Annotated in this window: 54 protein-coding genes (2 of these 54 running past the window's edge); 26 read left to right on the plus strand and 28 right to left on the minus strand. The window is 65.7% G+C overall.

Annotation, left to right across the window (positions count from 1 at the left end; all coding sequences use genetic code 11):
- From MKP05_RS04470 to MKP05_RS04485, 4 genes are all read right to left on the minus strand, one after another.
- Positions 1 to 292, minus strand: the 5' portion of a protein-coding gene (locus tag MKP05_RS04470; protein WP_240567218.1) for a SulP family inorganic anion transporter. 1199 nt of this gene lie to the left of the window's left edge; only the first 292 of its 1491 coding nucleotides appear in the window; the start codon lies at positions 290 to 292; its stop codon lies off the left edge, out of view.
- Between the two features lie 380 nt (positions 293 to 672).
- Positions 673 to 1476 carry a slipin family protein gene (locus MKP05_RS04475; RefSeq protein WP_110282247.1) on the minus strand — a complete coding sequence of 268 codons (804 nt, stop codon included), beginning with the start codon at positions 1474 to 1476 and terminating at the stop codon, positions 673 to 675.
- 58 nt (positions 1477 to 1534) lie between these two features.
- A complete protein-coding gene (locus MKP05_RS04480) occupies positions 1535 to 3064 on the minus strand; it encodes an NfeD family protein (RefSeq protein WP_240567219.1) in 1530 nt (509 codons plus the stop codon).
- A 218-nt stretch (positions 3065 to 3282) separates the two neighbouring features.
- A complete protein-coding gene (locus MKP05_RS04485) occupies positions 3283 to 3900 on the minus strand; it encodes a cytochrome-c peroxidase (RefSeq protein ID WP_240567220.1) in 618 nt (205 codons plus the stop codon).
- A gap of 268 nt (positions 3901 to 4168) precedes the next feature.
- On the opposite strand from MKP05_RS04485, the gene MKP05_RS04490 reads away from it, so the two are divergent.
- Genes MKP05_RS04490 through MKP05_RS04505 form a run of 4 tightly spaced genes read left to right on the plus strand, consistent with a single transcriptional unit; the run spans position 4169 to position 8857 of the window.
- Positions 4169 to 5257: a phosphotransferase family protein gene (locus MKP05_RS04490; RefSeq protein ID WP_240567221.1), complete on the plus strand. Its 1089-nt coding sequence runs from the start codon at positions 4169 to 4171 to the stop codon at positions 5255 to 5257.
- A gap of 15 nt (positions 5258 to 5272) precedes the next feature.
- Positions 5273 to 6481 carry an ABC transporter substrate-binding protein gene (locus MKP05_RS04495; protein ID WP_240567222.1) on the plus strand — a complete coding sequence of 403 codons (1209 nt, stop codon included), beginning with the start codon at positions 5273 to 5275 and terminating at the stop codon, positions 6479 to 6481.
- Positions 6482 to 6527: 46 nt separating this feature from the next.
- Positions 6528 to 8225 carry an ABC transporter permease gene (locus tag MKP05_RS04500; RefSeq protein WP_240567223.1) on the plus strand — a complete coding sequence of 566 codons (1698 nt, stop codon included), beginning with the start codon at positions 6528 to 6530 and terminating at the stop codon, positions 8223 to 8225.
- Complete coding sequence (locus tag MKP05_RS04505) at positions 8222 to 8857, plus strand: ATP-binding cassette domain-containing protein (RefSeq protein WP_240567224.1); 636 nt, start codon at positions 8222 to 8224, stop codon at positions 8855 to 8857. Before MKP05_RS04500 ends, MKP05_RS04505 begins: the two co-directional genes overlap by 4 nt.
- A 9-nt stretch (positions 8858 to 8866) precedes the next feature.
- Here the strand turns inward: MKP05_RS04505 and MKP05_RS04510 are convergent, their stop codons facing one another.
- The gene (locus tag MKP05_RS04510) at positions 8867 to 9643 is read right to left on the minus strand and encodes a YiiX/YebB-like N1pC/P60 family cysteine hydrolase (RefSeq protein WP_240567225.1); all 777 of its coding nucleotides are present in this window, start codon (positions 9641 to 9643) and stop codon (positions 8867 to 8869) included.
- Positions 9644 to 9973: 330 nt separating this feature from the next.
- On the opposite strand from MKP05_RS04510, the gene MKP05_RS04515 reads away from it, so the two are divergent.
- The 4 genes from MKP05_RS04515 (at position 9974) to MKP05_RS04530 (ending at position 12347) form a co-directional block, all read left to right on the plus strand.
- Positions 9974 to 10666 carry a TIGR04283 family arsenosugar biosynthesis glycosyltransferase gene (locus MKP05_RS04515; protein WP_240567226.1) on the plus strand — a complete coding sequence of 231 codons (693 nt, stop codon included), beginning with the start codon at positions 9974 to 9976 and terminating at the stop codon, positions 10664 to 10666.
- Positions 10656 to 11288, plus strand: coding sequence for a TIGR04282 family arsenosugar biosynthesis glycosyltransferase (locus MKP05_RS04520; protein ID WP_240567227.1), 633 nt, complete (start codon positions 10656 to 10658; stop codon positions 11286 to 11288). The genes MKP05_RS04515 and MKP05_RS04520 overlap by 11 nt, the downstream gene beginning before the upstream one ends.
- 241 nt (positions 11289 to 11529) lie before the next feature.
- The gene (locus MKP05_RS04525) at positions 11530 to 12144 is read left to right on the plus strand and encodes a sigma-70 family RNA polymerase sigma factor (protein WP_240567228.1); all 615 of its coding nucleotides are present in this window, start codon (positions 11530 to 11532) and stop codon (positions 12142 to 12144) included.
- A complete protein-coding gene (locus tag MKP05_RS04530) occupies positions 12141 to 12347 on the plus strand; it encodes a zf-HC2 domain-containing protein (protein WP_110282253.1) in 207 nt (68 codons plus the stop codon). Before MKP05_RS04525 ends, MKP05_RS04530 begins: the two co-directional genes overlap by 4 nt.
- Positions 12348 to 12455: 108 nt before the next feature.
- Here MKP05_RS04530 and MKP05_RS04535 read toward each other — a convergent pair whose 3' ends face one another.
- The 3 genes from MKP05_RS04535 to MKP05_RS04545 all read right to left on the minus strand — a co-directional run bounded on the left by MKP05_RS04535 (position 12456) and on the right by MKP05_RS04545 (position 14426).
- Complete coding sequence (locus MKP05_RS04535) at positions 12456 to 13013, minus strand: hypothetical protein (RefSeq protein ID WP_240567229.1); 558 nt, start codon at positions 13011 to 13013, stop codon at positions 12456 to 12458.
- Positions 13010 to 13948 (minus strand): DUF3179 domain-containing (seleno)protein, encoded by a 939-nt coding sequence (locus MKP05_RS04540; protein WP_240567230.1) that lies wholly within the window; start codon positions 13946 to 13948, stop codon positions 13010 to 13012. Before MKP05_RS04540 ends, MKP05_RS04535 begins: the two co-directional genes overlap by 4 nt.
- A gap of 163 nt (positions 13949 to 14111) precedes the next feature.
- Positions 14112 to 14426, minus strand: a complete 315-nt coding sequence (locus MKP05_RS04545) for an EthD family reductase (protein ID WP_240567231.1) — start codon at positions 14424 to 14426, stop codon at positions 14112 to 14114.
- Positions 14427 to 14706: 280 nt separating this feature from the next.
- Here MKP05_RS04545 and MKP05_RS04550 point away from each other — a divergent pair, with 280 nt between their 5' ends.
- Positions 14707 to 14865: a hypothetical protein gene (locus MKP05_RS04550; protein ID WP_240567232.1), complete on the plus strand. Its 159-nt coding sequence runs from the start codon at positions 14707 to 14709 to the stop codon at positions 14863 to 14865.
- Positions 14865 to 15086 (plus strand): zf-HC2 domain-containing protein, encoded by a 222-nt coding sequence (locus tag MKP05_RS04555; protein ID WP_240567233.1) that lies wholly within the window; start codon positions 14865 to 14867, stop codon positions 15084 to 15086. Before MKP05_RS04550 ends, MKP05_RS04555 begins: the two co-directional genes overlap by 1 nt.
- 399 nt (positions 15087 to 15485) lie before the next feature.
- Here the strand turns inward: MKP05_RS04555 and MKP05_RS04560 are convergent, their stop codons facing one another.
- A complete protein-coding gene (locus MKP05_RS04560) occupies positions 15486 to 16535 on the minus strand; it encodes a GGDEF domain-containing protein (protein ID WP_240567234.1) in 1050 nt (349 codons plus the stop codon).
- A gap of 654 nt (positions 16536 to 17189) precedes the next feature.
- Here MKP05_RS04560 and MKP05_RS04565 point away from each other — a divergent pair.
- Positions 17190 to 17846, plus strand: coding sequence for a DUF3047 domain-containing protein (locus MKP05_RS04565; RefSeq protein WP_240567235.1), 657 nt, complete (start codon positions 17190 to 17192; stop codon positions 17844 to 17846).
- A gap of 46 nt (positions 17847 to 17892) precedes the next feature.
- Here the strand turns inward: MKP05_RS04565 and MKP05_RS04570 are convergent, their stop codons facing one another.
- The 5 genes from MKP05_RS04570 to MKP05_RS04590 all read right to left on the minus strand — a co-directional run bounded on the left by MKP05_RS04570 (position 17893) and on the right by MKP05_RS04590 (position 22583).
- On the minus strand, positions 17893 to 18345 hold the full coding sequence (locus tag MKP05_RS04570; protein ID WP_240567236.1) for a DoxX family protein: 453 nt from the start codon (positions 18343 to 18345) through the stop codon (positions 17893 to 17895).
- 153 nt (positions 18346 to 18498) lie between these two features.
- Positions 18499 to 18984: a DUF302 domain-containing protein gene (locus tag MKP05_RS04575; protein WP_240567237.1), complete on the minus strand. Its 486-nt coding sequence runs from the start codon at positions 18982 to 18984 to the stop codon at positions 18499 to 18501.
- Complete coding sequence (locus MKP05_RS04580; RefSeq protein ID WP_240567238.1) at positions 18984 to 19553, minus strand: DinB family protein; 570 nt, start codon at positions 19551 to 19553, stop codon at positions 18984 to 18986. Before MKP05_RS04580 ends, MKP05_RS04575 begins: the two co-directional genes overlap by 1 nt.
- A 90-nt stretch (positions 19554 to 19643) precedes the next feature.
- The gene (locus MKP05_RS04585; protein WP_240567239.1) at positions 19644 to 20024 is read right to left on the minus strand and encodes a hypothetical protein; all 381 of its coding nucleotides are present in this window, start codon (positions 20022 to 20024) and stop codon (positions 19644 to 19646) included.
- Positions 20025 to 20171: 147 nt separating this feature from the next.
- Entirely contained in the window at positions 20172 to 22583 is a 2412-nt protein-coding gene (locus MKP05_RS04590) for a PqqD family peptide modification chaperone (protein ID WP_240567240.1), read from the minus strand.
- 207 nt (positions 22584 to 22790) lie between these two features.
- Here MKP05_RS04590 and MKP05_RS04595 point away from each other — a divergent pair, with 207 nt between their 5' ends.
- Both MKP05_RS04595 and MKP05_RS04600 read left to right on the plus strand, forming a co-directional pair.
- A complete protein-coding gene (locus MKP05_RS04595) occupies positions 22791 to 23324 on the plus strand; it encodes a TetR/AcrR family transcriptional regulator (protein ID WP_240567241.1) in 534 nt (177 codons plus the stop codon).
- A 106-nt stretch (positions 23325 to 23430) separates the two neighbouring features.
- The gene (locus MKP05_RS04600) at positions 23431 to 24000 is read left to right on the plus strand and encodes a carboxymuconolactone decarboxylase family protein (protein ID WP_240567242.1); all 570 of its coding nucleotides are present in this window, start codon (positions 23431 to 23433) and stop codon (positions 23998 to 24000) included.
- 166 nt (positions 24001 to 24166) lie between these two features.
- Here MKP05_RS04600 and MKP05_RS04605 read toward each other — a convergent pair whose 3' ends face one another.
- Positions 24167 to 24850: a haloacid dehalogenase type II gene (locus tag MKP05_RS04605; RefSeq protein ID WP_240567243.1), complete on the minus strand. Its 684-nt coding sequence runs from the start codon at positions 24848 to 24850 to the stop codon at positions 24167 to 24169.
- A 306-nt stretch (positions 24851 to 25156) separates the two neighbouring features.
- On the opposite strand from MKP05_RS04605, the gene MKP05_RS04610 reads away from it, so the two are divergent.
- The 7 genes from MKP05_RS04610 to MKP05_RS04640 all read left to right on the plus strand — a co-directional run bounded on the left by MKP05_RS04610 (position 25157) and on the right by MKP05_RS04640 (position 31795).
- Positions 25157 to 25825, plus strand: a complete 669-nt coding sequence (locus tag MKP05_RS04610; protein WP_240567244.1) for a MerR family transcriptional regulator — start codon at positions 25157 to 25159, stop codon at positions 25823 to 25825.
- Positions 25826 to 26066: 241 nt separating this feature from the next.
- Positions 26067 to 28505, plus strand: a complete 2439-nt coding sequence (locus MKP05_RS04615) for a heavy metal translocating P-type ATPase (protein WP_240567245.1) — start codon at positions 26067 to 26069, stop codon at positions 28503 to 28505.
- An 81-nt stretch (positions 28506 to 28586) separates the two neighbouring features.
- Positions 28587 to 28910, plus strand: a complete 324-nt coding sequence (locus tag MKP05_RS04620; protein WP_240567246.1) for a heavy-metal-associated domain-containing protein — start codon at positions 28587 to 28589, stop codon at positions 28908 to 28910.
- Between the two features lie 64 nt (positions 28911 to 28974).
- Entirely contained in the window at positions 28975 to 29844 is an 870-nt protein-coding gene (locus tag MKP05_RS04625; RefSeq protein WP_240567318.1) for a transporter, read from the plus strand.
- Positions 29845 to 29998: 154 nt separating this feature from the next.
- The gene (locus MKP05_RS04630; protein WP_240567247.1) at positions 29999 to 30985 is read left to right on the plus strand and encodes an NHL repeat-containing protein; all 987 of its coding nucleotides are present in this window, start codon (positions 29999 to 30001) and stop codon (positions 30983 to 30985) included.
- A gap of 44 nt (positions 30986 to 31029) precedes the next feature.
- Positions 31030 to 31230: a hypothetical protein gene (locus tag MKP05_RS04635; RefSeq protein ID WP_240567248.1), complete on the plus strand. Its 201-nt coding sequence runs from the start codon at positions 31030 to 31032 to the stop codon at positions 31228 to 31230.
- A 127-nt stretch (positions 31231 to 31357) separates the two neighbouring features.
- Positions 31358 to 31795, plus strand: a complete 438-nt coding sequence (locus MKP05_RS04640) for a hypothetical protein (protein ID WP_240567249.1) — start codon at positions 31358 to 31360, stop codon at positions 31793 to 31795.
- A 382-nt stretch (positions 31796 to 32177) separates the two neighbouring features.
- On the opposite strand, the gene MKP05_RS04645 is transcribed toward MKP05_RS04640, so the two are convergent.
- Positions 32178 to 33527 carry a DcaP family trimeric outer membrane transporter gene (locus MKP05_RS04645; RefSeq protein ID WP_240567250.1) on the minus strand — a complete coding sequence of 450 codons (1350 nt, stop codon included), beginning with the start codon at positions 33525 to 33527 and terminating at the stop codon, positions 32178 to 32180.
- A gap of 715 nt (positions 33528 to 34242) precedes the next feature.
- On the opposite strand from MKP05_RS04645, the gene MKP05_RS04650 reads away from it, so the two are divergent.
- On the plus strand, positions 34243 to 34641 hold the full coding sequence (locus MKP05_RS04650) for a hypothetical protein (protein WP_240567251.1): 399 nt from the start codon (positions 34243 to 34245) through the stop codon (positions 34639 to 34641).
- Positions 34642 to 34714: 73 nt separating this feature from the next.
- On the opposite strand, the gene MKP05_RS04655 is transcribed toward MKP05_RS04650, so the two are convergent.
- From MKP05_RS04655 to doeA, 11 genes are all read right to left on the minus strand, one after another.
- Positions 34715 to 35662, minus strand: coding sequence for a cyclodeaminase (locus tag MKP05_RS04655; protein WP_240567252.1), 948 nt, complete (start codon positions 35660 to 35662; stop codon positions 34715 to 34717).
- 113 nt (positions 35663 to 35775) lie between these two features.
- Positions 35776 to 36774, minus strand: a complete 999-nt coding sequence (gene eutB / locus MKP05_RS04660) for a hydroxyectoine utilization dehydratase EutB (RefSeq protein WP_240567253.1) — start codon at positions 36772 to 36774, stop codon at positions 35776 to 35778.
- Positions 36775 to 36863: 89 nt separating this feature from the next.
- Positions 36864 to 38276 carry an aminotransferase gene (locus MKP05_RS04665; protein WP_240567254.1) on the minus strand — a complete coding sequence of 471 codons (1413 nt, stop codon included), beginning with the start codon at positions 38274 to 38276 and terminating at the stop codon, positions 36864 to 36866.
- A gap of 272 nt (positions 38277 to 38548) precedes the next feature.
- Positions 38549 to 40042 (minus strand): NAD-dependent succinate-semialdehyde dehydrogenase, encoded by a 1494-nt coding sequence (locus MKP05_RS04670; protein WP_240567255.1) that lies wholly within the window; start codon positions 40040 to 40042, stop codon positions 38549 to 38551.
- 108 nt (positions 40043 to 40150) lie between these two features.
- On the minus strand, positions 40151 to 43039 hold the full coding sequence (locus tag MKP05_RS04675; protein ID WP_240567256.1) for an aminotransferase class I/II-fold pyridoxal phosphate-dependent enzyme: 2889 nt from the start codon (positions 43037 to 43039) through the stop codon (positions 40151 to 40153).
- 69 nt (positions 43040 to 43108) lie between these two features.
- Positions 43109 to 44107, minus strand: a complete 999-nt coding sequence (locus MKP05_RS04680; protein WP_240567257.1) for a C45 family autoproteolytic acyltransferase/hydrolase — start codon at positions 44105 to 44107, stop codon at positions 43109 to 43111.
- 46 nt (positions 44108 to 44153) lie between these two features.
- Positions 44154 to 45743, minus strand: a complete 1590-nt coding sequence (locus tag MKP05_RS04685) for a biotin carboxylase (protein WP_240567258.1) — start codon at positions 45741 to 45743, stop codon at positions 44154 to 44156.
- A gap of 40 nt (positions 45744 to 45783) precedes the next feature.
- The gene (locus MKP05_RS04690) at positions 45784 to 46653 is read right to left on the minus strand and encodes a carbon-nitrogen hydrolase family protein (protein ID WP_110282280.1); all 870 of its coding nucleotides are present in this window, start codon (positions 46651 to 46653) and stop codon (positions 45784 to 45786) included.
- A 216-nt stretch (positions 46654 to 46869) separates the two neighbouring features.
- A complete protein-coding gene (locus MKP05_RS04695) occupies positions 46870 to 47343 on the minus strand; it encodes an Lrp/AsnC family transcriptional regulator (RefSeq protein ID WP_240567259.1) in 474 nt (157 codons plus the stop codon).
- Positions 47344 to 47375: 32 nt separating this feature from the next.
- Complete coding sequence (doeB, locus tag MKP05_RS04700; RefSeq protein ID WP_240567260.1) at positions 47376 to 48389, minus strand: N(2)-acetyl-L-2,4-diaminobutanoate deacetylase DoeB; 1014 nt, start codon at positions 48387 to 48389, stop codon at positions 47376 to 47378.
- 308 nt (positions 48390 to 48697) lie between these two features.
- Positions 48698 to 49897, minus strand: a complete 1200-nt coding sequence (doeA, locus tag MKP05_RS04705) for an ectoine hydrolase DoeA (protein ID WP_240567261.1) — start codon at positions 49895 to 49897, stop codon at positions 48698 to 48700.
- 212 nt (positions 49898 to 50109) lie between these two features.
- Between doeA and ehuR the strand changes: the two genes are divergently transcribed.
- The 4 genes from ehuR to MKP05_RS04725 all read left to right on the plus strand — a co-directional run bounded on the left by ehuR (position 50110) and on the right by MKP05_RS04725 (position 54481).
- Positions 50110 to 51516, plus strand: a complete 1407-nt coding sequence (ehuR, locus tag MKP05_RS04710; RefSeq protein ID WP_110282284.1) for a MocR-like ectoine utilization transcription factor EhuR — start codon at positions 50110 to 50112, stop codon at positions 51514 to 51516.
- Between the two features lie 29 nt (positions 51517 to 51545).
- On the plus strand, positions 51546 to 52481 hold the full coding sequence (locus tag MKP05_RS04715; RefSeq protein WP_240567262.1) for a 2-hydroxyacid dehydrogenase: 936 nt from the start codon (positions 51546 to 51548) through the stop codon (positions 52479 to 52481).
- 90 nt (positions 52482 to 52571) lie between these two features.
- Positions 52572 to 53138 (plus strand): nicotinamidase, encoded by a 567-nt coding sequence (locus tag MKP05_RS04720; protein ID WP_240567263.1) that lies wholly within the window; start codon positions 52572 to 52574, stop codon positions 53136 to 53138.
- A complete protein-coding gene (locus tag MKP05_RS04725; protein WP_240567264.1) occupies positions 53135 to 54481 on the plus strand; it encodes a nicotinate phosphoribosyltransferase in 1347 nt (448 codons plus the stop codon). Before MKP05_RS04720 ends, MKP05_RS04725 begins: the two co-directional genes overlap by 4 nt.
- A gap of 59 nt (positions 54482 to 54540) precedes the next feature.
- Here MKP05_RS04725 and MKP05_RS04730 read toward each other — a convergent pair whose 3' ends face one another.
- Complete coding sequence (locus tag MKP05_RS04730) at positions 54541 to 55098, minus strand: DJ-1/PfpI family protein (RefSeq protein ID WP_110282288.1); 558 nt, start codon at positions 55096 to 55098, stop codon at positions 54541 to 54543.
- Positions 55099 to 55285: 187 nt separating this feature from the next.
- Here MKP05_RS04730 and MKP05_RS04735 point away from each other — a divergent pair, with 187 nt between their 5' ends.
- A protein-coding gene (locus MKP05_RS04735; RefSeq protein WP_240567265.1) for a hypothetical protein crosses the window boundary here: on the plus strand, positions 55286 to 55641 show its 5' portion. Its footprint extends 352 nt past the window's final position; 356 of the gene's 708 nt are visible here — the first part of the coding sequence; the start codon lies at positions 55286 to 55288; the stop codon falls past the right edge of the window.

Here is a 55641-nt window from a genome sequence, read left to right on the forward strand (position 1 = left end):
CCCCGGTGAGCAGGGTGGCGGCCAGCAGGTACTCGAGGCCATGCTCCTTGACCAGGGTGATCATCAGCAGCGCCATGGCGCCGGTGGCCGCCGAGATCATGCCGGAACGGCCGCCCGTGAAGGCGATGATCACGCAGATGGCGAAGGAGGCGTAGAGGCCGACCTTGGGGTCGACGCCGGCGATGATCGAGAAGGCGATGGCCTCGGGGATAAGCGCCAGTGCCACCACGATACCGGCGAGCGTGTCGCCCTTGAGGTTGGAGAACCAACTCAGTTTCATTTTTTCGTACATGCTGCGGTCCAGTCAGGGGTGATTGGAATGCCGTGAGGCGCCAGGGTATGTCGTCGCATGCCACGCCTTCGGCCTCGCCGGGTCAGGCGCGGCCGTGGCGGGCATGTCGCGAGGGATCATTCACAGGGAGGGCGCAGGGGCCCCGGGACATCAGCGTGATGTCGGGCGATGACGAGCCGATGAAGGCATCATCGCCGGAAAGGAAGGAGGTTGCGCTAGGGCGGCGTGGCCAGCCCTGTCAGAGGGGTCATCACGTGTTGTCGGTCCCTTGCACTTTATCGACGAGGCGTCGTTAGACGAAAGTCTAACGCTCGCTCCCGACAAGAGCGCAAGAGTCTACCAGAGATCATGCTGCAGTGCACCCGGGGGCTCTGGCCGGGTCAGGCGTCGTCGCCGCTGTCCGGTGTCGTCTTGCCGGTGCGCGCCTGGGCCGCGGGGGAGGCCTTCATCTGCCGGAAGGCCTCCATGATGTCCATGGGCAGCGGCACCACGATGGTCGAGGCATTCTTGTTGCTCATATCACTCATGGTCTGCAGATAGCGCAGCTGCAGGGCGGCCGAGTTCTCTGACATCACGTTGGCCGCCTCGACCAGCTTCTTCGAGGCCTGCAACTCGCCCTCGGCATGGATCACCTTGGCCCGCCGTTCGCGTTCGGCCTCGGCCTGGCGGGCAATGGCACGGATCATGCTCTCGTCGAGGTCGACGTGCTTGATCTCGACGTTGGCCACCTTGATGCCCCAGCCCTCGGCGGAGCTGTCGATGATCTCCTGGATATCGTCGTTGAGCTTGTCACGTTCCGAGAGCATCTCGTCCAGGTCGTGCTTGCCGAGCACCGAACGCAGGGTGGTCTGGGCCAGCTGGCTGGTGGCATTGACGAAATGCTCGACCTGGATGATGGCCTTCTCCGGGTCCACCACCCGGAAGTAGAGCACTGCGTTCACCTTGACCGTGACGTTGTCCTGGGAGATCACGTCCTGTTCCGGCACGTCCATGGTGATCACGCGCAGGTCGACCACATCCATCTTCTGGATGCCGGGGATGACGATGATCAGGCCCGGCCCCTTCACCGCCTGGAAACGGCCGAGGAAGAACACCACGCCGCGCTTGTACTCCGGCAGGATACGGATCGAGGCCGCAATCAGCATGAGCAGCAGGACGACCGGAACGAGATAGGAAATCAGCATGACGGGTTCTCCCTGTACGGCTTGAACAGTACGCCTTGAACGATACGACGCGAACGCTTCAGTCGTTCCCGCCTAGGTCACTCTCCTCGAGCGGCGCCACATCGACGGTCAGCCCGTCGATGGCCTGCACCCGCACGACCTGCCCCTTGCGCAACGGCCGGGAACTGCGGGCATTCCAGCGCTCCCCGCGCAGCCGGACATGCCCCTGCCCCTCGAAATCCTCCAGCACCGTGGCCACACTGTCGACGAGCTCCTCCTCGCCGGTTCTCACCGGCCGACGCCTGAGCCCCACGAAGCGCGTCATGACCCACAGCATCAGTACGGCGGCCAGCAGGGCGATGCCGCCGATCATCGGCAGCGAGACACTCAGGTTTTCCGCATCCATCAGCATCACCGATCCGATCACGAAGGCGACGATGCCGCCCATTCCCAATATGCCGAAACTGGGCATCAAGGCTTCGCCCACGATCAGCCCCAGGCCCACCAGGATCAGCGCCAGCCCCGCGTAGTTGATCGGCAGCACCTGGAAGGCGAACAGCGCCAACAGCAGCGAAATGATGCCGATGGTGCCCGGCACCAGGCTCCCTGGGTTGGAGAGCTCGAAGATCAGCCCGTAGAAGCCGATGATCATCAGGAAATAGGCGACATTGGGGTTGGTGATCACCGAGAGCAGTTCGGTACGCCAGTCCGGATCGAAGCGCACGATGACCAGGTCGGCCGTCTCCAGCGTCCGTTCGCCATGCTCCATCACCACCGTTCGGCCATCGATCTGTGCCAGCAGGTCGTCGATGTCGCCGGCCACCACGTCGATGACATTCCTTTCCAGCGCTTCGCGCGAGGTGAGGTTGACCGCCTCGCGCACCGCCTCCTCGGCCCAGTCGGCGTTGCGACCATGGCGGTTGGCGAGGCTGCGGATGTAGGAGACGGCATCCTCGAGCACCTTGCGCTCCATGGCCGACTCGCCGCGGCGCGGGCCCTCCGCGGCTTCCTCGCTGGCCTCGTCATCATCGGACACGGCTTCCTCGTCATCGCTGGCAGCGGCATCGTCACCGTTGGCGGCCGCACCGTCATCGCCGGTGGCGCTCTCTCCCTCCGCGCGGACATCGCCGCCATTGCCGTCATCCTCCTCCTCGTCGTCGCCCAGCCCCGGCAGGCCTCCGCCGCCGATCTGCACCGGCGTCGCCGAGCCCAGGTGGGTGGCCGGGGCCATCGCCGCCACATGGCTGCCGTAGAGCAGATAGGTGCCGGCACTGGCCGCACGGGCACCACTCGGCGAGACATAGATGGCGACGGGGACGGGTGAGTTGAGCATGCTGCGGATCATGCTGCGCATGGAGGCATCGAGCCCGCCGGGGGTGTCCATCTGCACCACCACCAGCTCGGCATTGTCCTCCTCCGCCTTGCGCAGCCCGCGCTGGAAGTAGTCGCTGATGGCCGGCCCGATGGCCCCCTCGACGGTCATCACCAGGGCAATCCGCTCCTCCTGCTGGGCCGCGGCCTGCCAGGTCAACAGGCCACCGAGCATCAGGCACAGTAGGCTGAGCAGCAGCGTGCTCCTGGCCATGGCCCCGCGGAGTCCACTCGTCATAATGTGCCCTGCCCTGCGTCTTCTGCCCTTGAGAGTCGCGATGGCGTACCCTGGTTCAGCCGTTGCCGATATCAGCGTAGGCAGAAGAGAGTCACCACCGCAACAGAAGGACGACATGACGCCAGGGCAATGCGACGGTTTGCCCCCTCAACTCACGCCGGCCTGCTCCGACCGGCCCCTTTCGTCATCGATCGTATGACGCTATTCAGTGGGCATGCTCAGAGGTCATGCGGCTCGCCCGCGAAGCGCTTCTGCACCTCCACCATATAGGCCGCCAGGGACGTCAGCTTCTCGCCTCCCCATTCCAGCGGCTCCGCGGCCATGGGCGCCACCATGCAGACCTGCACCATCTCGTCGGCGTGAACCTCGGGCATACCGAACTGGCTGCTGGCCATCGCCACCTGATGGGGGAAGGGTTGCTCGAAGGTGGCCTTGTAGCCCACGTCATCGCCATCGCTACCATGACAGGAAGCGCAGGACAGGCCATTGGTGCTCAATGAGGTGTCGTAATAGAGTTCCTCGCCGCGCGCCAGCAGCTCCTGCGGGTTCTCGTCTGTCTCGCTGTAGTCGGGTGTGTAGCCGTCGGGACGCCGTACCTCGGCACTCGAGCCGGCTTCGGCCTCCCCTTCCGCTTCTCCCTCGGCTACGGCATTACTGCTGGCGAGCAGAAGTGCCGCTTCGGAAACGGGGGCAAAGCCTGCCTCGGTCGAGGTATTGCCCGCCGTGGCCTGCAATGCCGCTCCGCCGGCCACCAGCGCCAGTACCGGGGCCGTGTAGGCGAACTGTCGGCTCAGGCGGCCTAGCAGTCTGCGGCGTTTGTCGTCATGCTGTGACATGATTTCCACCTCCGTGATGAAATTTCAGGTCAATCTATTGTTTATCAGGGCTATTCGCTTGGAGACCCCCTGGGTCATGTCGCACCGCGGCTTGCCAGCGGTCTGGTTTGGTAGGCAATGGACACCATTACTTACAACGCACGGATTCACCTCACCGCAGGCTGCTGGTCCCGTCGTGCCATCACCGGTGTATTGCCGCCAGGGATGTAAGGAAACCAGCACTCGCTCGACCATCCACTGACCGACCATCCCGACCTCGAGGAAGGCCATGCCGGATTACGTTTCCTCTCCCATCTCCCCGGAAACCCGACACGACCTGTGTGATCGCCTGGCCGTGGCGTTGACACGGGCCGGTCGCCACGCGGAGATCCATTCGATGCAGCTGATGGCCGACACCGGTCTGGCCCACCACCATGTCTGGCTGGTGCGCGATGCCATCGACTGGGTCGCACGCCTGCCCAAGCAGAGTCAACTGGGGCTGGAGGCACGGGCCAACCTCGATTACCAGGCGGCCTGCTTCGCCCGGGCGAGCGAAAGCGGGCACACCCCGGCGCTGCACGGTGTGCTCGCCCCTTGCGCCGAACTGCCCCGCGGCGGCCTGCTGGTCAGTGCCATTCGCGGCCGTCCGGCACGCCTGCCGGACGATCTGCCGGCCATCGCCGAGGCATTGGCCGGCCTGCACACCCTCGAGGTGCCGCCGCCCGGGCAGCACCCGCCGCTGCAGGCACCCCGGGATCCCTGGGCCGCCATGTGCGATGAGGTCGAAAAGCAGGCCGATTTTCTGGACCGGGCGAACCTGGCGCCGGAGGTGCGACGTCGCATCGAGGCCGAGCTCACCGCCCTGCCGCAGCGACTGCCCGATGCCGAGCCCCGGCTGATCAGCTTCGATGCCCACCCGGGCAACTTCCTGGTCACCGACTCCGGCCGCGCCGTGCTGGTGGACCTGGAGAAGTGCCGCTACGGCCTGCCCGGCTTTGACCTGGCCCATGCCAGCCTCTATACCTCGACCACCTGGGACCTCGTCAGCCGTGCCGAGCTGTCACCGGCGCAGGTGGCCGATTTCTACCGTCACTGGATCACGGCGACGGGCTTCGACGGCGACCCCTCGGTCCTGCTGGCTTGTCGCCGCGCCATGTGGCTCTGGTCGCTGACCTGGTGCGCCAAGTGGAGAGCCAGCCATCGACATTCCCAGGATGCCCATGCCCGCGGCGAGGACTGGTCCGCCGAGCTCAGCGACGAGGCGCTGATCGCCCATGTGCGCGGCCGGGTCGACCACTATCTTTCCCTGCCAGCCATCACGCATGTGCAGGATGAATTCCGCACCCTCGAGGGCGCGCTGAATACCGCCATGAATTGAAGAAGGATTCCTTCGATGCCGAGTCGTACCCTCGCCACCGCCCCGCTCGCCCTGCTGCTGTCGATGCCGCTGCACGCCGCCCCGGATCCCGCCGACTGGGACGCCGTGCTCGACGAGGCCCGCGGCCAGACCGTCTACTGGAATGCCTGGGCAGGCGACACTCGCACCAATCGCTATATCGAATGGGTCAACCAGCGCATGCAGGACGAGCACGATGTGACGGTGGTGCATGTGAAGCTCGACGACACCAGCGCCGCCGTGTCGCGGGTCCTGGCCGAGAAGTCCGCCGGGAACCGCGAGGACGGCAGCATCGACCTGATCTGGATCAACGGCGAGAACTTCGCCGCCATGAAGGCGGCCGACCTGCTGTTCGGTCCCTTCGCCGAGCGGTTACCGAATTTCGCGCTCACCTACCCCGAGCACAACCCCGAGGTGGTCACCGACTTCACGCTGCCCACCGAAGGCTTCGAGGCGCCCTGGGGCAAGGCACAGATCACCTTCTACCATGACAGTGCAGAGATCGAATCACCGCCCCGTGACATCGAGGCACTGCTCGCCTGGGCCGAGGCCAACCCCGGCCGCTTCACCTACCCCCGCATTCCCGACTTCACCGGCAGCACCTTCCTCAAGCAGGCACTGATCGCCCTGACCGATGCCGACGAGGCGCTCTACGCCCAGGTGGAGGAGAGCGACTTCGCGGCCGTCACCGCCCCGCTGTGGGACTACCTGGAAAGCCTGCATCCCCACCTGTGGCGCGGTGGCCGGCAGTTCCCCGCCAGCGGCCCGGAGATGCGCAACCTGATGAGTGACGGCGAACTGGCGCTGGCCTTCACCTTCAACCCCTCGGAACCGGCGGCCGCGGTGGCCGACTTCGAGCTCCCGGCCACCACCCGCAGCTATGTGCTGGATGGCGGGACCCTGGGCAACGTGCACTTCGTCGCCATTCCCTTCAACTCGCCTCACAAGGCCGGTGCCATGGTGGTCGCCGACTTCCTGCTCTCCCCGGAGGCCCAGGCCCGCAAGCAGGACCTGGCGATGTGGGGCGACCGCACCGTGCTGGACGTGGCGCGCCTCGATGAGCAGGCCCAGGCGCTCTTCGCCCTGGACGAGGAGAATCCGGCCATGCTGCCTGCCGACGCCCTGGCGCAGACGCTTCCCGAGCCGCACCCGAGCTGGATGACTGCCCTGCAGGAGGCCTGGCGCGAGCGCTATGTGCGTAACTGATGACGGTGGTCCCCTGCGCCACGGCCGGTGACGAGGCGCGACCGGGATGATCCTGCGCCTCGCTCCCGCCTTGATCGTCACCCTGCTGGTCGGCCCCATCCTCGCCGGCCTGGCCATGGCCATTCTGCCGGCCTTCGGCTACCTGCCGGCACTCGGTGGCGACGCCTTCAGCCTGGCGCCCTGGCGGCAACTGTTCGCCCAGCCCGGCCTGTGGCGTTCGGTGGCCATCAGCCTGGCCAGCGGCCTGGTCACCACCGCCGTGTCACTCGTCGTGGTCCTGCTGTTCCAGGCCGCCGCCACGGGAAGTCGTCTGGATCACTGGATTCGCCGGCTGGTCTCGCCGCTGCTATCCATTCCCCATGCCGCCGCCGCCTTCGGCCTGGCGTTCCTGATAGCCCCCTCGGGCCTGATGGCTCGGCTGGTCTCGCCGGGGCTGACCGGCTGGGAGCGACCGCCGGATCTGCTGATCGTCCAGGATCCCTGGGGCCTGTCGCTGATGGCGGGGCTGATCATCAAGGAGATCCCCTTCCTGCTGCTGATGAGCCTGGCGGCCCTCCCCCAGCTCGATCCCCAACGGCGAGTGGCCATCGCCCACTCGCTGGGCTACCGGCCGACCATCGCCTGGCTGAAGGTTGTCGCCCCGGTGCTCTACCCGCTGATTCGCCTACCGGTCTACGCCGTGATCGCCTACGCCACCTCGGTGGTGGACGTCGCGCTGATCCTCGGCCCCACCCTGCCACCGACGCTCAGCGTGTCGATCCTCACCTGGTTCAACGACCCCGACCTGAGCCGGCGCTTCATGGCCTCGGCCGGTGCGGTGCTGCAACTCGGCGTCACGGCCTCGGCACTCGCGACCTGGTGGTGCCTGGAGCGACTTGTCGCCCGACTGGGGCGTGGCTGGATCAACCGTGGTGGTCGCCAGGCCGGCGAGCAGCCGCTGCGACTGGTCGGCAAGGGGCTGATCCTGTTCGCTGCGCTCACGGCTTTCGTGGGCATCGGCAGCCTGGCGCTCAACTCCGTCGCCGGCTTCTGGCGTTTTCCCGACGCCCTGCCCCAGGGCTTCACTGCGACTCACTGGCTCCGCGCGGTGCCTGCGTTATCCGGGCCTGTGACGTCGACGGCGATCATCGCCGCCGCCTCGACGCTGATCGCCGTGGTCCTGACCCTGGCGGCACTCGAGAACGAGCAGCGCACCGGGCACCCCCCTGCCCAGGGGCGGCTCCTTTCCGCGCTGGGACTGCTCTACCTGCCACTGATCGTGCCGCAGATCGCCTTCCTGTTCGGCCTGGTGGTGGTCATGGAGTCGCTCGGTACCCGACCGCAGCATGGTCTGGTGATCTTCGGCCACCTGCTGTTCGTGCTGCCCTATGTGTTCCTGTCTCTCTCCGAGGCCTATCGGCGCTTCGACCCGCGTTGGTCGCGGCTGGCACTCACGCTCGGCGCCTCCCGCAACGCCACCTTCTGGCGGGTGCGCCTGCCGATGCTGACGGCCCCGCTGCTCACCGCCATGGCGGTGGGGCTGGCGGTAAGCATCGGCCAGTATCTGCCCACCCAGTTGCTCGGCGCCGGTCGCGTGTCCACCGTGACCACCGAGGCGGTGGCCCTGGCCGCTGGCGGCAACCGGCGGGTGATCGGGGTCTGGGCGCTGGTCCAGGCCTGCCTGCCGCTGGTGGGCTTCACCATCGCCATCGGCCTGCCACGGTTGATCTGGTCGCAACGACGGGGAATGCGGGGAGCGCCATGAACGACAGCCATCGACTCGAACTCGAGAATATCCGGATCACACTGAACGACGCGCCCCTGGTGGAGCTCGACACCCGGATCGGCCCCGGCGAGGTGCTCACCGTGATGGGCCCGTCAGGCTCGGGCAAGTCGACCCTGCTGGCCTTCGTGGCGGGCTTCATGGCCCCGGCGTTCCAGGCCACGGGGCAGGTGCGGCTCGACGGCCACGACATCACCCGGCTGCCGGCCGAGCGGCGCGGCATCGGCCTGCTGTTCCAGGATCCGCTGCTGTTCCCGCATCTCTCGGTGGCCGGCAACCTGCGTTTCGGTATGCCACGAGCCACCAGCAACAGGGCTGGCCGAGTCGAGGCCGCCCTGGGGGAGATCGGCCTTGCCGGGTTCGGCGACCGCGACCCCGCGACACTCTCCGGCGGCCAGAAGGCCAGGGTGGCACTGATGCGTCTGCTGCTGTCCGAGCCCTGCGCCGTGCTGCTCGACGAGCCCTTCGCCGGTCTCGATACCCACCTGCGCCACGAGATGCGCCAGCTGGTGTTCACCCGCCTGCGCGAGGCGGGCCTGCCGAGCCTACTGGTCACCCATGACCGGGAGGACGCCGAGGATGCCGGCGGCACGCTCATCGAGCTATCGGCCTGAAGGCGTCCGTCACACCTCTGGCAACGCATCCTCGGTCTCGCGCCAGGCCAGGCGCCGAGGGTCGAAGCCACCGGCGAGCGCCGGCTTGACGATCTCGAAGTAAGGCGAGAGGTCGAAGTCACGGGGCGTGAACAGGCTGTAGTGTCGACGCTGCAACACCCGGCGCTGGCACCCGACACAGCGCCGTGGGTCGTCCTGCCACTCCTCGAAGGGCAGGATCGGATACCTCACCGACTGGAAGGCCTGGGCGATCAGGGTCGAGCAGATCGCCCGGGTGGGATCACCGCTGCCCAGGGACAGCATGCGTCGGCGCCAGGGGACCGGCACAGGGGGCAACGGCAGCAGGTAGCGGGCCAGGTCGAAGATGTTGTGCAGATCATAACGATGCCCCACTCGTCTGCAGGCGTAGGTGACCAGCCGCTCGATATCCTCCTCACTCAACCCCAACGGACGGCAGATGCGCAATGGGTAGCCGTCGAACTGTTCGAGACCAGCCAGCCGCACGCCCTCGGCGAGATCCGCCTCGACGAGGCACTCTCCTCGCGTCGCACCGAACAGATCCCGACACGCCGCTTCTCCCACATAGAGTGCCGCATGGGACCAGGTGGACTGGGTAAGGTACTTGATCACCGTACTCAACCGTGATGATCCCTCGATCAGCAGGACGTCACCGGGTTCGAGGCAGTCCGGGATGCCCTCCTCGATGGGGATCGAGGTACGGTGCCAGGGCCGCGGGCAGGAGAGCCAGCAGCTCAGCATGTAGCCGACGCGATTCAAGAGTGTCATGGCTGATCCTCCCTCCCTCTCTCCCCATCACCTGAGCGTCATGTCCCCGGGTCCGCCGGACAGGCCTACCCTCCGCCTCACTCGGGCGCGGAGACACTCCAGTCACTGAGGAATGAGGTAATACCATTCAAACTTGTCATGACATTTCTCCCTTGAGCGAGATCGTCGAGATCACGTGATGCCAATCCATATCATTTAGTGGCAGAAAGCGTCCCCCTCCTTACTCACCCGTACCGCGACCAACACCCTGATGGTGCGGTAAGGTTCGAGGCGCCGGCACGACACAACACCGACAAGTCGACCGCCACGACTCCGGACAGACCGCCCGCCATGCCAGCAACGCCGCGACTGAGCATCATCATCCCCGTCCTCGACGAGGCAACCACCATCGAGAGCCTGTTGACGCAGTTGCTGGGATTATGGGTGTGTGGCGCGGAGCTGCTGGTCGTCGATGGCGGCAGTCGCGATGATACCGTTGCCCTGGCCACACCGCTGGCAACGCGTGTGCTGCACAGCCCCCCCGGACGCGCCGCTCAGATGAACGTGGGCGCCCGCGTGGCCCGAGGACAGCAGTTGCTGTTCCTGCACGCCGATACGCACCTGCCACGCCGCGCCGATCGCCTTGTCGACGAGGCCCTGGCGGGAAACCGATGCTGGGGACGCTTCGACATACGGCTCACCGGCCGGCACCCCATGCTGCCGGTGATCGCCGCCGCCATGAACCTGCGTTCACGCCTCAGCGGGATCGCCACCGGCGACCAGGCCCTGTTCATGACCCGCGAGGCCTTCGATGCCGTGGGTGGCTTTCCCGACCAGCCACTGATGGAGGACATCGAGATGTCACGCCGGCTCAAGCGCCTCTCTGCCCCGGCCTGCCTTCACCACAAGGTCGTGAGCAGTGGCCGGCGCTGGGAGACCCATGGCGTCTGGGCGACGATCCGACTGATGTGGCGGCTGCGCTTTCGCTACTGGCGTGGCGTGTCGGCCGACAGCCTGGCCCGGGAGTATCGCCATGTCCGCTGACTTCCCCCTGGCAATTCTCGCCAAGGCACCGATTCCCGGCGAGACGAAGACCCGGTTGATCCCGGTGCTCGGCGCCGAAGGCGCCGCCCGGCTGCATGCCGCCCTGCTGTGTCACACCCTGAAGGTCGCCATCAACGCCACCGCTGCCCACCAGATCACCCTGTGGACGGCGCTGGATCACAGCCACCCGCTGTTCCTCGAGCTGGCCGACCGCTACGACATCGAGCTGCGCGCCCAGCCGGAAGGCGATCTCGGCGACCGGATGCACCGGGCACTGTCGACAATGAAGGGCTCGGGACTGCTGATCGGCAGCGACTGCCCGGCACTCACGCCGACGCTGCTCGCGGAGTGTCATGACGCCCTGGAGGAGGCCGAGGTCGTTCTTCTCCCCGCCGAGGATGGCGGCTACGGCCTGGTGGGCGTCAGACACCCTGACGCCCGGCTCTTCCAGGACATCGCCTGGGGCACCGCAGAGGTAATGACCACCACGCGTCAGCGTATCGATGCCCTCGGCTGGCGACTGTCCTGTCCAGCCAGGGTCTGGGATGTGGACCGGCCGCAGGACCTGCAGCGCCTCGCCCTCGGCTTTCCCCGCCTTGGGCGCTGCCTGAAAGTCGAATAGATGATTTGGGCAGCACCGCTGCTCGAAGGGCGAGCGGCAAAGATGTCGCGAGTGCAAAGACGGGATTTACGGGGCGTAAGTGAATACTTTGAGCTGATTTTTAACGCCGGCACGCCGCCTGGCATTCCCTGAACGCCAGGTCGCTGCGTGTATTGAGGATGAAACGACAAAGACAAGCTGTCTTGCCATAATGGACGGGCTAGCATGACCCCTGACAGCATAACTCGGGAGCGAACACCACATGACGGACGAGACGATCCGCCAGGGGGGCGACGGCATGACCGAATCGGCTACACGCATGGCACGCCTGACGGCCGTGCGGCCTCGACTGCTCTCCTTCGCCCGCCTGCACCTGCGTGACAACGCCCTGGCGGAGGATGCCGTGCAGGAGGCGCTGATGGCAGCCATCGAGAAGGATGCGAGTTTCGCCGGACGTTCCGGCTACGAGACCTGGGTCTTCGGCATTCTCAAGTACAAGATACTCGACACGCTGCGCGTCCAGAAACGACAGGGGCGCTGGCAGCCCCTGGATGATGAAAGTGACGACGACGCCATTGATCGCCAGTTCCAGCAGAATGGCCGCTGGCAGGACGATGCCCGCCCCGGCAACTGGGGAGAGCCTGACGTCACCTTCGAGAACGAGCATTTCTGGCAGGTGTTCGACGCCTGCATGACTGCCCTGCCGGACAATATCGCCCGGGTCTTCTCGCTTCGCGAGCTGATGGGGCTCTCTACGGAAGAGATCTGCCAGGAGATCGGCATCAAGGAGAACAACTGCTGGGTGATCCTGCACCGCGCCCGGCTACGCTTGCGTGCCTGCCTGGAGAAGCGCTGGCTGAAGGAGGAGACCATATGATGATGTGCAAGGAGGCGACCCGCCTGATGTCACTCAAGCTGGATCGCCGCTTGACGTTCCAGGAGCGACTCTCGCTACGCCTGCACCTGATGATGTGCGACGCCTGCCGTCGCTGCGACGAGCAGTTCACGCTGCTGCATGGGATCGGGCAGCGCTTCGAGGCCGCTCTGGATGACAGGACGCCGCCCGAGCGGCGGGACTAGGAGCCGGTCGGAATCAGTCGCCCGCGGCCCGGGCGGCAATGCCCGACAGGACCTCGGCCACCCGCTCCAGAGGCAGGTCACAATCTTCGAGATCGTGACGCCGGCAAGTCAGTGGAGGCTTCCCTCCCCGACCAGCCGTCGCAGGCTGAGCCACAGCCCGGCCACCAGCAGCAACAGCGCAATGGGAATCAGGAACGGCGTCAGACTGGCCAGGACCCCGGCAATCGGCAGCCCCAGCCAGATGAGCACTATGGGAGCGCAGCAGGCCCCACCGGCCAGCAGCGCCGGAATCGCCGCCAGCAGTCCGGTACTCGACCCGCTCAGACCGCACTGCCGCGGGGTTCGCCAGAGCCACCAGCAGGCCACGACATTCAATCCGACCAGCAACCCCATGGAAACAGCGAGCAGGGCATTCAGCGGGCTGAAGGTCCACACCAGCGCTCCCAGGGTGATCAGCCCCACCGGCTCGAACTGAAACAGGCCCCGCGCCTGGAAGACCCGTTCCCAGGCGGGAAAGGTGGCCTGCCAACCACCCGCGCCGCCACCGGCGATGTCGCCGGTCAGCCACAGGTAGAGCAGCGCATAGGCCGCCATGACGGCGCCTGCCGCGCCGGCCGAGGCGGGGCGCGAAAGCATCCTCAGGATGACTCGGGCAAGCGGTTTCATGGTGCCTCCTGCCCCTCATACAGATAGGTGTCGGGGTAGAAGGCGGCCCAGGCGAACCACATGGCCTCGAAGCCATTCACCGCCTCGAGCGAGTCGATGCCCGGCCCGGTGACGCCTTCGGCTGTGAAGTCGAGCTCGGTCGGTCGAATCTCCAGACCCTCGGGATTGTGGAAGGCCCAGCCAGTGTCCAGCCCCGGGTCATGAATGACGGTGTAGCGACGCTCGCCCAGTGTGACATCGACCACTCCCTCCTCGCGTAGCGCCTCACGGGTGATGGCCAGTGCGCCCTCGGGACCACGCACACCGAACACTTCGGTCTTGGGCGGAAAACGATCATCGCGTTGCATCACCGGGAACAACCGGCGGCTGTCGGGCGCATAATAGCCGCTGGTGGGGTTGTAGCTCCCGTAGGGGTCGCGTCGATAGTTGCGCACGAAACCGGTCTGGTCGGTCAGCACCTCGGTCTCGGGATGGCGTGCCTTCCAGGCCCCCCAGGTGGTCCAGAATACTCGGAGCTCCTCGAGCCCCTGGCCGGCCAGGGGCCCATCGATGGCCACTCCCAGGATCTGGGGCCACTCGCTGTCGGTGGCGCGGTCATACATGATCAAGTTGCTGTTGACCAGCTTACCGGAGACGCCGAGCTCGGTCTCGCCACGCTTGAAGCCCAGCGCGGTGCCCGTCAGGGGGCAGTAGGTGATGCTCAGCGCCTCACCGCCCAGTTCGTCATTGACGATCTCGTGCCAGACCAGGATGCGCTGGGGATAAGCCCGGGCCTGGCCGCGATTGTAGACACCGATGACCTTGTCCCCATCCTTCAGCGTCGCCTCTCCTGCTGACTGAAAGCGCGGGCGATCGATGGACGGGATACCGTCCTTGCCGGGCCCTCCGGCACGGACGGCCTCCCGAAAAGACGCCAAGGAGTGCACCACAGGCACCGTGGGTGTCTCCTGGATGGGGGGGGGCCGCTGCCATGGATGACAACGGCACCAGGCTCAGGGCGATGCCCAGCGCTGAATAGCGCAGCATACGCGGTATCATGGCATCCTCCTCTGCCGGTCCATGCCGGCCACGCGCTCGCTCCGGAAGCGGTGACACACATCAACTCAAGGGATGGTTCATCAACACGTGACCGACTTGAATCAGTGGTTCCACATCGGTGAAGCGGGGAATGTCCTCGAAGATGGTGCTGCCCACGGCATCGATCGCGGTCTGGAAGCCTTCAAGAGAGTCGAAACCAAGATGTGTGACGATATAGTAGGGAGACCCGGTATCGCTTCCCTTGGCTACACGCATGAATCTCATCCCGTACCCATCCAGTAAACGCGCCACCAGCGCGGCATGCTCGCCAAGGTAATAGCCATCGTCGAAGCGCATGCCATCCCGGTTCGGGTACATCACCAGTACATCGATCATCTCTAGGCCCTCTGTATCGCCTCATCATCCCTGCAGCACCAGGCAACGGCGCCTGTCCCCAGACCGTCATTGCCCCGCGGCCCTCTCTACCTTGGTGGAAAGATCGCCTTCTTCATTACACGCGGCGCTTCCCGCATGGCCGTAGCCCTGCCCCGCACTTCGCAAGCCGCCGACAGGGGGGTGTAAGGAGGAGCAAGGACTGACGACTGAACCCTCATGGTTCCATGCCCCCATCACGCTGGTTCGCTCTCCTGACGCCAGCCCGGGCAGGAAAGACAACATGAATCCGATCACGGCAGAGGGCATTCAGGTCCATATGCAGTGGCTGGCGACCGATGACCTCTGCCACCAGGCAGGGCTCAAGGAAAGCAACTTCGATTCTTCACCAAATGAGATCAAGCCTAGGCATCGAGAAAGACTGGCTCACGGAGAAATATGATGTTCAAGATGATGATGTGCAAAGAGGCGACTCGCCTGATGTCCAGACAACTTGATGCCCCTCTGACATTCCAGGAAAAACTTTCACTCAAGCTGCATCTTGCCATGTGCGATGCCTGCACACGCTGCAATCAGCAGTTCCGGCTATTGCACCAGGCCGGAAAGCATTTCGAAGTATTCGATTGCTCAGTGGACAGGCACACCACTCCAAGAAACAAATGACAGGACTGGACCCGCTCCTTGGCACTATGATTGCTAATATACTGGCTGCTGCCCCATGACCTCATCACCCAGCTCTCTTCAATCAGAAAATCACCACCTCATGCGCCGGATATCGTGCCACCATCCCGGCTTTACGCCGAGTGATACCCGGCCATGCTGAACATCCACCATCGCGCCTGAGGTCACTCCTTTCCGGAGGCGGCGGGCCGCGAGTGGGGGTGTAGCAGGCGGTGGCTGTAACTGAAGCTGGCACCTGGCGAAAGGGGTCACTCCACAGGATTCGGGGACAGGCATCAAGCTGCTTCTTCCGATTCGCCGGAACTGGAAGAGACGAGACGAGATGATCTTGTGGTCTCCTCGGTGCTCCATAGGGCATTGGCGATGAAGCGAATCTCGGCATTAGCCATCTGCTTTAGCATGGCCTCGGATGGAGACGCGATTTCCACCCGACGACTTGCTATGGTACATGGCACTATCGGCATACTCGAGCAGATGCTCAAACTGATCGCCATGTTCAGGATAGGACGCCACGCCGATGCTGATACGTGGTTCGTCACCCTTCTCGACAGCGATCAGACGCTGCATCATGGTTCTTGCCCCATCCGCATCGGTGTCAGGAAGCAGCATCACGAACTCATCCCCACCATAGCGCGCCAAGAGGTCACTGCTTCGCTTGCAGTCTTGAAGTTGTCGAGCCAAGGACAGAATAGCCTGATCGCCTGCTCCATGACCGAGGCTATCATTGATGACTTTCAGTTCATCCATATCGATGACTATCACGCTGTAGGGGCGGCGAGAACGCTGGGCCATCGCATGAATAGGCTTGACCAGGTCATCAAAGGCTCGGCGATTAAAGAGACCCGTCAAGGAATCCAGACTGGCCATATCCAATAGCATCCGATTGGATACATGAATGGCATTGACCAACGCCGACGTGAGGTAACCGACTATCAAGAACGCGATGATATTGGTGCCAAAAAGTGTCAGATTATCAGGCGTCATGACACTCCCACCGGCAAGATGAAAAAGCAGTAGGGTGCAAGCGGCAATCGCAGCCACCTCTAGCAATGTCGCCAAGACCCCCAGCGTCAAGGCACTAGTCACCACTGCCAGAAGATACAGGCTCATCATCGGTCCGGTCACGCCATTGGTGCGGTAGAGAAACCAGGTGATGAAACCGATCATGACCCAGGTATGAATCGCCAGTAGCCAACGCTGTCTTTCACCGAAGAAGCTCAAGCGACTGGCCATCAGGCTGAAACCGAAATAGGCAGAGGTTGCCACCACGAGCCCCCAGCCGCCCTCATCCGGAGTGCCAATGATCACCAAGTACAGGGCAACCAGCGAAACCAGCAACCACTCGACCTGATGCAAGCCTGTCGTGAACCCCTGAATCTGCACACGCCTAGAATCCCATACCAGTGGTGGCAAAGGGTCTTGATGGGACATTAGGACACCTTCTTATTAGTGAGGCTTTCAAGCTCACGACAACTTATCGTGAACCGGCGGACATCGGAATCACCTTATGATTCTACCATGTCACAAGGCAGGATTCACCATAAACCCTTCCCCCTACCACCCACCTTGTACAATACAGAGGAGGCAAGGCGGGTCCACACGCAAGGAACCCATCCCATATCCAATGGATCGACTCGCCATTTGATCGGACTTTGTATTGAACAATAACATGGAGAGAACCGTTCAAGCAGACACTCATGTCCACCTTGCTACATGGCTGAAATGCTGGCCAGGCTGAGCCCCACATCATGGAAGACGATTGACAAATAGTCACAAAAATCGCCAGCGAGATGGGTCGTAGCGGGGGCGTAAAAGGTTCGGCCGGTTGACGCACCGGTCTGAGCCCGCCGGTCATGCCGAGCGACCCCAGCAGTCACAGAATGTTGCAGGCCAACTGGACAAGATGCGGGGTCAGGTCGTTGGCGGCCAAACTTTCCCTATGGCTGGCGCTCCGGGTCGGGATCAGCCTTGATTTCACCGCCGAACGGCTGAAATGATCTCTCTTATCTTCCGGTAAGCAAGTCGTCGATGATGCGACCAAGACGGGTAGCCTGCATCCTCATGACACAGCGAGACGAAGCCTCGATGATCAAGCCCCTTATCCCGGTTGGCGTGCTGCTACTGGCAAGCAGTCTCTCCCTGGCGGCCGACGAGCTCTCCTTTTCCGCCGAGACGATAATGGCCTGGCCGACACGCTCCTTCGAAGGCGAGACGGAGTACCGGCTCGTCGAGCGAGATGACACTCGAGTGCTCCAGGCCAGAGCCAGACAACAGGCCTCGGCGAAGTATCTGGAAAAGGAGGTGGATCTGGACCGCACGCCCTACCTCCACTGGTGCTGGCAGGTATCGGGGATCCACCAGGGGCTCGATGAAACCACCAAGGCCGGGGACGACTATCCGGCGCGGATCTATGTGGTGCGGAAGACGGGGATCCTGCCCTGGCAGGTCCAGTCGGTGAACTATGTCTGGGCTTCGAATCAGCCAGCGGGCTCGGATTGGCCCAATGCCTTCACGTCACGCGCCCGGCTACTGGCCCTTCAGGGCGGGAAATCGCGCGTGGGTCAATGGGTAGCGGAAGTCAGGGACGTGCGAGAGGACTTCGAGACACTCTTCGGGGAGCGCACCAGGCATATCGATGGGGTGGCAGTGATGAGCGATGGTGACAATGCCGGTGTCGATGCCACCGCCTGGTACACGCACCTGGGATTCTCGGCCAGTGACGATCCGCCCGAGTGTCCATGAGACGTGAGGCCCGGCACCTGGCCGACAGTCGGCCAGGTGCCGGCGTTCAAGAGCCGCAGTTACGGCGCGCCACCCAGGAGGCAGGCCGAGGCAGATGCCTGGCATCCAGGGCAAACCGATCCTCTTCCCGGAATGCCATCACCACGAGGCTGCCGGCGAAGATGATCAAGGAAGGATAGAACAAGACGTTGGTGCCTTCGAGGAACCATCCCCAGGGATCGATCACCGAGGCGCTGACCGCCAGCAGCGACGCCCCGTTGAGCAGAAGTTGCAGCGGATAGACCCAGCGCCTGGCCAGCCCGATGATCACCAGCAGGCCGATCAGTATCTGGCCGGCGCCGGCCAGCGGCAGCAGGGTCCCGCTTGCCAGGACCTCGGAGTAGAAATTTTCGGCAATGGCCCGGCTGTGATCGACATTGAGGATCTTGTTCACGCCCCAGACCAGCAGTAGCCCCCCCAGCGATACCCTCAGCAACAATAGACTCGCGATCTTCGTCATTTGGCCTCCTCGATATTCCGGAGCATTTCTACGGCCCGTTACGCCAGATCGGACGGCAGGCAGGCGCGGACTTGGTCGGTCTGGATGCGGGTTCCTTACAGGCGGGCGGAGGCGATTACCGGCAACTCGGCCATCATAGGCAGCGGCAGCGAGCTACTCTGCCCCCTCCTCTGCTCGACTCGCGATGGCCGCGAATACGGCATCGAGCTCGCGGCCGATCTTCTCCAGCGCCTCGCCGCCCTCCTCGACATAGGGGGCAAGGACATGACTCGGGGTCTTCCAGGACAGGGTGGCGCTTCCATCCTCGTTCTCGGTGACGTAGAAGCGGATGGGCGCCTCGATCATGGCCGGGACACTGAGACGCAGGGTGCGCACGGCGAAATCGTTACGAAAGACGCCGACCACCCGATTACCGGGAATAGACTCGCCACGCCTGGCCGCGGCCTCGGTGGGCCCGGCTTCCGTCACGATGAACATCCCTTCAGCCTCGACAGCGTCGCGCAGGGCTTCCAGCAGCTCGGGATAAGCGAGTGAGGTGGAGACCACCTCCCACCCCTGCTCGGGCCAGCGAGTATCCGCCGTCACGGGCGCGGCCAGCAGGAGCGCCAGGAGCCATGTCGCCAGTAGCGTCCGGGCCATCAGGCACTCCTCGCCGACACGGGGACAGAGGCTTCACGCTGCCAATGCCGCAGCGTGGAAGGGTGGACCCCGAACGCCTCGGGCAAGGCGATGCCGATCTGCTCGGCCAGCAGCCCGAGGATCGCCATGTGATGAATGGTGTGGCTGGTCAGGAAGGCGAGTTCGCGCGCAAGACTGGTCTCCAGCACCAGCTCGCCATCGCCGAGGTGATAGGTCTGGCCCAACCGAACCGACGGACACCGGTCGATCGAAGCCGCCAGCACGGCCTCGATCTCGGCCAGTCGGCGAGCCGCCTGATGCGGCCACTGCTCGAGGAGCTCGTCGCGACGGCGCCGCTCGTAGTCGATGACATCGCCATCGGCCTCCAGACCGTTCAGCAGAGCATCGTAATGGTCGATGATATGGCGAACGTGCTTGCCGAGCGTATGGCGACCGTGGTGACCGAAGGCCTGCCGGTAGTGCTCCGGCGCCAGATCGCCGACGAAATGCCTCAACTGTGACAACGCCAGGAGGTTCTCCTCGAGGAGCCCCTCCCGCGGCGGGAATGACCTGCGTGCTATGGGCGACATGGCGGCTCACCTGTTGATCGCAAGTAGGGAAGCCGCGGCCGGCGCCTGTGGCGTCCGGCCCGGCCACCCGCTCAGGGGCATGAAGAGCGGTTACCCCTCATCTTCGGCTTCGGCTTCTCCTTCTCCCTCGGCCTCTCCTTCTCCCTCGGCCTCTCCTTCTCCCTCGGCCTCTCCTTCTCCCTCGGCCTCTCCTTCTCCCTCGGCCTCTCCTTCTCCTTCGGCTTTTCCTTCGGCTTCACCTTCGGCTTCGCCCTCTGCCTCAGCCTCTGCTTCTTCCTCTTCCTCATGAGCCGCCGCCAGCATCAGGGGCGCTTCCTGGCCACTGGTGAAGGCCGGCTCGGCCGGCGTCTCGCTGGCCACGGCCTGGAAGGCCGCGCCACTAGCCACCAGCACCAGAGCCGGGGCCGAGTAGCCCAACTGGCGGCTGAGTCGACTCAACAGGCTTCGACGCTTCTCGTCTTGCAGTGTCATGATAATGACCTCCATGATGACAAAAGGGCGACATGCGACGGCATGTCATCGTGCAATGAAGGCAGCCCTCGCGGCTGGCTTCATCTCGGCGTCACCGCTTCACGCGGCGCCGCCCTATGCTCGTGCACCTGCCGGTGCCGACAGTTCTCAGCCATTGGCCGTGGCCGTGCCGGACTGGCTGGCACTGGTTCCCGGCTCGCCAAGCGTGGCCAGCCAGGCGCATACCGCCGTCGAGGATGGCCCCTCATCGCCAGGTGACAGCGAGCGACGGTCAAGCCCGGAGAGCCACTCGCCGAGCGCCGTTACCGTGTGCGCGTCCAGTGGCGCGCCGGTGACGGAGACGCAGCACGGCAGCAGCGCACCCAGGACGTCCAGCGAGGAGGCCGGATCCAGTGCAGCGCCCGGACTCCCCTCGGTGTGCATGCACAGCACACCGCGGATCTCGACGCTCTCGGGCACCCCTGCCGGGCTGCCGACGGCCACTTCCGGCATGGGCAGCCCCAGCGGCTCGCCCCTTGGCGCCCCCGCCATGGTCAGCCGCAGCCCCCGGGTCAGGACGCCACCCGACGCCGACACCAGCTGCCGCAAGGCATCGCCGCTCTGCTCCCCGGCGGGGAACAGGCAGAGCACCCCCGAGCCCAGTGGCGTGACCAGCAGCCCGGCATCGATCACCAGGCGATCCGCCGTGGCGGCCTGGCGCACCAGGTGGGCCAGCAGCGCCGAGCCGAGTTGCGCCAGCGTCAGTCGCGACGCCAGCACCTCGCCGTCGGCCGTCAGTGTGTAGCCTGCCGGATCGCGCAGGACCTCCAGCCGCGGCAATCGACTCGCCGCCTCGTCGCTCAGCGGCACGAGCCGCCCCTCGAGCAGGTCCGATAGCCGGGCGCTGGCGGGAGCGCTGTCGACATGCAGGGCCCAACGCCTGCCGTCGAAAGCCAGTTGCATGGCCCGACCCGACGAGGCCACCGTCGTCGGCGTCGAGTGCGACTCCCCTGCGCCGGTCGTCGGCGACGCCGGCACGGCCATGCTCCCCTGCTGGCACAGCAGGCCGGCACGGCACCAGCGGGCCAACGTGGTCCACACGTCACGGCGCAGCGCCTGATGGTCCGGAGGGGGATCGCCTTCGGTAACCGCTGCACGGGCCAGCTCGAGAGCAATGGCGTCGGGATCCAGCCCCTCTGTCGCCAGCAGCCAGATCAGCGCCGCCGAGTCGTTGGGCCGATAGTAGCGACCGGTATGGGTGGCATAGAGGGCGAGTTGGTCGTCATCCAGCAACTCCGCTACATGGCGGCGCTGCAGCACCGGGCGGGCGACGGCGCGGCCCGCCAGGCCATCGGCCAACTGGATGTCGGCCAGCGCCGGCAGTGAGAAGTACGGCAGATAGCGCGACGGTTCCGCCGCCGGGAGCAGGCGCAGGAAGTCTCCGGCGCGGGCCAGCTCCGCCTCGGCCTCGGCGACCAGGCTGGCGCTGATGTCGGCACCAGACGACTCGTCTGCCGGCGGCGCGGCGCCATCGATGTCCAGCAGCGAGATCATGTCCCGGACCAGGCCACCCTTGACGGCCTCCTCGATGCGCCCGCCACTCTCCGGCCCGGCACAGATGCCCAGCGACGGGCTGAGGTTGCACTCGAGAATCCAGGGCTTGAGCGTGTCGTCCACCAGGCAGTCGAGCCCCAGCAGCTCATAGCATCCCCGAGGGTCGGCGCCAGCCCGGGCGGTGCGCTGCCGGATGGCATCCACCGCGGAAATCACGGTCAGGGCAACCAGATCGTGGATCCGTGCAAAGAGCTGGTCGTCGTCATGGCCCTGATCGCGGAGCCACTGGCGATAGCGGTCGAGGTCGATGAACTCCACCGGCACCTCCGCCCGAGCGTTGAGGGCGTTGATGTCCGGGTTGGTCAGCTGGCTGTAGGGATTGTCGGCATCCTCGGGGTCCCAGGGTTCCGAGGCCAGCTTGGCGAACCCCTGACGATAGAGATAGACGCGCAGCGGCTCGATAGCCGAAATCAGTACATAGAGCCGCAGGACATACTTGTGGCCCCGGATCGTATGGGGATTGGCGAGGTACTCCTGGACCATCCAGTCTGGTGCCAGGGGGGCCTCGGCCACATCGCGCAGCACCCTGATACCCTTGCCCTTGGAGGCATTGGTGGGCTTGAGGATCCAGCGCTGCCCCGGGTTCGCCAGGGCCGCCTCCTGAAGGGCATGATAGTCATGGGGCATTACGTAGGCCCGGGGGAAAAACGCCAGCCGCGCTGCCAGTTCACTGTCGGCACCGTGGCTCTCGCGAATGCGCTCACGCAGCACCGCCAGGCTGTCGTGGAGCCGGCTCTTGACGGTGAGCGCCGCATTGCCCGGAAAGTGGTTGAGCCTGCGCTGCGGCGAGACCCGGCGGAACTGCTCGGCATCGGGCATGCCCGTGACCCAGCCGGCGTCCCAGTGGGTCTCGTCTCCTGCCTCCCAGCCCAGTTGCTCCAGGGTCTCACAAAAAAACCGATCCTGCTCGGCGGCCCGCTTGCCACCCAGCCAGAAACGCCGTGTCGGCGAGTGCTGCTCCGTCATTCCCACGCTCTCCTGCTCGACCGTCCACTGTTGTCGTGTAGTGCACCGTATTGGTTATGTCGTCGCTCGCCACCCGTCCTTACAGCGATAGCAACCGAAACGCGATCTGTCGCGGGGTTGATTTATGGACTGATCGGTACTAAATTCCAGATCATGACACGAGGACGCCCCATCGCATTCAGCCCCGACGCGGCCACGAACGCCGCCATGCAGGTCTTCTGGGCCCGTGGTTACGAGAGTGCCTCGACCCGCGACCTGCTGGAGGCCATGAATATCTCGCGCAGTAGCCTCTACCAGGCCTTCGGCAACAAGGAGCAACTGTTCCTCGAGACACTGCGCCGCTACCGCGGCAACCTGATCGGCCAGCTGAACCGCCGGCTCGAGGCCTCACCCTCGGCCATGGCCTTCCTGGAAGGCCTGTTCGGGGAGACGGCCCGGGAGGCCGGCAGCGAGCGTGCCGCCCTGGGCTGTCTGATCTTCAATTCGGCCAGCGAACTCGGCCAGCGGGACGACCTCGCAGCCAGCGAGGCCAGGCGCAGCGTGGAGGCCATCACCGGGCTGTTCCACGAGGCCGTCATACGGGCCCAGGCCGAAGGCGATATCGCCGCGGATCGCGACTCCCTGGCACTCGCGACCTACTTGACGCTGGGCATGGCTGGTCTGCGCACCCTGCTCAAGTCCGGTGCCGATCGCGCACAGGTCGAGGCTGCCGCACAGTTGCTCCTCGACACGCTTCGCTGACGGCGCCTGATTGAAGCCGTAAGGTTTTACGCAACATATGGACCAAGTGTTCCATATATGACCCGACACCCATCGCGGTGTCCCACCATGCGACAGGAGGTACCCCATGGCAGCCGACTATCAGATGCAACTCGCGCCCCAGACCCTCGACAACGCCGACGCCAAGGCCCGGCCGCTGCTCGAGCAGGCCAACGCCAAGCTGGGATTCGTGCCCAAGATGTACGAGGGCATGGCCAAGGCGCCCGGCGTGCTGGACACCTACCTGCACGGCTATACGCTGTTCCGTGAGGATTCCGGGTTCGCCCCGCCCGAGCAGGAGGTGGTCTTCCTGACCATCAGCCGACTCAACGGCTGCGACTACTGCATGTCCGCCCACAGCATGCTGGCGGAGAAGATGTCGCAGGTGCCCGCCGATGTGATAGAGGCCATCCGTAATGACCAACCCATCCCCGATGAGCGCTTGGCGGCCCTGAGCACGTTCACCAAGGTGATGTTCGAGACCCGCGGCATGCCGACCCGGGACGACGTCAAGGCCTTCCTGGACGCCGGCTTCGAGGAGGCGCAGGTGCTGCAGATCGTGCTGGCCCTGGCTGTGAAGACGCTCTCCAACTACTCCAACCACATCAATCATCCCGAGCTCGACGAGGTCTTCGCCGGCCACGCCTGGAAGGGCTGACCGCCCCGGCCCCCGGCATTCACGGCCGGAGCGTTGTGCCGGGAGGCTCGCGGCCGGTGCAGCTGGTGAAACAGGGCCTGGACCGGCTGGTGAACTGATCCCTCGGGAGCATGGCGATGCATCGCCATGCTCCCGCTCGATCATCCCGACCGCGAGGCATGGCGGTTCAACCGAGCCTTTCGGCCAGGCCGTCGAGATCTGCCACCGTCATGTCGGGCTCGATGCCCCAGGGGTCGAAGGGGGCATCCAGGCTGCGGCGCACCCAGGCAGCATGCAGGCCGGCATGCCGGGCGCCGATGACATCGAAGGGGTTGCTGGAGATCAGCCAGGTATCGCCGGGGGTGACCTCGAGCCGGTTGCGCAGGTGCGCATAGACCGCCGGGTCGGGCTTGAAGCGCTTCACCTCGTCGACGCTGATCACCGTCTCGAAGTGCTCGAGCAACCCGGCCTGCTCGAGTAACCCGGTGACCGCCTCACCGGTGCCGTTGGAGAAGGCCACGCAACGCACCCCGGCCGCGGAGAACCGTGCCAGTGCCGTGGCCGCCTCGGGAAAGGCCGGCAGCCGGGCGTAGGTGGCCATCAGGTGGTCCTTGTCGACGTCCGCCAGGTGAGTCTGCAGGGCGCGGTCGGTGAACTCCAGCGCCTCTCGGGTACATTGCGAGAAGGCCACATAGGCCCCCATCAAGCCCCGACGGAAGCTGTATTCGAGTTGCTTGTCGCGCCAGCGCCGCGAGAACTCGGCGGCCAGCGCCGCCTTGCCGGAGGCGTCGAGCCGCTCCTCCAGCTCGGTGACCACGCCATGGGTATCGATCAGGGTCCCGTAGACATCGAAGGCCAGTACCGTTGCCATCCGCTCAGCTCCTTGGATTGACGTGTTGCAATGCCAGCAGCATGGCGCCTGACGGGCGCGGACTCAAGAGGGCGGCGAGAAGGCCACCCGCTTCGATCGGACCTTGATCGGCATAGGCGCCAGCCCTGCCATTCCTGGGGGCCGGGGCTGGCCGCGTCGCCTGGCTGGACCTTGACCCAGGATGTGCAGCAGCTGTCGTGCTGAGCGGCATGAGCGAGATCATGGCCGGTAACGGGTGTGCGCCCCTTGTCCCCGTACCATGGTACGGCCATTAATCTATCCTCATAGACGTGTACGGGTGCCGCCATGAGTGACATGACCATAGGCAAAGTGGCTAAAGCGGTGGGTGTCGGGGTCGAGACGATTCGCTTCTACGAACGACGCGGACTCATCGAACAGCCCACTCGGCCGGAGGGGGGAGGATATCGCGTCTATCCGGATGAGACAGTGCGGCGGGTGCATTTCATTCGACGTGCCCAGGAACTCGGTTTCTCCCTGCGCGAGATCGCCGAGCTGCTCATGCTGCGTACCACCCTCAGCGCCGATGCCAGCGACGTGCGGCGGCGTGCCACCGCCAAGCTTCAGGATGTGGACCAGAAGATCGAGCGGCTCCAGCGTATCCGCCAAGGGCTGACGACGCTTCTCGACAGTTGCCCGGGAGCAGGGCCGCTTCAGAGCTGTTCCATCCTCGACGCCCTGGAACACGACGAGGTGCTGACCGGCGAGCCGACCAGGAGCAAGGAGAAAGGCATGCAGACAGTGAGACTCACCATCGGCGGCATGCACTGCAACGGCTGTGCGGAGATCGTCCGCCAGGTTCTCGAACAGCAGCCGGGGGTCAAGGGGTGCTCGGTCTCCCATGAGAACGGTGAGGCCAAGGTGGCAGTCGACACCAGCCAGACCTCCGGTGAGCAACTCGCAGAGGCGGTGCGCGGTGCGGGGTACTCGGCAAGCATCGCGACAGAGGCAGACTAGCGCCTTGGAGTTTGCTACTGCCTTGTCGCTTGCCTCGCCGGACGCATGCCACGCTGGACGGGTGCCGTACTGGTGACGCCTGGGTGGCTGGACCCTCTGGCTGGCGTTCTCCTGGACTTGATGGGCCGACTGGCGCCTCCTCTCCAGTGTCTTCCCGCATCGACGCCCACCGGCGCTTGACTCCGTAGTCAAGTACGGGCCCTACCCTTGGAGCATGACCTCATCAGATGAGGGGACGACCATGCATACGGCAACCACAGCGACACCGGAAGACTGCCTCCAGCCATGGAGCCTGGAGCCGACCGAAGAGCCGGATATCCGACGGGTACGGGCCCACATCGGCGGGTTGCACTGCTCGCTGTGCACCGGCACCATCGAGCGCGCCCTGGAACAGAAGCCGGGGGTACGCCGAGTGGCGGTCAGCCTCACCCAAGAACAGGCCCTGGTGGAATACAACGCCCGCGAGACCAGTGCCGAGGCGCTCATGGGCACCCTGCAGGGCATTGGCTATCGTCTCAGCGATCCCCGCAAGGTCGAGCCCTACGAGCGCCAGGAGCGCGACCTGGCTCGCGAGCGCAACCGCTTCCTGGTGGCGCTGGCCGCCAGCCTGGCGGCGGTGGGCCTGATCGTCGATCCCACATCGCCCTGGACCCTGGGGCTCTCCACCCTGGTCTACGTCAGCCTGGTGATCTTCGGCTATGCCGTCCTTCGCGGCCAGGGCACCGGAGCCGCCCTGGGCGGTAGCGCCCTGTTGGCCCTGGGTGGCCTGGCCCTGTTCGGGCTGCGCGCCGGGAGCATGCTGGCGGGCCAGGAGGCGATCCTGGTGGCGGTCCTGGCTGTGTCAATGGTGTTCGGTATCGCCCGGCAGATGCTGGTCATGGCCTATCAGGCCCTGCGGCGGGGCATTCTCAACCAGCATGTGCTGGTGGAGATCGGGGCCTTTGCAGGACTGGTCGGCGGCGGCATCGGCCTGGCAGTGCGTCCCGACGGCTACCCCACCGCCGCCTTCTTCGCCGTTTCGGTCATGGTGCTGACCTATCATCTCTTCTCCGAGTGGCTCTCGCTGATCGTCAAGACCCGCAGCTCCCAGTCGGTGCGCCGCCTGCTGGACCTGCAGCCGGAGACCGCCCATGTCATTGAAGAAGGCGGCGAACGGGATCTGCCCGTAGAACAGGTGGAAACCGGCTTGCGGGTGCGTATCCGCCCCGGTGAGCGCATCCCGGTGGACGGCGAGGTCATCGCTGGTGTCTCGGCCGTGGATCAGTCCCTGGTCACCGGCGAACCCCTGCCGATCGAGAAGGGAGTGGGCGACTCGGTGGTCGGCGGCGCCATCAATGGCACCGGCACGCTGGTGGTGAGGGTGACGGCTACCGGCGAGGCGAGCTTCCTGCAGCAGGTGGTACGCAGCCTGGAAGATGCACGGGCGCTCAAGCCTGGCCTGCTGCACCTGGTGGACCGGGTGCTGCGGGTCTATACCCCCACGGTGCTGATCGTCTCTGCACTGGCCTTCGTGTTCTGGATGAGTGCGCCGCTGCTCTGGGGAGCCGCGTCCGACCTGGAACGGGCCGTGTTCGCCGCCCTGACCGTGCTGGTAATGGGCTATCCCTGCGCCGTGGGCATCTCCGCCCCGCTCTCCATCGTGCGGGGCGCCGGCGAAGCGGCCGACCAGGGGGTGCTGATGCGCACCGGCGAGTCCTTTCAGGCCCTGCGGCGCGTCACCACCGTGGTGTTCGACAAGACCGGCACCCTCACCGAGGGACGCCCCGCGGTACGCGATGTCACCAGTGTCGATGGCGACGAAGGCACGCTGCTGTCGCTGGCTGCCGCGGTCGAGTCCGCCTCGGAACATCCCCTGGGGCGTGCCGTGGTCGAAGCGGCCCTGTCACGGGACCTGGCGATACCCGACGTAGCCGAGTTCCAGGCGCACTCCGGCCGCGGCGTCACCGCCCGGGTGGACGACGAACCGGTGTGGGTCGGCAGCCCGACCTTTCTCGTCGAACAGGGCATTGACCTGGCACCGGTGAACGATGGCATCGAGATTGCCGAGCGCCAGGGCCAGACGGTCATCGTCGTCGCTCGTGGCGAACGACTGCTGGGGGCCATCGCCCTGGGCGACGGCCTGCGGGCCGACGCCGCGGAGACCGTGCAACGGCTCCATTCACTGGGCATTGACACCGCGCTGGTGACCGGCGACAACGCGCGCACCGCCCGCCATATTGCCGAACTGGTGGGCATCGAAACCGTCCACGCCGGCGTACTGCCGGAACAGAAGGCCGACCTGCTGCGGGAGCTCCAGCGGCAGGCACGGGTCGCCATGGTCGGTGACGGGATCAATGACGCCCCGGCGCTGATGCAGGCGGACGTGGGCATCGCCATGGGCAGCGGCACCGACATCGCCATCGACGCCGCCGACATCATCATCCTCAACGCCCGGGTGGGCAGCGTGGTGACCGCCTGGCGGATCAGTCGCTGGGGGTATCGCAAGATGCGGCAGAACGTCTCGCTGGCCTTCCTGTTCAACGGCATCGGCATCCCGCTGGCGTCCACCGGCCTGATCTACCCGGTGTGGGCCATGGTGGCCATGGCCGCCAGCGTGACCACCATCTTCATCAATTCGCTATGGCAGCGGCCATCGCTGCTGTTCGATGCCGTGGCCAGCGTGCGCGCGAAGGCGTCGTGAAGCCATGGGCCCAGACATCCGCCCAGGAACCCCTCGTGGGGGTTGGGCAGAACAACGCACCGCTCAACGAGGTAGGCCATCATGACATCCAGGATTCACGCCTTATTGCTGGCACTGGTTGCCGCTGTCATCTCGACAGCGGTCCTTGCTGCCGGACCCAGTTATCAGATCGAGGTCGACGGACTCGCCTGTCCTTTCTGCGCCTATGGCATCGAGAAGCAGCTTGGCAAGATCGAAGGGGTACAGACGATCGAAACGGACATCCAGGCCGGCAGGGTGATCGTCACCATGGACGACGGGCACACGCTCGACGAGTCGCGCGCCGAACAGGCCGTCGATCGGGCCGGGTTCACGCTGGGCAGCTTCGAACCACTCGACGCCCCAGCGACGACCCATGATCAATGACGAGGGGGCATGATTCATGACGCACTGTCGGCGCAAGACAACCGCCGGAGCTCGACTATTGGCCGTGGTGGCGATGGTGGCGTCCGGTATGGCTCAGGCGGCTCCCCAGACCTTCAACACGGCGCTACCCGTCGCGGAAGGCAACCTCGTGTTACGCGAGCAGTTCTTGTACCGCAAGGCCGATGACGACCCCAGCCCTGCCCGCCGGGACCTGAGGGTCGTCGGTGCCATCACGGTGCTCGGTTACGGCCTGACCCGTGATCTCGCCCTGTTCGGCGCCCTTCCCTATCTCGACAAGGAGCTCGATCTCGATGGACCCGGCGGGCAGCGCATCGAGCGAAGCAGCCGTGGGCTCGGCGATGCGCGCCTGTTTGCACGCTACACGGCGTTTAAGGACGACGCGCCGGGCCGCACCTTCCGCGTAGCGCCGTTTCTCGGCGTGGAAACGCCGACCGGCGACGACGATGAGCGCGATCGTTTCGGCCGGCTGCCGCAGCCGCTGCAGTCCGGCTCCGGCTCCTGGGACCCGTTGGGTGGCGTGGTCCTGACCTACCAGACGCTCGCCTATCAGCTCGATGCGCAATTCGCCTTTCAGGCCAACACCGAGGCAAACGGTTTCGAGTTCGGTGATGTGGCGCATCTCGACGGCTCCTTCCAGTACCGGCTCTGGCCACGGAAATTGGGTAGCGGTGTGCCCGGCTTCTTGTACGGGGTGCTGGAAGCGAACCTGCTCCACCGCGGAAAGAATGAGATGAACGGCGTGCGGGATGCAAACTCAGGGGGAACCCAGCTTTTCCTTTCACCGGGCCTGCAGTATGTGACCCGCCGCTGGATCATCGAGGGCATCGTCCAGTTGCCTGCCGCCCAAGACTTGAATGGCACGGCGCTGGAAGATGATTTCACCACCCGGATTGGTTTCCGTATTAACTTTTAGGGAAACGCTGAAGAAATCGACGAGCGGCATCAAGCACAAGGCGCACGGAGCACAGGAACCGGAGCATATGGGGTATATGTGAGGATTCCGCGCACCGCGCAACGCAGTGATTGAGTCGCGCAGGCATTTATTCAGTGTTTCCTGAGGGTTTTCCATGCAAGCAAAGCGATTTCTCAAGGTCGGGGCGATCGTCACAGGCCTGGTGGCGGTTGCTGCCATGGCCTCCTATGCTGCCTTCGTGCCCCGAGAGAAAGGCCCGGGCCATGAGTTCGTCGGCGCCTGGGGGAGCCAGGGCAAGGAGCCGGGGCAATTCGACGACCCGACCGGCGTTGCCGTCACCGCGGATGAAGTGTTTGTCGCCGATGCGCGCAATGGACGGATCCAGGTCTTTGATCACGAAGGGCAATTCAAACGCGAATTCGGCACCCCCGGCGATGCCCCCGGCGAACTCGGGCGACCGATGAACCTGACGATCCATGAGGAAAAGCTCTATGTGCCCGAGTACATGAACGACCGCATTCAGGTCTTCAGCCTGGCTGGCGAGCCCCTGGATATCATTGGTGGCCCCGGGGAGGGACCCGGCGAATTCGATGCCCCGGGAGGCGTCGCCGTTGCCGCGAGCGGCGACCTGTTCGTGGCCGACTTCTACAATCAGCGCGTGCAGCAGCTAGGCGCGAATGGTGAGTTCATTCGCCAATGGGGCACGACCGGCGAGACCGGGCGAGGAGCCGGCGAGTTCACCTACCCTACCGATGTCGCGCTCGCCACCGACGAAACGCTCTACGTGGCGGACGGCTACGGTAACCGCGTGCAGGTGTTCGACGCCGATGGCGAATTCCTGCGCAAGTGGGGTGGCCCCTTCGCCATCGGCCTCTATGGCCCGTTCAACGGCTGGCTCACCACCGTGACGGGCATCGCCACAGGGCCGGAGGGGCGAGTGTTATCCGCTGACTTCTACAATGACCGGGTCCAGGTCTTCACCGCCGAGGGAAGGTTCCTCAACACCTTCGGCGAAACAGGCAACGGCCCGGGACAGCTCCATCACGCCATCGCCCTGGATGTCGCACCGGACGGCACGGTATTCGTCGCCGACTTCCAGAACAATCGCATCGAGAAATGGCGACCGGTCGACGTGAAATGAGCAGAAGGGAAAATAAAACGAGCATCCAGCCCCGCAAGCCATCGATGAATGAAGATCAGGCACCCGATCGCGGCACGTTCGCTGCCGGCAGCCCCGGCCGCGTTGCGAAACAGCCCTTCCACGAAGGCCATCGCCGAGGCCGAGGCCTCGAGTTGCCGGTGAAGCCGGCCGATCAGATTGCCACGGTAGCGGTGCAGGGCCTCAAGGAACACCAGAAGACCTGCCTGACAGAACTCACGGCCTGATCGGTATTGAATGCGATGGGGCGTCCTCGTGTCATGCGGACAATTCAGAACCGATCGTTCCATAAATCAGTGGACGCCGGTCGCGAATGGGCTGTAAGGATGCTTCCCGGAGGCCGACAGAGACACCATGAGAATGATGGTGCAATGGCTGGGTAAGCAGGTGCAGCGTGGTGAGGTGATCGAGATGTCACAAACTGAATCCCTACAAGCTTCGCAGAAACCTGCCCCTCGGGACTATGTCGTCGAAGCGACGCTGATGCTGCTGGCCATCGTCCCGGTGCTGATTTCCGCCTACGCCAGCTTCGTGACCGGGGAAGGTCACTGGTTTCAGCGTTCCGGTGCCCTGATGATCCTGTTCTCGATCGGGGTGGAGTATCACCGCACTCAAGTGATGCACTGTGTCGATCCGGAATGCCTCGATCCGGGAAAGGCAAGGCCTTTGGAAAGATCACAGATGTTGGCTCGTCTGATCACGCGTTTCTGGCGCTCCATCCCTTACGCCTGCTACCTGGCAATCGTCATGGGAACCCTTATCTGGAGCTACGGGGATCTGCTGTTCTCGTGACAACTACGTTGACAGATAGGGGTGGGTAGCTGATAAGCGGGACGCCTTCCCCAAGGGGAGCATCGGCTTCCAAGGATCGCGATGGAGAGGCCTCGCATATCGCCCATCAGCGCCGGGAGAGCCCGTTCGATGACGGCATCACCGCCACCACGCCGCTGATCGACCGGAAGCCACTATTGACCCAGCTGCAGGGATGCGTCGACGCACTACGTCATGGCAAGTACGAAGGCATCCGGTGCAGCGGCACCGATTGGCCTTCCCCATGGCGGGTAATGGCAGCGGACAAGGCCGAGGTCACTGCATACGATACTGGTACAGGAGAGAAAAGGCGCCACTCGTTCAAGCGGCGCCTTTTTGACACTGGTTTTTCAGAAATGAAGTTTCAGAAATTGTATTGGGCCGCGAACTGCAGGCGCGTATTGTCCTCGGAGTCACGGTTCTCCAGCTCCTTGTAGGCCCGTGATACCTCGAACATCAGCGTTACCGGATCGGTCAACTGGTAGAAATGGCCGAAGTGGATGCTCTGCAGGGTGCGATTCGCTTCCGGGGACTGGTCCCTAGAGCGATCCCCCCGCACCTGACCAAAGGAGAGGACGGAACTGAACTTGTCGGTCCACTGCTGCGTCGCGGCCACGTTGAAGCCATAGGCCTCGATGGTGTCCAGATCACCATTGGCATCGATAACGGCCGCACCGATACCGCTGTCTTCACTACCGTTAGCGGTGTAGATATAGCGGCCGACACCGTCCCCATAGATGGCCCCGGCCATCAGCCTGGTGCTGTCGGTCACGTCGAGGTTACCCGCCAGCATCACGCCATAGCCGATGGCGGAATCATCGCCGGAGGCAGCAGGATCATCGGTTTTCAGGCGCCGCCCCACCGCGGCGGTTTCGACCGCGGCCCGCTCGCCGATCCAGTGGTAACGCGCGACCAGGTCGGGGGCCGTGTCCCGCGAGCCGTCGAACCCGGTACCCTCGGGGTTTTCCAAGGAGAAAGACAGGTCGCCGGGGCCAGCCGGCAGGGTGTAGCGCAGTTGGGCCTGGCGAATGAAGCTCACCCCCACCGGGCCATCGAAATCGACGGTGGTGGGATAGGCCGAGAAATGCATGAAATTCGACCAGGTCTGGCCGGCCAGGAGGCCCGCCACCTCGCCATAGGCATGGCGCAGCCGGAAGCTGCTGCCGTTGGTAAAGGTTTCGGTTCCGCGAGTGCCGAAGAAGTCACCCTCGAAATGGGTGGTGGCATCCCCCAGCATCGTCGGCGTGGAGCTCTTGATATAGAGCCGCGACTGGCGGGCATGGGCTTTGAACGAGGTGTCGCTGTCGTCATCGGTGGCATCGATAGCATCGACAAACAGGGTATCGCCGAGATCCTGGTCCAGGTCGTAGATGGCATCGAACTTCGCGTATCCGCCTATCTGGAAAGAGGTATTGGTGCCAGGAATCATGAAGCTTCCCGGTGTGTCGCCGCCTGTGACCACATTGTCGGGGACCCTTTCGCGTTCGCGCGCCTCGGCGGTCGCGCGTTGCTGCTCGCTTTCAAGGCGTTCGATCTGGCGCTGCATGGCCTCCATCTGTGTTCTCAAGGCCTCCAACGTAGCGTCCCGGTCTTGCGCCAGGGCGGGTGGCGCCAGCAACAGCGCTCCACTGAGACCCAGCGCACCGCCCCACAGTGGAAAGATTTTTTTCCTATGGTGAGTTCCCATGACGATTTTCCCCTTGTGAGTTCCCATGACGATTTTCCTTCTCCCTACCTTATGGTTGTCAAAGACGCGCTTATGGTTGTTAAAGGCGCACGATCTCTCATCGAGGCATGCCCCCTTTCATCGAGGCATGCGCCTCACCAGACACGTCAGTGAAACGTGCCTGATGAGGCGAGTCGTCATAACATCCTCAGACTTACAGAAAAAACCGTGCTTTATTGTCTCTTTCATTATTCCCCTGGCGTGTGTAGTGATCGGTCCCGCCGACAACAGCATCAACGACGAACTCCCACCAATCTTGAAAAGCCGCGAGCCTGGTCGACAGGCCGGCAAGCATGCCCCCATTGACAGTGATGCGTCGTTTTCTCCTTTGCAGCGTCCGAACAGTGTTCTCGGTACCTTATGCCCTAATGTAGTGAGGCGATGGGTATTGTCAAATTTGGTGCACAACGGTCAGGCCGCGCCCCCTGTCTGACTGACCGGTTACCTGCATCCTTGACAGCGCCGATGCGGCCCACGACCAGATCTGGCAGAAGCCCCAGCAACAGCGGCTAATGGGCTGTAAGGACCCTCGCCGCATCGCGACCAAGGCCTCCACAGGTAACACGATAGCCGCTTGGTCAGGAGGTTTCGGGAATGTCAGACCAGAAGATCCTTTCGCGCCGCTACTGGTTGGGCGGTAAGCGCGCCGCCGAGCAGGATCGGTTCTTTCGGGAAGCGCTCGATCCGCTGGGCTGGCAGCAGGGTGACGCCGATCACTGGGATGCCGGGTGGTTCACCGGCATGCCCGACCCTGCCCAGTTCAAGCGAGCATCGCCAGCGCGATACGTCTCTCGAACAATCGCCGCTTCGTGCCGCCCAGCGTCTGGCCTGGATCGAGAGCAGGCTGCAAGGGCTAAAGCGAGAGCCTGTCCATGACGCCCTCCAGCTGGCATACCCTGCCGGCGGATCCACTCTGGATCTTGGTTCCAGCCTGGGACGTGAACTGGCCTTCCTGACCAGTCACACCATTCATCACATGGCGATCATCGGTCTGTTGGCGGAAAGCCTTGGCATCGGCCTACCCGAGGAGTTTGGCGTCCACCCCTCTACGCTGCGGCACTGGCAGCGTGAATCGGCCGAACATTCCGCAAGGAGTGCCTGAAGAAGCCCCATGACCTGCCAGATTCCGAGCACCGCATGAGCCTGAGCCGTCGTTCAGGCTCCGGGCACCTTCCTTAGTCGCCCACCAGGCGCGACAGGGCAAAGTCGGCAATCGCCGTGTCCTGTACCCCGGTACCGGTCAGGTCGCACACCGTGATGGTGGCGTCCGACAGGCGCAGCCGCTGGCCCTCGGCGATCACACGGCCCAGCTCGTGCACCTTGAAGGGGGCCTCCCTGCCCCCCAGTGCCTTGAGTTCGCCGTTGCTCTCGCTCTGGGCACGGGTGTCGCAGACGAAGGCATCGGCGCGGGTCAGCACCGACTCGTCGAGTTCACGCTTCTCGGGGCTGTCCGAGCCCATGGCGGTGACGTGCACGCCCTCGGGCAGGTCCTGAGCCCACAGGATCGGCTCCCGCGACGGCGTGGTGGTGACGATGATGTCGGCCCGCTCGCAGGCCGCATGAACGCTGTCGTGGATGTTCACCGCGAGCCCCCGGCCTCGCATCGTCTCGGCATAGGCCTCGGCGGCCTCACGACGGCGGGCCCAGACGTCGACGGTGTCGATGTCGCGCACCAGGCGCAGCGCCTCGACCTGGCGCTCGGCCTGCTCGCCGGCCCCCAGCACCGCCACCCGGCGACTGTTCGCCCGGGCAAGATGCCTGGCGGCGATGGCGCCGGCGAGCGCGGTGCGCACCAGGGTGAGATAGCCCGCGTCGAAGAGCACGGCGTCCACCAGGCCGGTCTTCGCCGAGAACACCATCATCAGGCCGTTGAGGCTCGGCAACCCCAGCTTCGGGTTGTCGAAGAAGCCCGGGCTGACCTTGATGGCGAAGCGCTCGGCGCCGCGGATATGGGCGGTCTTGACGTCGACCTCGCCGTTGGACTCCTCGATGGCCATGGAGAGGATCGGCGGCTGGACGACCTCGCCGCGGCCCAGGGCGGCGAACCCCGCCTCCACGGCCGCCAGGGCGTCGCGATCGATATGCACGGCCGCGGCAATGGCATCGTGGTGATAGAGTTGCATGAAAATCTCCAGACGGAAGACGGAAGAAGGAAGAACAAAGCCCGTAGCCCGTAGCCCGCGTAGCCCGTAGCCCGTAGCCCGTAGCCCGTAGCCCGTAGCCCGTAGCCCGTAGCTTATCGTCCCGCCAGCGCGCGGGCCCGGTCGAGTGTCTCGAGCGAGACGCCGTTGCCGGAGAGGATGAGCGCTACGCGCTGGCCGCGCACGTCCAGGCCATGCTCGGCCAGGGCGGCGAGGCCCACCGCCGCGGCGCCCTCCACCAGCAGCTTCTCGTGCTCGAGGATGTCGACCATGGCCTGGGCGATGGCGCCTTCCGAGACCTGCAGGTGGTCGTCCATCACCTCGCGCACCAGGGCGAAGGTACAACGATTGTCGAGCCCGATCCCGCCGCCCAGCGAATCACCGAGACTCTCGACCTCCGCCACCTCGATGGGACGACCGGCCCGGAGACTCTCCCACATGGCCGCTCCCGCCGACAGGCTCACCCCGGTGATGCGTGTCGCCGAGCGGATCGTCTTCACCGCCGCACCGATGCCACCCAGCAGGCCGCCGCCGGAGAGCCCGACGATGACCCGGTCCAGCTCGGGCGCATCCTCCACCAGCTCCAGGCCGATAGTGCCCTGGCCCGCGGCAATCAGCGGATCGTCGAAGGGCGGAATCAGCGTCATGCGCTGCTCGCGCACCAGTCGCTCGACCTCGCCGAAGGCCTCGTCCTGGCTCTGGCCGACACGCCGCACCTCGGCGCCCAGCGCCTCGATGGCCCGAACCTTGTTCTCCGGCACCAGCCGCGAGAGGCAGATCACCGCCGGCACGCCGAGGCGCGCGGCGGCATGGGCCACCGCCCGGCCGTGGTTGCCGGTGGAAGCGGTGGTCACCCCGGCCGAGAGCGACTCCCGACCATGCCGTTCGATCAACGCCATGATCATATTGGTGGCGCCACGCAGCTTGAAGGCGCCGGTCGGTTGGCAGGTCTCCAGCTTGAGCAACACCTCGGCATCGAAGCGCGCCGACAGCGCCGCCGAGCGGACCAGCGGCGTGCGCACCACCTCGCCGGCGATCCGCCGGCGGGCCTGGTAGATCGCCGCCAGCGTCACGCCGTGTCTGGACTCAGCCATCGAAAGGTCTCCCGATCACCATCCGGATACTCTTCACCATACAAGAACGCCGCGGGGAACACCCCGCGGCGACAGGCCCCCACGCCGGTTCAGGCGGCCTTGATATCGCCCGAGCGGAGCAGCTCGTCGGCCACCCTGCCCACGGCGCGACTGGCGCGGGCGACGATCTCGTCGACCTCGGCGCGGCTGGTGGTGAGCGGCGGCGCGAAGCCGAGGATGTCACCCTGCGGCATGGCACGGGCGATCAGGTTTTCCTCCAGCGCCGCGGCAGCGATGCGCGGGCCGACCTTGAGCGCCGGGTCGAAGGCCTGACGCCTGGCGGGGTCGGCGGCGAACTCCAGGGCGGCCAGCATGCCCACGCCACGCACATGGCCGACGATGGGGCTATCGCCGAAGGCGGCCTGCATCTGCTGCTGCAGGTAGGCGCCGGTCTCGGCGGCGTTGGCGGTCAGGCCCTCGCGCTCGATGATCGCCAGGTTGGCCAGGCCGGCGGCACAGCCCAGGGCGTGACCGGAGTAGGTCCAGCCGTGGCCGATGGGGCCGAACTCGCCGGTGCCCTGTTCGAGCACCTTCCACACGCGGTCGCCGACGATCACCCCGGAGAGCGGCTGGTAGGCGCTGGTCAGCCCCTTGGCCACGGTGATCAGGTCGGGCTTGATGCCGTAGAAGTGGCTGCCGAAGTCGGTGCCGATACGCCCGAAGCCGCACACCACCTCGTCGGCGATCAGCAGCACGTCGTACTTGGCGAGCACCGCCTGGATCTCCGCCCAGTAGCCCTCCGGCGGCGGCACGATGCCACCGGTGCCGAGCACCGGCTCGCCGATGAAGGCGGCCACGGTGTCGGGCCCCTCCGTGAGGATCATCTCCTCGAGCTTCGTCGCACAGTGCTTCGAGAACTCGCGCTCGGTCATGCCTTCGAGCTCCGCCGCCCGCTGGTAGTAGAACGGCGCCTCGGTATGACGGATGGTCTCGATGGGCAGGTCGAAGTGGTCGTGGAACGCCTTGAGGCCGGTCAGTGAGCCGGAGGCGATGCCGGAGCCGTGGTAGCCGCGCATGCGCGAGATGACCTTCTTCTTCTGCGGACGACCAAGCACGTTGTTGTAGTAGCGCACGATCTTCAGTTGGGTCTCGTTGGCATCACTGCCGGACATCCCGTAGTAGACCTTGGACATGCCGGGGCCTGCCAGCTCGAGAATCTTCTCGGAGAGCGCGATCTGCGGCTCGTTGGAGTGCCCCACATAGGTGTGATAGTAGGAAAGCTCCAGGGCCTGCCGGTAGATGGCTTCGGCCATCTCGGTGCGGCCATAGCCGATGTTGACGCAGTAGAGGCCGGCGAAGCCGTCGATGAACTCGCGGCCGTCCTTGTCGACGATGGTGATGCCCTGGCCGCCGGTGATCACGCGGCCCGGCGCATCGCCATGGGCGAAGTCGCGCAGGTGGGTGGAAGCGTGGAAGGTCACCTTGCGGTCGCGCTCGATCAATTCCTTGTGCTGCTGGCTCATCACGTTCTCTCTTCTGTCAGGCTCCCCGGCTCCGCCGGGGAGGTGTTCAATTCTTTAGTGCTGCTCTCTGCTGCAGACGCCGGGGCAGTCCATCGAGCGATATCTACCCAAGGGCGCTGGCGCGAGCGTAGCGGCACGCGGCGATCGACAGGGATGTCGATCGAGAGCCGGCAAGAGGGACCTTGTTCCGGCTCGACGCGTAAGCCGCCAGCGCAGCGTCAGGGTTTCGCCCTTGGGCATCGCGAGATGGGCTGCGCTGGCAGCCCATAACGCTAGCTGCCGGAAACAGAACCAAGCCCGCCCAGGCAGTAATACTTGGTTTCCAGATACTCGTCGATGCCGGTGATGCCGCCCTCGCGCCCCAGCCCCGACTGCTTGACGCCGCCGAAGGGCACGGGCGGGCCGGTCATCTTCACCGAGTTGACGCTGACCATGCCGAACTCCAGCGCCCGCAGCAGCTTCCAGATGCGGCGGATGTCGTGGGTATAGACATAGGCGGCCAGCCCATACTCGGTGTCGTTGGCCATCTCGATCACCTGGTCGTCGTCCGAGTAGGCGGTCACCCCGGCCACCGGCGCGAAGTTCTCCTCGCGCCACACCATCATCTGCGGCGTCACACCGGTCAGCAGCACCGGCATGAAGAAGTTCTCGCCCGGGGCCTGGCCCTGGTCGCCGGCCACCAGGGTGGCACCCTGGGAGAGAGCGTCGTCGACGATGGCCGCGGCCTTGTCCACCGCCTGGCGGTGGATCAGCGGGCCCAGGTCGACCTCGCTCTCCAGGCCGTTGCCCACGGTCAGGGCCGCCATGCGCTCGACGAAGTGCTCGACGAAGGCGTCGTGGATCGACTCGTGGACCAGGATCCGGTTGGCCGCCAGGCAGTCCTGACCGGCGGTCTGGAACTTGGCCGCCACCGCCGCAAAGGCGGCTTCCCGGGGATCCATGTCCGGCCCGACGATGAAGGGCGCATTGCCCCCCAGCTCCAGCGACACCCGCTTGACGGTGCCCGCACACTGCTCCAGCAGCAGCCGGCCGACCCGGGTGGAACCGGTGAAGGAGAGTGCCTTGATGCGCTCCTCGGCACACAGGATCTTCGACACCTCGGCCGCCTCGCCCAGCACCACGTTGAACACCCCGGCCGGGATACCGGCGCGCTCGGCCAGCTCGGCCAGCGCCAGGGCCGAGAACGGCGTCTCGCCGGCCGGCTTGACGATCACCGGGCAGCCGGCCGCCATGGCGGCGGCGGCCTTGCGGGTGATCATCGCCAGCGGGAAGTTCCAGGGCGTGATCAGGGCGGCGATGCCCACCGGCTCCTTGAGGGTGCCGAGGGCGGCATTGGGGATATGGCTGGGGATGGTCTCGCCGAAGGTACGCTTGCCCTCCTCGGCGAACCAGCGCACGAAGCTGGCACCGTACTCCACCTCGCCGCGGGCATCCGGCAGCGGCTTGCCCTGCTCCAGGGTCATGATGGTGGCCAGGTCCTCGCGGTGGGCCTGCAGCAAATCGTACCAGGCCAGCAGGCGCTCACAGCGCTCGTCGGCACGCAGCGCCCGCCAGTGCACGAAGGCGGCATCGGCGGCGTCCACGGCCTCGCGGATCTGGTGAGCCTCCAGCCAGGGGATGTGCCCGATGGCCTCGCCGGTGGCCGGATCGAACACGGCCGCCTCGCGGCCACCGTCACCGTGGGTCCACTTGCCGTCGACATAGGCATACTGGCGGAACAGACGCGGATCGACCAGTGCGTTGGACAGGGTCTTGGACAGTTTCATGCGGGACCTCCCCTTGCACACCGGCGACGGGTTCGAACGCCGGTGATGACGAAAACGACCGGCGGCCCGCAGGCCGCGCGATGAAGTCATGGTAAGGGAGGTCGTCGCTCAGGACTTTCCGATAACCCCGCCGGCGTCGACAGGTTTTTTTGTCCTCGACCGGGAAGTGGCGGTTTTTTCTGCAGGGCCGCTGACAAGGGCAGCGGAGCGGGGTCTATCCTCCGCGGAGCCGGCCAGAGCCGCCTCGGTGAACACCAGCAGGCCGAGCTCCGGGCGATAGCCGTGGATCTCGGTGACGTCGAGCGCCTGCAGGAAGGCCAGGATCGCCTCGCTGACCACCTGCCCCGGCACCAGCACCGGGAAGCCCGGCGGGTAGGGAATCACGAAGCTCGCCGAGACGGCATCACGCCCGCCCCGCATCTGCGCCTGCAGCTCGCCGTTGTCGAAGCGCAGGTACTCGGTGTTCTCCTCGTCATAGCTGAGGAAGTAGGCCCGACGGATGTCCCCTTCCGGGGTGTCCCCGGCGGAATCGGGGCGGAAGGCGTCGTGGAAGCGGCTGAAGTCGGGCAGCGGCGGCAGTTCCTGGGTCAGGGAACGCACCCGGTTCTCGATGATCCGGCGTTCGGGACGGCTGCTGTCCTCCCAGCGGCTGTCGAACTCCTTGGCCAGCTTCATCAGCACGTCGAGCAGGTAGGCGATGGCCCCCCGGGAGGTGCCGATGTTGGTCATGAACAACACGGTGTTGCGCGAGGTCTTGTTGATCTGGATGCCGTACTTGTTCATCAGGTACTCGTTCTTGAAGGTGTCGCCGTCGACCCCGGTCGCGCCGATGGCGATGGTCACCCGGGTCGGGTCGACCACGAACTCGTCCCGGGCCCAGGCCTCCTCCATCTGGTTCCAGCCGGTCACCGGGTCGTAGTAGGACTCCACCCCCGACTCGCGGTAGGCCTCGGGCACCATGTCGCTGTTCTTGAGCACCCGGAAGTACTTCTGCAGCAGCGGCTGGGTATAGAGTTGCTCGCGCAGCGACAACGCCGTCTCGACCTGGGCATGCACCAGCTCGAAACCCTCCATCTCCGCCTGCATCCGCCCCACGTCCAGCGACGCCACGATCTGGTAGTTGGGTGAGGTCGACGTATGGGTCATGTAGGCCTCGTGGAACGGCGCCTCGACCTTCTGACGGAAGTCCTGGTCCCAGACGTGGATCATCGAGCCCTGACGCAGCGAGGTCAGGGTCTTGTGGGTGGAGTGGGTGGCATAGGTGCGGATGCGCACCTCGTCGGGGTCCGGCAGCAGGCGACGCTCGAGCCAGGTGGCGTCATCCTCCGGGTCGAGGGCGTCGAACTCGGCCTTCCAGGCCGTATACTCCTTGCGGTAGCTCTCGCTGCGGTAGCGGTCGCGCAGGCTGCGCGCCGTGTGCATGGCGGTACGCGGCCGGTAGGTGGGGTTGAAGGTGGCGAAGGCGAACCAGGCCTCATCCCACAGGAACACCAGGTCGGGCTTGATCGCCAGGCACTCCTCCATCACCCGGCGCACGTTGTAGACCACACCGTCGAAGGTGCAGTTGGTCAGCAGCAGCATCTTCACCTTGTGCAGCTGGCCGGAGCGCTTGTAGCGCAGCAGGGTCTTCTTGATCTCGTGCAGCGGCACGGCGCCGTACATCGAGAAGTCGTCGAGCGGGTAGGAGTCCAGGTAGCTGACGTGGGCCCCGGCCAGCACCATGCCGTAGTGGTGCGACTTGTGGCAGTCGCGGTCGACCAGCACGATGTCGCGCGGCTTGACCAGCGCCTGCACCACGATCTTGTTGGCCGTCGAGGTGCCGTTGGTGACGAAGAAGCTCTGCCGCGCGCCGAAGGCCCGGGCGGCATACTCCTGGGCCTTCTTGATCGGCCCGTAGGGCTGCAGCAGGGAGTCGAGCCCGCCGGAGGTGGCCGAGGTCTCGGCGAGGAAGATGTTGATGCCGTAGAAGTCGATCATCTGCCCGGCCCAGTGGGAGCGGGTCACCGACTTGCCCCGCGAGATGGGCATGGCGTGGAAGACCCCGGTGGGCTTCTTGCTGTACTCGCGCAGGGCATCGAAGAAGGGGGTGCGATAGCGGCTGTCGATGGCCCGCAGGATGGTGTGGTGCTGCTCGATGTAGTCGGTCTCGCGGTAGAAGATGCGGTTGAAGTAGCGGATGTCACGGCTCGCCGTGGCCTCGACGTCGCCGCTGGTGACCAGGAACTGGTCGATCTCGGGACGCAGCTCGTGAATCATGCTGCTCAGCAGGATGCTGCGTTCGGCCTCGGTCTGGGTCTCCAGCTCCTTCTCCGACAGGCCCTCGAGGTAATTGCGCAGGGCGCTGAGGTTGTACTTCGACTTGTACGGAAACTCGTAGCGGATCAGGCAGGCCTGGATGTTGGGGTTGACCAGCACCGCGATCAGGGCGTCCTCGAAGCTGCGTACCGTGACCACGTCATAGACGAACTTGTCCTCGGGACGGCGCATGTTGCGGAAGGCCTCGCGGACCACCTCCTCCTCCTGGGCCGAGAGGTTGTCGACGATCAACAGCTCGAAGTAGGGCTGGGCCGAGCTGTTCGAGGCCGGATGGCCGCGCCTGAGCTGGGCCAGGGCATCGAGGGTCTCCAGGTCCTCGGCATCGGCGTCGGTCTCGCTGAGGTCGACGTGGCGACGGCGGTAGGACTCGCTGATCAGAGCCCGCACCAGGCGCTTGACCACCTTCTCCAGCAGCACGTACTCCTCGCGGTCGAACAGCGCCCAGAGATGGCGGAAGTCCTCCTTGGAGGGGAAGGCGTGGTAGTCCTCGATGATCTCCAGGCGCGTCAGCTTGACGTCGATGGCCTTGATCAGGTTCTTCGCCCGGCCTTCGTCGCTCAGTTTCACCAGGATGCCGAGGTCGCGCTTCAGGGCATTCCAGGTGTCGGCGCGCAGCTGGGAGATCTTGTGGTAGAAGCCCAGCGCCGTGTAGGGAGTTTCCGAATAGCTTTTCTCTTGCATGACGACACCTGCCTCTCGTGTTGATATCGATGGTGCCGGGGTCGACGCCCTGCCAGGGCGTCTCCGCCCTCAGCCGGTGATCAGGTGGCGCGAACCGTAACGGATCGCCAGGCGCTCCTCGTGAAAGTCGTCGAAGGAAAGGTCCAGCCACTTGCCGGGCCAGTGGTACTGGGCGTGACCGGTACGGGGGCGATAGACCGCGGTGTAGACGGTGCCCAGGCCGCGCTGGTAGTCATGGCGGAACAGCGGCGGCGAGAAGAAGGCCGAGACCAGCCGCTCCTCGGTGGTCGCCGCGTCGTCCACCAGGATCGACAGCTGGCGCTCGCGGATCAGGGTCTCCGAGGCCAGGGCATGGGCATACCACTCGATCTTCTTCTGGTGGTTGGTGGCCACCGGCACGCGCCGGATGCTGGCACGGCGGTCCGGGGCGATCATCGCCGTGACGTAGCGCCCGGCGCTGTCGGCCACGGTGATGTTGTAGGCCATGTGGGTGGGCACCCGGGCCAGCACCTCGGCGGCCTGGGGCACGCTGTCGCAGAACTCCAGGATGTAGCGCAGGATGATCGGCGCCCCGAAGCCGTCGCCAACCACCTTGCGGCCGCCGAAGGCGAGCGATACCGCGAGCCCCCGGTCGTTCATGCCGTCGAGCACGCCCCACAGGCAGTCGGACATGGCGATCACCCGGCGCTCGTTCCAGCGGCTGTAGAAGATGCTGCCCTCGCACAGCTCCGGTGGATAGTCGTAGTTGCGCGCCAGCACCGTCGCTCCCGGCCGGGCGAGCACCGCCTGGGAGCAGCCGGTGATGTAGGGGGGCGGCCGGTAGAGGCTCAGCAGTCGCGCGGCCAGATCGCCTCCACCGGCCAGTTCGCAGAGCGCCTTGTAGGTGTCCAGCAGCTCCGGCATGTGGCGGCGCAGGGCGTTGTAGCAGGCGAGATACCCCGGCCGCTCGCGCTCCCCCTCGCTGAGGTACCACTGCTCGTAGGCCGGCCAGTGGTAGTCGAACAGCGACTGCCACTTGGCCCCCGGCGCCTCCTCGTGCACGGTGCGAAAAACCAGCGTCTTGTCCATGGCATTCTCCGCCCCGCCGCCCCCGGGCGGCGGGGCCGCACCCCGCTCAGAGAATCTTGAAGTTACCGCCGCCGACGGCATGACTGACGGCGACCTCCTCCACCACCGGGTCCTGCAGCGACTGGCCGGCGTATTGACCGCGAATACCCTCGATCCAGGCGCGAGCCCGTTCGGTGAGCTGGAAGTCGTCGTCCATCAGTCGCCCGCGGGTGATCAGGATGCCCAGGTCGGCCCCCTCGTAGCGGAAGTCGCCGGTACCGCTGATGCGCAGGAAGAAGGCCTCCTTGTCGTTCTCGGCGGCGTGGGGGTGATAGCTGTAGTGGTCATAGCCGACGCTGCCGTCGTCGTTCATGCGCCAGACCCCCGAACGCGGCGCCGAGGTCACCAGGTCGACGCTCTCGTCGGTGTGCTTGATCACCAGCTGGCTCCAGCTGTCGATGCTGTCGGGATGCGCCCAGCGCTCGTTGATCTCCTCGATGTCGAGATCGAAGTCCAGCTCCGAGAACTCCAGCAGGTGGAAGAGGAACAGCGGGATGTCGGAATGGGCGAAGGCCGCCACGTTGGTCAGCGAGCTGGCCCCGGTGACCCGCGGGTTGAGTTCGCCGAGATAGACGTCGCCCGAGTCCATGTCGATCAGGAAGTCGAGCTCGAAGTAGCCGCGGTAGCCCTCCTCGCGCAGCGCCTCGCCGAACTTGAAGGTGTACTCCCGGGCCTTGTCGCGCACCTCCTGGCTGAAGGCGCCGGCGAACATCTCGTTGCCGCACCAGCCGCCCTTGTAGGGGGTCAGCGACTTGAAGCCCACCAGCTCGGTCATCAACGGGCCGACCACGGTGCCGCAGCGGGTGGCACAGGCCTCGATGGCCGAGCCGCGGCAGTTGATGCGCTTCATGATCTTGACCTCGGGCTCGGCTTCGATCTCCTCGGCATGCTTGTAGTAGTCCTCCTCGCTGGCGATGAAGAAGGTGGTGTGGCCGGAGTCGCCGAAGGCGGTCTGCACCACCAGGTCGCTGCCCAGCTCGCGGCTCACCTCGCGCAGCTCCTGGTAGCTGCCCACCCGGGCCAGCACATTGGGCACGCTGGGCACGCCGGCCTTGTTGCCGATGCGCACCGTCTCGATCTTGTTGTCCATGCGGCTTCGCAAGGCCGCCGGCGGGAAGGCGACCCTGAGCCCCAGTTGCTTGCACACCTCCTCGGTGTGCTCATCGAACATCAGGAAGGTGGCCACACCGGCGTTGTCGCCGGAGGCCCTCGACTGGATGAAGTCGATGACCTCCTTGTGCTCGAGCAGGTAGTTGTTGATGTCCTCGATGCTCTCGAAGTCGCGGGGGAACTTCTCCTTGGGCACGAAGACGTTGCGCTGCTGGCCATCGAAGCAGTCGATGTAGTTGATATGGCGGAAGGTGTTCACCCAATCGCCGATCCCCAGCAGATTGAAGTTGGTGGCCGAGATGAAGTAGATGGGCTCCTGATTGTTGCGGAAGTGGCGGCGGACATCGGCAATGCTTGTTATCTTGCTCATCGTGGTCGCTCCATCGGTGGCGGAAACGGACTCGGCGCGGATGGGTTCCTCGTGGTGGGCTCCGGTCGCGGGTGAACCGATCAGGCGGCGCAGGGCCCGTAACAAGCGTTCCAGCATGGTGATCTCCTTGTTGGCTGCGCCGCCCGCAGGCGGTGGGTCAGTGCTCCTCGATGTCGGCACGCACCGGCTTGGCCAGCGGGCCCAGGGTGTCGAGGAAGGGGGTCGAGCCGGTCTCGCTGCGGTACACCGAGAAGTCGACGCGACGGTCGCGGAAGCTCTTGAGCGGCTGACCGAGGCCACGCAGGCCGGTCTCGCGCTCGCGGCGCACCCGAGTGAGGTCGACCTCGATGGGCATGACCTCCTCGCCGGTACCGGCCTGGTGGATGACGTCGCCGGAGGGGCCGACCACGATGGAGCGGCCATTGCCGATGGCGCCGGCGCCATTGATGTCGAAGAAGTAGCACTGGTTGACCGCGGCGTTGGTGCGGGCGATGGCCAGCTCGATGTCGCGGTCGATGGTGTCGGTCATGGTGGGGTGCAGGATCACCTCGGCGCCCAGGGCGGCGAGGGTGCGGGTGGTCTCGGGGAACCACATGTCATAGCAGATCGACACCCCGAAGCGGCCGACATGGGGTACGTCGAAGGTGACGAACTCGCTACCGCTCTCCACCCCGGCCTCGTAGGGGCGGAAGGGGAACATCTTGCGGTAGCGGGCCACCACCTGGCCGTGGGGGTTGATCACCGAGAGGGTGTTGTAGATCCGGTCATCCACCCGCTCGAACATCGAGCCGGGAATCAGCCAGATGCGGTGCTGCTCGGCGAGCTGGCAGAACAGCGCCTCGGCGTTGCTGGGCATCGGTTCGGCATGGTGCGGCGAGGCGCCCATGGGCATCAGCTCGCTGAAGACGACCATCTGCACCTGGGGGAAGCGACTCATCAGCACATCGACCCGGTGGCGCATGGCCTCGGTATTGTCGCCGTGGTGCAGGGCATACATCTGCACGCCGGCAATGGTGAAGTAGGACATCGTGGTTTCTCTGCGTCAGGCGATCTCGAAAACTTCCAGGGCGCCATCGAACTCGGACCGGCACCGTCGGAAAGCGTGCCGGTGGGATCGCCCGGCATGGGTGAGCACTGGCTCACCCTCCACGGTCAAGCTTAAGCCAGAATCGGGCTCCGTGACATCAACGCTGAACATTCGCTCGGGCGCACCGCCACGACGCGGCCCGCGGGATCGCCGGTGTCAGGCGAAGTCGCGGGGCTCGAAACCGGCGAGGGGACGCTTCACCGTCTTGGTGACGATGTAGGTGAAGTAGCGTTCGATGCCGGCGTCGCCGGTGAGCCAACGGTCGATCAGTCGCTGGTAGGCATCGATGGAGTCGGCTTCCACCTTGATCAGGTAGTCGACGCCCCCGCCGACCGCCACGCACTCGGTGACCTCGGGGGTGGCATGCACCAGCGCCTCGAAGCGGGCGAAGCTCTCGGCGTTGTGCTGTTTCAGCTCGATCTGCACCCACACCGGGGTGCGCTTGACCAGCGCCTCGGGATTGATCCGGGCGCTGTAGCCCTCGATGATGCCGGCCTTCTCCAGCCGCCGTACCCGCTCCCAGCAAGGGCTGACCGAGAGGTTGATCGCCTCGGCCAGCTTCGACTTGGTGATGCGCCCGTCCCGCGACAGGATCTCGAGAATCTTCAGGTCATAGCGATCGAGCTTCATGCGTTTCCTGCTTCTGAATGTGGCGGGCCTGTTCAGCCCAGCGAATCGACGACTTCGGCGATCACGGCGATGGTGTCGCCCATATTGACCTGCGCCGGGAAGCGACGTGCCGCCAGCACGCCACTGCGGCTGGCGCGGTACTCCACCGGCGGCGTGCCGCTGCGGGTCAGATCAAAGACGCGGGCGATCACCTCGCCCTTCTCCACCGCCTCGCCCAGCGCCAGCGTCAGCTCGAGCAGCCCACTGTGCTCGCTCTGCACATAACAGCTGGCATCGGGCATGTCGAGATAGACCTGGGGCGCGTCGGGCATCTCCACCTCGCCGGCCATCAGGCCGAAGTGGATCAGGAAGTTGCGCACGCCGCGCTCGGTGATGGCCAGGCTCTGCGGCGTCGAGGTGCCGCCGCCGCCGAGTTCGGTGGCGACGAACACCTTGCCCTGGCTTTCCACCGCGGTGTCGAACAGCGCCGCGGCGTCGAGCTCGAACATCATCACCGCATAGGGGGCCCCGAAGGCCTTGGCGCCCTCGAGGGCCTGGCGCTGCTGCTCGGCGTCCTCCAGCACGTGGGAGGCGGCGAAGGGGATGATGTCCAGGGTGCGCCCACCGGAGTGCAGGTCGAGCACCACGTCGCTCATCGGCACCATCACCCGGGTAAAGTAGTCGGCGATCTTCTCGGTGACCGTGCCGTCCGGGTCGCCCGGGAAGCTGCGATTGAGGTTGCCGCCGTCGAGCCCGGAGGTGCGCTTGCCGGCCATCACCGCCGGCTGGTTCATGCAGGGCACGATGATCACCCGGCCGGTGACGTCCTCGGCGCGCAGGGTCGAGGCGAGCTTCATCAGGGCGGTGATGCCCTCGTATTCGTCGCCGTGGTTGCCGCCGGTGAGCAGGGCCGTGGGGCCCTGGCCGTTCTTGACCACGGTGAGCGGGATCATCACCGCCCCCCAGGCCGACTCGTCGGTGGAGATGGGCAGCTTGAGGAAGCCGTGCTGCACGCCGTCGGCGTCGAAGTCGACGGTGGCGGAAATGGGGCTGGGTCGCTTGGTCATTGAGTGGTCTCCATATTCTTGCACAGATTGCCGCGATCCAATTCTCGGGGCCAATGCAGATGCGACACGGGGCTTACCCGGCGGCAAACCTGCGAGGAGGCGCTGTGAATACTTCCCTGTACGCTACTTTTGCCCTGCGGCGCTCTCGCATCCTGCTCCGCTTGCAGGGCCGGGGTTGGCCATCCGTGGCCAACCCGCTCGGCGGGAAGAACATTCACTGGATGTTCTTCTAATTTCCGCCTCGCCCCTGGCAAAAGACCTCCTCTTCGGTTTGCCCCCGGCGCCCCTCCGTTGGCTGCGTTTCGGGCTCAGTGCACGAACAGCTGGCGCGGGAAGTCGGCCAGGGTCTCGGCGCCGGTCTCGGTGATCAGGATACTCTCGGTGATCTCGAGCCCCCACTCCTCCTCCCACAGCCCGGGCATGAAGTGGAAGGTCATCCCCGGCTTCAGGATGGTCTCGTCGGAGGGACGCAGGCTCATGGTGCGCTCGCCCCAGTCCGGCGGATAGCTGATGCCGATGGAGTAGCCGCAGCGGGCACCGCCGCGGTCGAAGCCGTACTTGTCCATGGCCGCGCCCAGCGCCATGGCGATGTCGGCGGTGCGATTGCCGGGCCTGGCCACCTCCAGGCCGTTCTCGATGCCCTCCAGCAGCGCCGACTCGGCGCGCACGAACTCCTGGGGCGGCCGGCCGAGGAACACCGTGCGCGACATGGGGGCATGGTAGCGCTTGTAGACCCCGGCGATCTCGAAGAAGGTGCCCTCCCCCTCGCGGAAGGGAGTGTCGTCCCAGGTGAGGTGGGGCGCGGCGGCGTCCTTGCCGGTGGGCAGCATGGGCACGATGGCCGGGTAGTCGCCGCCGTAGACCCGGCCCGCCGGATCCGTCCAGCCCTCGATACCGACCCGGTAGATCTCCGAGACCAGCTTGCTCTTGGGCAGCCCCGGCTCGATCACCTCGAGGATGCGCGAGTGCATGCCCTCGACGATCTTCGCGGCGACGCGCATGTACTCGATCTCCTGGGGCGACTTGATGGCGCGGCACCAGTTGACCAGCCCATTGGCATCCAGGAAGCGCGCATGGGGCAGCTCGCGCAGCAGGCTCTGGTAGGCCTTGGCCGAGAAGTAGTAGTTGTCCATCTCCATGCCCACCACCCCCTGGTGCCAGCCACGGTCGGGCAGGATGGTCTGGGCGAGGTAGTCCATGGGGTGCATGTCCGGATTCTGCACATAGTAATCCGGGTAGTAGGTGATGTTGTCCGGATCGATCCAGCAGGTCCGCAGTGCCCCGTTGGCGTCCATGCGCCGGCCGTACCACACCGGTTCACCCTCCAGGCTGACCAGCACGCACTGGTGGACGTAGAACGACCAGCCGTCGTAGCCGGTGAGCCAGGCCATGTTGGACGGGTCGCTGACGATCAGCACGTCGATGCCCCGACTGGCCATCTCGGCGCGCACCTTCCACAGCCGGCTGGCGTATTCCTCACGAGTGAAGGGCAGGGAAACCTGAATCATGTGGCCACTCGCCATCGCATCACCAAGAACCGGCCATCTTCCACCTGGGAGAGGGCCGGGCCGCAGGGGTAACGGTCACTGGCAAGGAGTGATCCCTCGTCGCGACAATTGTCATGATGCTTTATGATGTGGACCATGACAATTGCCAGTCAATGCCGCTAGGCGGATACTAGCACCCCCCATTGGCCGGCGGTCAAAGGCTTTATTGCATCATGACAATTGATCTGACCCCCTACCTGACCGAGGCAGGCCCCAAGTACCTGGCCATCGCCCGGGCGCTATCGGAAGCGATCCGCCAGGGCGAACTCACGCCGGGCACCCGACTGCCGCCCCATCGCCAGCTGGCCGAGACACTCGGCGTCAGCGTACAGACGGTGTCACGGGCCTACGCCCAGGCCGAGAAGATGGGGCTGGTCCAGGCCCGTGTCGGCAGCGGCACCTGGATCAACGCCCTGGACGATGCCCGGGAGTCGGCCTACCTGCGCGGCCACGAACCGCGCCACGAGCCCCTCTTGATCGACCTCTCCATCGCCCACCCGGTCTGCCCCCCGGGCCACCACCTGCGCTTTCGCCAGGCACTGGCCGAGCTGGCCGAACACGCCAGTCCCGAGGTGATCACGGCCAACCGGCCGATCGCCGGGCTCCTGCACCAGCGCGAGCGCGCCAGCACCTGGCTCGCCACTCGCCTCCGGGTGCCCGGGGATGTCGACGACCTGATCCTCTGCAACGGTGCCGCCCACGGCCTGATGCTGGCGATCTCCACGGTGGTCCAGCACGGCGACCTGGTGCTTACCGAGGCGCTCACCGATCACGGCCTGATCGCCCTGTCGCGCACCCTCGGCTTCCAGCTGCGCGGTGTGTCCATCGACGACGAGGGGGTGATCCCCGAGGCACTCGACGTGGCCTGTCGCCGCTTCAAGCCCCGCGCCGTCTGCCTGACCCCCACCCAGCTCAACCCCACGGGCGCGACCATGAGCGAGGCGCGCCGCGATGCGGTGGCCGAGGTACTCGAGCGACACGGGGTGTGGCTGATCGAGGACGATGTCCATGCCCTGCTGGAAGCACCGGGGCTGACGCCGCTGACCGCCCGGCTTCCCCAGCTCGGCTTCCACGTCACCAGCCTGACCAAGGTCACGGTGCCCGGACTGCGAGCGGGCTACCTGACGGTGCCCCGCGGCCAGTTGCACCACACCCTGCCGCGGATGCGCGCCACCACCTGGATGGCCACCCCGCTGGTCTTCGAGCTCGCCCACCTGTGGCTGGCGGACGGCAGCGTCGAGGCCCTGGCGGCCGAGCAGCGCGAGCTGCTCGGCCAACGTCAGCGGCTCGCGGCCCGCCGGCTGGGCCGCCACCCCTTCGTCTCGCGCCCGAGCAGCCTGCACCTGTGGATCACCCTGCCCGGCGCCTGGCGCGCCGAGGAGCTCCAGCAGCATGCCGAGCAGGAGGGGCTGGCCATCACCACGGCGGTGCCCTTCATGGTGGAGCAGACCCCGCCGCCGCGGCGCATCCGCGTCAGTCTCGGCGCCGAACCCGACATCGCCCGGCTCGACGAGGGCCTGGCTCGCCTGGCCGGCTTGCTCGACGAGGCGCCACCGCCCATGATGCAGATCGTGTACTGAACCACCGCGACTCAGCAGAGGGAGCCGACATGCGCGTATTGCTCCATATCGACGACGCCGAGACCTGGCGCGATGCGCTGGCCCAGCGCCTGCCGAATGCCGAGATCGTCACCAGTGACGCCCCCGCCGAGGAACGCCGCGACATGGACTACCTGGCGGTGTGGAAGCCGCCGACCGAGCTGCTGCGCGAACAGACCCGGCTCAAGGGCATCGTCAACCTGGGGGCCGGGGTCGATGCCCTGCTGGGCAATCCCGGCCTGCCCGAGGGCGTGCCGATCGTCAAGCTGCGCGACGCCGGCATGAGTGATCTGATCGGCGACTATGTGCGCTATGGCGTGCTGCACTTCCAGCGCGACTTCGACCGCTACCGCCGCCAGCAGACGCGCCACCAATGGCGTGAACACGCCGTGGTCGACAAGAACGACTGGCCGGTGGGGGTGCTGGGCCTCGGCGCCATCGGCGCCAAGGTGGCCGGCATGATCGCCGCCGACGGTTTCCCGGTGCACGGCTGGAGCCGCTCGCCCAAGACGCTCGACGGTATCACCTGCCACCATGGCGACGCTGGCCTCGTCGAGCTGCTCGGTCAGGTCCACACCCTGGTGCTGCTGCTGCCCGACACCCGGGAGACCCGTCATGTCATCGACGCCGAGGCCCTGGCCGCGCTGCCCGAGGGGGCCAGCCTGATCAATCCCGGCCGCGGCACCCTGATCGACGAGCGAGCCCTGCTCGAGGCCCTGGGGGAAGGCGAGCAGGAGGGCCGGCTGCGCGGCGCCATCCTCGACGCCTTCCCCGAGGAGCCGCTGCCGGCCGACAGCCCCCTCTGGTCGCATCCCCGGGTCTGGGTCACGCCCCACATGGCCGGGCCGACACCGCTCTCGGCGGCACTGGACCAGGTGGCCGAGGCGCTGCGCGCCTTCGAGGCCGGTGAGTCACTCGACACCGTGGATCCCGACGCCGGCTATTGAACCTCCGGAACCTTGACCTCATCCCTACAAGAAAGGCGACACAGGCGATAGGCTGGAAGTGATACCCATCGACCTCCCTGGAGGTGCACGATGACTAGGCACGTGGACTATGGCCCCCATGACGCCCTGCTGGTCGTGGACATGCAGAACGACTTCTGCGAGGGCGGCGCCCTGGCCGTGAGCGGTGGTGCCGCCCTGGTGCCGGGCATCAACGCCGAGATCGACGCGGCCCGGCGTGGCGGTGCCCTGGTGGTCGCCTCCCGTGACTGGCACCCCGTCGACCACGTCAGCTTCGCGCACCGCGGCGGCCCCTGGCCGATACACTGCGTCCAGGACACCGAGGGCGCGGCCTTCCACCCCGACCTCGCCCTCCCCGAGGGCACCATCCGGGTCAGCAAGGCCACGGCCTTCGACCGCGACGCCTACTCCGCCTTCGACGGCACCGGACTCGCCGACTACCTGAAGGAGAAGGGCGTCGAACGGGTGGTCGTCTGCGGCCTGGCCCTGGACGTCTGCGTCAGGGCGACGGCCCTGGCGGCCCGCCAGGCCGGCTTCGCCACCCTGCTGCTGGAGAACCTGAGCGCGGCGGTGGATGCGCAGGCCGGCGAGGCCTGTCGACGCGAGTTCGAAACCGCCGGCATCGAGGTCCATCCATGAGCGAGCCGATTCCCGTCCAGGTCGTCGACAGCGACCTGGCCCTGCTCACCGACCTCTACCAGCTCACCATGCTCCAGGCCTACTGGAAGGAGCAGATGCACGAGCAGGCCACCTTCAGCCTCTACTTCCGCAAGCTGCCGCCGACCCGGCGCTTCATGCTCGCCTGCGGCCAGCAGCATGCCGCCGCCCTGGCCAGCCGGATCCGCTTCACGCCGTCGGCGCTTGCGCGGCTGGCCGGCACCGGGAAGTTCGACGACGCCTTCCTCGACTGGCTCGCCGGCTGGCGCTTCAGCGGCGATATCTGGACCCTGCCCGAGGGCACCCCGGTGTTCCAGAACGAACCCTTCATGGAGGTGGACGCCCCCATCGCCGAGGCCCAACTGCTCGAGAGCCTGATCATGAACCTGGTCCAGCTCGAGACGGTGCTGGCCTCCAAGGCGGTGCGCATCGTGATGGCGGCCCGCGACCGCCCGGTGGTCGACTTCGGCCTGCGCCGCATGCACGGGGTCGACGCCGCCGTACGCGGCGTGCGCGCCTACCGCACGGCCGGGCTGGCCGGCACCAGCAATGTGCTCGGCGGCCTGCGCCACGACCTGGCACTCAACGGCACCATGGCCCACAGCTACATCCTCGCCCACGACGACGAACACGAGGCCTTTCGCGCCTTCGCTCGCCACTATCCCGGCACCACCCTGCTGGTGGACACCCACGACACCCTGGAAGGGGTACGCAAGGTGATCGAGCTGATGCGTGACGATCCCGGGGTGCGGGTGAGTGCCATCCGGCTCGACTCCGGCGACCTGGGCGAGCTGGCCAAGGGGGCCCGCGCCCTGCTCGACGAGGCCGGTCATCCCGAGGTGAAGATCGTCGCCAGCAGCGGGCTCGACGAGTACAAGATCGACGACCTGCTCGAGGACGACGCCCCCATCGACGCCTTCGGCGTGGGTACCGAGATGGGGGTCTCGGCGGACGCCCCGGTGATCGACCTCTCCTACAAGCTGGTGGAGTTCGCCGGCACCCCCCGGGTCAAGCACTCGCCCGGCAAGATCAACCTGCCGGCGCGCAAGCAGCTCTATCGTCGCCTGGACGCCGACGGGCGCTATGCGGGCGACGTCATCGCCCTGCGTGACGAACCGATCGCGGAGGGCGAGCCGCTGCTGGCGCCGCTGGTGCGGGGGGGCCGGATCGATGAGGCGGCACTGGCCCGGGCGGACCAGGCCCGGGAGCGGGTGCGGGACGCCCTCGAGCACCTGCCCGGCGAAGTGAGGAGCCTGGCATCCGGCAAGAGTGGCTACCCGGTCGAACTCAGCCCGGGGCTGAAGCGCCTCCAGTCGTCGACCTGATCCCTTCCGACCATCGAGGTGGGGGACTCGGTCGTTCCCGACCACGACGATGCCCCAGCCTACAGCAGCGCGTCGAACTGGCTGAGCCAGGCCGGATGCGCCGGCCAGGCGGGCGCCGTGACCAGCTTGCCGCTCGACACGGCCTGGTCGACCTCGATCTCGGCATAGTCGCCGCCGGCCAGGCGGACTTCCGGCGCGCAGGCCGGGTAGGCCGAGACCCGGCGCCCCTCCAGCGACACCGCCGCCGCCAGCAGCTGGGCACCATGGCAGATCGCGGCGACCGGCTTTTCATGCTCGAAGAAGTGACGAACCATCTCCAGTACCCGCTCGTCGAGGCGCAGGTACTCCGGGGCACGCCCACCGGGGACCACCAGGCCATCGTAGTCGGCCACCTCGACCTCGGCGAAGGTGGCGTTCAGGGTGAAGTCGTGCCCCGGCTTCTCGGTGTAGGTCTGGTCGCCCTCGAAGTCGTGGATGGCCGTGCGAATCCGGTCCCCCTCGCGCTTCTCCGGGCAGACGGCATCGACCTCGTGCCCCATGGCCTGCAACGCCTGGAAGGGCACCATGATCTCGTAGTCCTCGACGAAGTCACCGGCAATCAGCAAGAGTCTGGCCATGGGAAGGTCCTCCGTGTGAAGGGTCGTGACGGAACTGTCGCGACCTGCAGGCAGAAGCGTAGCAGCCCGTCGACCACCCCGCCCGAGCGTGCAACAAGGGTGCAGTGGGGAACCGGAACCGTGCTCCGCGGTTCACAGCCCTGTTGCCTCAACCCACTGCCGAGCCACTGCCACGGGGAGACCCGCCATGCCCCACCCTTCGAGTCTTCTGTCCCCCTTGCTGCTCCTGCTGACCCTGACCCCGGCGGACCCCTCCGGAGCGCACGCGGCGGCTCCTGGCAAGCAGGCGGCGGCGCTCGAGCACAGCGCGGAACCCCGGCCCTTCACCGCCAGCTACCGGCTGGAGGTGCGTGGCTGGCCCAGCGCCACCATCGAGCATCGCTTGACCCGCGAAGGTGGCCACTGGCAGAGCCGCATGCGTGCTGCCATCGCCGTGGCCCGGGGCAGCGAACGCAGCCGCTTCATCATCACGCCGGACGGGGTGCGCTCGGTGAACTATGCCAGCGGCTACTCGCTGCTGGGCATCGGTGGCGACTACCGGCT

Origin of the sequence: Halomonas flagellata (assembly GCF_022487945.1) — a bacterium.
Taxonomy (GTDB): domain Bacteria; phylum Pseudomonadota; class Gammaproteobacteria; order Pseudomonadales; family Halomonadaceae; genus Halomonas; species Halomonas flagellata.

What these genes read in the sequence shown, in the direction of transcription:
- MKP05_RS04475 (WP_110282247.1), bottom strand. Translation starts at nt 1,476, where the DNA reads ATGCTGATTTCCTATCTCGTTCCGGTCGTCCTGCTGCTCATGCTGATT.
- MKP05_RS04480 (WP_240567219.1), bottom strand. Translation starts at nt 3,064, where the DNA reads ATGACGAGTGGACTCCGCGGGGCCATGGCCAGGAGCACGCTGCTGCTC.
- MKP05_RS04485 (WP_240567220.1), bottom strand. Translation starts at nt 3,900, where the DNA reads ATGTCACAGCATGACGACAAACGCCGCAGACTGCTAGGCCGCCTGAGC.
- MKP05_RS04490 (WP_240567221.1), top strand. Translation starts at nt 4,169, where the DNA reads ATGCCGGATTACGTTTCCTCTCCCATCTCCCCGGAAACCCGACACGAC.
- MKP05_RS04495 (WP_240567222.1), top strand. Translation starts at nt 5,273, where the DNA reads ATGCCGAGTCGTACCCTCGCCACCGCCCCGCTCGCCCTGCTGCTGTCG.
- MKP05_RS04500 (WP_240567223.1), top strand. Translation starts at nt 6,528, where the DNA reads ATGATCCTGCGCCTCGCTCCCGCCTTGATCGTCACCCTGCTGGTCGGC.
- MKP05_RS04505 (WP_240567224.1), top strand. Translation starts at nt 8,222, where the DNA reads ATGAACGACAGCCATCGACTCGAACTCGAGAATATCCGGATCACACTG.
- MKP05_RS04510 (WP_240567225.1), bottom strand. Translation starts at nt 9,643, where the DNA reads ATGACACTCTTGAATCGCGTCGGCTACATGCTGAGCTGCTGGCTCTCC.
- MKP05_RS04515 (WP_240567226.1), top strand. Translation starts at nt 9,974, where the DNA reads ATGCCAGCAACGCCGCGACTGAGCATCATCATCCCCGTCCTCGACGAG.
- MKP05_RS04520 (WP_240567227.1), top strand. Translation starts at nt 10,656, where the DNA reads ATGTCCGCTGACTTCCCCCTGGCAATTCTCGCCAAGGCACCGATTCCC.
- MKP05_RS04525 (WP_240567228.1), top strand. Translation starts at nt 11,530, where the DNA reads ATGACGGACGAGACGATCCGCCAGGGGGGCGACGGCATGACCGAATCG.
- MKP05_RS04530 (WP_110282253.1), top strand. Translation starts at nt 12,141, where the DNA reads ATGATGATGTGCAAGGAGGCGACCCGCCTGATGTCACTCAAGCTGGAT.
- MKP05_RS04535 (WP_240567229.1), bottom strand. Translation starts at nt 13,013, where the DNA reads ATGAAACCGCTTGCCCGAGTCATCCTGAGGATGCTTTCGCGCCCCGCC.
- MKP05_RS04545 (WP_240567231.1), bottom strand. Translation starts at nt 14,426, where the DNA reads ATGATCGATGTACTGGTGATGTACCCGAACCGGGATGGCATGCGCTTC.
- MKP05_RS04550 (WP_240567232.1), top strand. Translation starts at nt 14,707, where the DNA reads ATGAATCCGATCACGGCAGAGGGCATTCAGGTCCATATGCAGTGGCTG.
- MKP05_RS04555 (WP_240567233.1), top strand. Translation starts at nt 14,865, where the DNA reads ATGTTCAAGATGATGATGTGCAAAGAGGCGACTCGCCTGATGTCCAGA.
- MKP05_RS04560 (WP_240567234.1), bottom strand. Translation starts at nt 16,535, where the DNA reads ATGTCCCATCAAGACCCTTTGCCACCACTGGTATGGGATTCTAGGCGT.
- MKP05_RS04565 (WP_240567235.1), top strand. Translation starts at nt 17,190, where the DNA reads ATGATCAAGCCCCTTATCCCGGTTGGCGTGCTGCTACTGGCAAGCAGT.
- MKP05_RS04570 (WP_240567236.1), bottom strand. Translation starts at nt 18,345, where the DNA reads ATGACGAAGATCGCGAGTCTATTGTTGCTGAGGGTATCGCTGGGGGGG.
- MKP05_RS04575 (WP_240567237.1), bottom strand. Translation starts at nt 18,984, where the DNA reads ATGGCCCGGACGCTACTGGCGACATGGCTCCTGGCGCTCCTGCTGGCC.
- MKP05_RS04580 (WP_240567238.1), bottom strand. Translation starts at nt 19,553, where the DNA reads ATGTCGCCCATAGCACGCAGGTCATTCCCGCCGCGGGAGGGGCTCCTC.
- MKP05_RS04585 (WP_240567239.1), bottom strand. Translation starts at nt 20,024, where the DNA reads ATGACACTGCAAGACGAGAAGCGTCGAAGCCTGTTGAGTCGACTCAGC.
- MKP05_RS04590 (WP_240567240.1), bottom strand. Translation starts at nt 22,583, where the DNA reads ATGACGGAGCAGCACTCGCCGACACGGCGTTTCTGGCTGGGTGGCAAG.
- MKP05_RS04595 (WP_240567241.1), top strand. Translation starts at nt 22,791, where the DNA reads ATGCAGGTCTTCTGGGCCCGTGGTTACGAGAGTGCCTCGACCCGCGAC.
- MKP05_RS04600 (WP_240567242.1), top strand. Translation starts at nt 23,431, where the DNA reads ATGGCAGCCGACTATCAGATGCAACTCGCGCCCCAGACCCTCGACAAC.
- MKP05_RS04605 (WP_240567243.1), bottom strand. Translation starts at nt 24,850, where the DNA reads ATGGCAACGGTACTGGCCTTCGATGTCTACGGGACCCTGATCGATACC.
- MKP05_RS04610 (WP_240567244.1), top strand. Translation starts at nt 25,157, where the DNA reads ATGAGTGACATGACCATAGGCAAAGTGGCTAAAGCGGTGGGTGTCGGG.
- MKP05_RS04615 (WP_240567245.1), top strand. Translation starts at nt 26,067, where the DNA reads ATGCATACGGCAACCACAGCGACACCGGAAGACTGCCTCCAGCCATGG.
- MKP05_RS04620 (WP_240567246.1), top strand. Translation starts at nt 28,587, where the DNA reads ATGACATCCAGGATTCACGCCTTATTGCTGGCACTGGTTGCCGCTGTC.
- MKP05_RS04630 (WP_240567247.1), top strand. Translation starts at nt 29,999, where the DNA reads ATGCAAGCAAAGCGATTTCTCAAGGTCGGGGCGATCGTCACAGGCCTG.
- MKP05_RS04635 (WP_240567248.1), top strand. Translation starts at nt 31,030, where the DNA reads ATGAATGAAGATCAGGCACCCGATCGCGGCACGTTCGCTGCCGGCAGC.
- MKP05_RS04640 (WP_240567249.1), top strand. Translation starts at nt 31,358, where the DNA reads ATGAGAATGATGGTGCAATGGCTGGGTAAGCAGGTGCAGCGTGGTGAG.
- MKP05_RS04645 (WP_240567250.1), bottom strand. Translation starts at nt 33,527, where the DNA reads ATGGGAACTCACAAGGGGAAAATCGTCATGGGAACTCACCATAGGAAA.
- MKP05_RS04655 (WP_240567252.1), bottom strand. Translation starts at nt 35,662, where the DNA reads ATGCAACTCTATCACCACGATGCCATTGCCGCGGCCGTGCATATCGAT.
- eutB (WP_240567253.1), bottom strand. Translation starts at nt 36,774, where the DNA reads ATGGCTGAGTCCAGACACGGCGTGACGCTGGCGGCGATCTACCAGGCC.
- MKP05_RS04665 (WP_240567254.1), bottom strand. Translation starts at nt 38,276, where the DNA reads ATGAGCCAGCAGCACAAGGAATTGATCGAGCGCGACCGCAAGGTGACC.
- MKP05_RS04670 (WP_240567255.1), bottom strand. Translation starts at nt 40,042, where the DNA reads ATGAAACTGTCCAAGACCCTGTCCAACGCACTGGTCGATCCGCGTCTG.
- MKP05_RS04675 (WP_240567256.1), bottom strand. Translation starts at nt 43,039, where the DNA reads ATGCAAGAGAAAAGCTATTCGGAAACTCCCTACACGGCGCTGGGCTTC.
- MKP05_RS04680 (WP_240567257.1), bottom strand. Translation starts at nt 44,107, where the DNA reads ATGGACAAGACGCTGGTTTTTCGCACCGTGCACGAGGAGGCGCCGGGG.
- MKP05_RS04685 (WP_240567258.1), bottom strand. Translation starts at nt 45,743, where the DNA reads ATGCTGGAACGCTTGTTACGGGCCCTGCGCCGCCTGATCGGTTCACCC.
- MKP05_RS04690 (WP_110282280.1), bottom strand. Translation starts at nt 46,653, where the DNA reads ATGTCCTACTTCACCATTGCCGGCGTGCAGATGTATGCCCTGCACCAC.
- MKP05_RS04695 (WP_240567259.1), bottom strand. Translation starts at nt 47,343, where the DNA reads ATGAAGCTCGATCGCTATGACCTGAAGATTCTCGAGATCCTGTCGCGG.
- doeB (WP_240567260.1), bottom strand. Translation starts at nt 48,389, where the DNA reads ATGACCAAGCGACCCAGCCCCATTTCCGCCACCGTCGACTTCGACGCC.
- doeA (WP_240567261.1), bottom strand. Translation starts at nt 49,897, where the DNA reads ATGATTCAGGTTTCCCTGCCCTTCACTCGTGAGGAATACGCCAGCCGG.
- ehuR (WP_110282284.1), top strand. Translation starts at nt 50,110, where the DNA reads ATGACAATTGATCTGACCCCCTACCTGACCGAGGCAGGCCCCAAGTAC.
- MKP05_RS04715 (WP_240567262.1), top strand. Translation starts at nt 51,546, where the DNA reads ATGCGCGTATTGCTCCATATCGACGACGCCGAGACCTGGCGCGATGCG.
- MKP05_RS04720 (WP_240567263.1), top strand. Translation starts at nt 52,572, where the DNA reads ATGACTAGGCACGTGGACTATGGCCCCCATGACGCCCTGCTGGTCGTG.
- MKP05_RS04725 (WP_240567264.1), top strand. Translation starts at nt 53,135, where the DNA reads ATGAGCGAGCCGATTCCCGTCCAGGTCGTCGACAGCGACCTGGCCCTG.
- MKP05_RS04730 (WP_110282288.1), bottom strand. Translation starts at nt 55,098, where the DNA reads ATGGCCAGACTCTTGCTGATTGCCGGTGACTTCGTCGAGGACTACGAG.